This is a genomic window from Pseudomonas fluorescens (genome assembly GCF_001307275.1).
GTDB classification, from domain to species: Bacteria; Pseudomonadota; Gammaproteobacteria; order Pseudomonadales; family Pseudomonadaceae; genus Aquipseudomonas; species Aquipseudomonas fluorescens_AA.
Window position 1 is genome coordinate 2418683 of record NZ_CP012831.1, and the last position, 48818, is coordinate 2467500.

At 61.8% G+C, this 48818-nt stretch carries 40 protein-coding genes, 1 tRNA gene and 3 rRNA genes (2 of these 44 running past the window's edge); 12 read left to right on the plus strand and 32 right to left on the minus strand.

The window, feature by feature from the left end:
• A protein-coding gene (locus tag AO356_RS10630; protein WP_060739751.1) for a methyl-accepting chemotaxis protein crosses the window boundary here: on the minus strand, nt 1-138 show its 5' portion. 1743 nt of this gene lie to the left of the window's left edge; 138 of the gene's 1881 nt are visible here — the first part of the coding sequence; the start codon lies at nt 136-138; its stop codon lies off the left edge, out of view.
• Between the two features lie 252 nt (nt 139-390).
• On the opposite strand from AO356_RS10630, the gene AO356_RS10635 reads away from it, so the two are divergent.
• The 3 genes from AO356_RS10635 to AO356_RS10645 all read left to right on the plus strand — a co-directional run bounded on the left by AO356_RS10635 (nt 391) and on the right by AO356_RS10645 (nt 4472).
• Nucleotides 391-891 carry a sigma-70 family RNA polymerase sigma factor gene (locus tag AO356_RS10635; protein WP_060739752.1) on the plus strand — a complete coding sequence of 167 codons (501 nt, stop codon included), beginning with the start codon at nt 391-393 and terminating at the stop codon, nt 889-891.
• The gene (locus tag AO356_RS10640) at nt 881-1882 is read left to right on the plus strand and encodes a FecR domain-containing protein (protein ID WP_060739753.1); all 1002 of its coding nucleotides are present in this window, start codon (nt 881-883) and stop codon (nt 1880-1882) included. Before AO356_RS10635 ends, AO356_RS10640 begins: the two co-directional genes overlap by 11 nt.
• A gap of 85 nt (nt 1883-1967) precedes the next feature.
• Nucleotides 1968-4472 (plus strand): TonB-dependent siderophore receptor, encoded by a 2505-nt coding sequence (locus AO356_RS10645; protein ID WP_060739754.1) that lies wholly within the window; start codon nt 1968-1970, stop codon nt 4470-4472.
• 138 nt (nt 4473-4610) lie between these two features.
• Here the strand turns inward: AO356_RS10645 and AO356_RS10650 are convergent, their stop codons facing one another.
• Nucleotides 4611-5684, minus strand: coding sequence for a fatty acid desaturase (locus tag AO356_RS10650; RefSeq protein ID WP_060739755.1), 1074 nt, complete (start codon nt 5682-5684; stop codon nt 4611-4613).
• A gap of 100 nt (nt 5685-5784) precedes the next feature.
• Here AO356_RS10650 and AO356_RS10655 point away from each other — a divergent pair, with 100 nt between their 5' ends.
• Complete coding sequence (locus tag AO356_RS10655; protein ID WP_060739756.1) at nt 5785-6789, plus strand: AraC family transcriptional regulator; 1005 nt, start codon at nt 5785-5787, stop codon at nt 6787-6789.
• Nucleotides 6790-6984: 195 nt separating this feature from the next.
• On the opposite strand, the gene AO356_RS10660 is transcribed toward AO356_RS10655, so the two are convergent.
• Nucleotides 6985-7671 (minus strand): Crp/Fnr family transcriptional regulator, encoded by a 687-nt coding sequence (locus tag AO356_RS10660; RefSeq protein ID WP_060739757.1) that lies wholly within the window; start codon nt 7669-7671, stop codon nt 6985-6987.
• A gap of 87 nt (nt 7672-7758) precedes the next feature.
• On the opposite strand from AO356_RS10660, the gene AO356_RS10665 reads away from it, so the two are divergent.
• Nucleotides 7759-8283 carry a DUF962 domain-containing protein gene (locus AO356_RS10665; RefSeq protein WP_060739758.1) on the plus strand — a complete coding sequence of 175 codons (525 nt, stop codon included), beginning with the start codon at nt 7759-7761 and terminating at the stop codon, nt 8281-8283.
• Nucleotides 8284-8441: 158 nt separating this feature from the next.
• Here AO356_RS10665 and AO356_RS10670 read toward each other — a convergent pair whose 3' ends face one another.
• The 9 genes from AO356_RS10670 to dibA form a co-directional block, all read right to left on the minus strand.
• Nucleotides 8442-10661 (minus strand): GMC oxidoreductase, encoded by a 2220-nt coding sequence (locus tag AO356_RS10670; RefSeq protein ID WP_060739759.1) that lies wholly within the window; start codon nt 10659-10661, stop codon nt 8442-8444.
• Nucleotides 10658-11167: a hypothetical protein gene (locus AO356_RS10675; protein ID WP_060739760.1), complete on the minus strand. Its 510-nt coding sequence runs from the start codon at nt 11165-11167 to the stop codon at nt 10658-10660. Before AO356_RS10675 ends, AO356_RS10670 begins: the two co-directional genes overlap by 4 nt.
• Entirely contained in the window at nt 11157-12524 is a 1368-nt protein-coding gene (locus AO356_RS10680) for a hypothetical protein (protein WP_060739761.1), read from the minus strand. The genes AO356_RS10675 and AO356_RS10680 overlap by 11 nt, the downstream gene beginning before the upstream one ends.
• 280 nt (nt 12525-12804) lie before the next feature.
• Entirely contained in the window at nt 12805-13794 is a 990-nt protein-coding gene (locus tag AO356_RS10685; protein ID WP_060739762.1) for a sulfate/molybdate ABC transporter ATP-binding protein, read from the minus strand.
• 3 nt (nt 13795-13797) lie between these two features.
• Nucleotides 13798-14667 (minus strand): sulfate ABC transporter permease subunit CysW, encoded by an 870-nt coding sequence (cysW, locus tag AO356_RS10690; RefSeq protein ID WP_024618577.1) that lies wholly within the window; start codon nt 14665-14667, stop codon nt 13798-13800.
• A gap of 12 nt (nt 14668-14679) precedes the next feature.
• On the minus strand, nt 14680-15498 hold the full coding sequence (cysT, locus tag AO356_RS10695; RefSeq protein ID WP_013692011.1) for a sulfate ABC transporter permease subunit CysT: 819 nt from the start codon (nt 15496-15498) through the stop codon (nt 14680-14682).
• Nucleotides 15499-15673: 175 nt separating this feature from the next.
• Nucleotides 15674-16687, minus strand: coding sequence for a sulfate ABC transporter substrate-binding protein (locus AO356_RS10700; protein WP_060739763.1), 1014 nt, complete (start codon nt 16685-16687; stop codon nt 15674-15676).
• Between the two features lie 168 nt (nt 16688-16855).
• Nucleotides 16856-17038: a sulfur starvation response protein OscA gene (oscA, locus tag AO356_RS10705; protein ID WP_042732574.1), complete on the minus strand. Its 183-nt coding sequence runs from the start codon at nt 17036-17038 to the stop codon at nt 16856-16858.
• Between the two features lie 292 nt (nt 17039-17330).
• Nucleotides 17331-19238 (minus strand): phosphodiesterase DibA, encoded by a 1908-nt coding sequence (gene dibA / locus AO356_RS10710; protein ID WP_060739764.1) that lies wholly within the window; start codon nt 19236-19238, stop codon nt 17331-17333.
• A gap of 144 nt (nt 19239-19382) precedes the next feature.
• Here dibA and desA point away from each other — a divergent pair, with 144 nt between their 5' ends.
• Both desA and AO356_RS10720 read left to right on the plus strand, forming a co-directional pair.
• On the plus strand, nt 19383-20567 hold the full coding sequence (desA, locus tag AO356_RS10715) for a delta-9 fatty acid desaturase DesA (RefSeq protein WP_060739765.1): 1185 nt from the start codon (nt 19383-19385) through the stop codon (nt 20565-20567).
• A gap of 296 nt (nt 20568-20863) precedes the next feature.
• Nucleotides 20864-21853, plus strand: coding sequence for a GGDEF domain-containing protein (locus tag AO356_RS10720; protein ID WP_060739766.1), 990 nt, complete (start codon nt 20864-20866; stop codon nt 21851-21853).
• Between the two features lie 147 nt (nt 21854-22000).
• Here AO356_RS10720 and AO356_RS10725 read toward each other — a convergent pair whose 3' ends face one another.
• From AO356_RS10725 to gabD, 3 genes are all read right to left on the minus strand, one after another.
• A complete protein-coding gene (locus tag AO356_RS10725) occupies nt 22001-23218 on the minus strand; it encodes an HDOD domain-containing protein (protein WP_060739767.1) in 1218 nt (405 codons plus the stop codon).
• A gap of 147 nt (nt 23219-23365) precedes the next feature.
• Nucleotides 23366-24643, minus strand: coding sequence for a 4-aminobutyrate--2-oxoglutarate transaminase (gene gabT / locus AO356_RS10730; protein WP_060739768.1), 1278 nt, complete (start codon nt 24641-24643; stop codon nt 23366-23368).
• A gap of 172 nt (nt 24644-24815) precedes the next feature.
• On the minus strand, nt 24816-26258 hold the full coding sequence (gene gabD / locus AO356_RS10735) for an NADP-dependent succinate-semialdehyde dehydrogenase (RefSeq protein ID WP_003196484.1): 1443 nt from the start codon (nt 26256-26258) through the stop codon (nt 24816-24818).
• A 349-nt stretch (nt 26259-26607) separates the two neighbouring features.
• On the opposite strand from gabD, the gene AO356_RS10740 reads away from it, so the two are divergent.
• Nucleotides 26608-26684, plus strand: a tRNA-Arg gene (locus AO356_RS10740).
• An 84-nt stretch (nt 26685-26768) separates the two neighbouring features.
• Here AO356_RS10740 and AO356_RS10745 read toward each other — a convergent pair.
• The 4 genes from AO356_RS10745 to AO356_RS10760 all read right to left on the minus strand — a co-directional run bounded on the left by AO356_RS10745 (nt 26769) and on the right by AO356_RS10760 (nt 31025).
• Nucleotides 26769-27806 carry a bifunctional helix-turn-helix transcriptional regulator/GNAT family N-acetyltransferase gene (locus AO356_RS10745; protein WP_060739769.1) on the minus strand — a complete coding sequence of 346 codons (1038 nt, stop codon included), beginning with the start codon at nt 27804-27806 and terminating at the stop codon, nt 26769-26771.
• 178 nt (nt 27807-27984) lie between these two features.
• Nucleotides 27985-28602, minus strand: a complete 618-nt coding sequence (locus AO356_RS10750) for a hypothetical protein (protein ID WP_060739770.1) — start codon at nt 28600-28602, stop codon at nt 27985-27987.
• Nucleotides 28599-29171, minus strand: a complete 573-nt coding sequence (locus AO356_RS10755) for an RNA polymerase sigma factor (RefSeq protein WP_060739771.1) — start codon at nt 29169-29171, stop codon at nt 28599-28601. Before AO356_RS10755 ends, AO356_RS10750 begins: the two co-directional genes overlap by 4 nt.
• Nucleotides 29172-29348: 177 nt before the next feature.
• Complete coding sequence (locus AO356_RS10760) at nt 29349-31025, minus strand: vWA domain-containing protein (RefSeq protein ID WP_060739772.1); 1677 nt, start codon at nt 31023-31025, stop codon at nt 29349-29351.
• 208 nt (nt 31026-31233) lie between these two features.
• Here AO356_RS10760 and AO356_RS10765 point away from each other — a divergent pair, with 208 nt between their 5' ends.
• A complete protein-coding gene (locus AO356_RS10765; protein ID WP_060739773.1) occupies nt 31234-31845 on the plus strand; it encodes a hypothetical protein in 612 nt (203 codons plus the stop codon).
• Nucleotides 31846-31855: 10 nt separating this feature from the next.
• Complete coding sequence (locus AO356_RS10770; protein WP_060739774.1) at nt 31856-32443, plus strand: hypothetical protein; 588 nt, start codon at nt 31856-31858, stop codon at nt 32441-32443.
• Nucleotides 32444-32557: 114 nt separating this feature from the next.
• On the opposite strand, the gene AO356_RS10775 is transcribed toward AO356_RS10770, so the two are convergent.
• Nucleotides 32558-33586 carry a zinc-dependent alcohol dehydrogenase family protein gene (locus AO356_RS10775; protein WP_060739775.1) on the minus strand — a complete coding sequence of 343 codons (1029 nt, stop codon included), beginning with the start codon at nt 33584-33586 and terminating at the stop codon, nt 32558-32560.
• A 107-nt stretch (nt 33587-33693) separates the two neighbouring features.
• Here AO356_RS10775 and AO356_RS10780 point away from each other — a divergent pair, with 107 nt between their 5' ends.
• Nucleotides 33694-34572 (plus strand): LysR family transcriptional regulator, encoded by an 879-nt coding sequence (locus AO356_RS10780; protein WP_060739776.1) that lies wholly within the window; start codon nt 33694-33696, stop codon nt 34570-34572.
• Nucleotides 34573-34581: 9 nt separating this feature from the next.
• On the opposite strand, the gene AO356_RS10785 is transcribed toward AO356_RS10780, so the two are convergent.
• The 3 genes from AO356_RS10785 to AO356_RS10790 form a co-directional block, all read right to left on the minus strand.
• Nucleotides 34582-35895, minus strand: a complete 1314-nt coding sequence (locus AO356_RS10785; RefSeq protein WP_060739777.1) for an MFS transporter — start codon at nt 35893-35895, stop codon at nt 34582-34584.
• 38 nt (nt 35896-35933) lie between these two features.
• A complete protein-coding gene (locus AO356_RS32815; RefSeq protein WP_163006770.1) occupies nt 35934-36107 on the minus strand; it encodes a hypothetical protein in 174 nt (57 codons plus the stop codon).
• A gap of 154 nt (nt 36108-36261) precedes the next feature.
• Nucleotides 36262-36822 (minus strand): YbhB/YbcL family Raf kinase inhibitor-like protein, encoded by a 561-nt coding sequence (locus AO356_RS10790; protein WP_060739778.1) that lies wholly within the window; start codon nt 36820-36822, stop codon nt 36262-36264.
• A gap of 138 nt (nt 36823-36960) precedes the next feature.
• On the opposite strand from AO356_RS10790, the gene AO356_RS10795 reads away from it, so the two are divergent.
• Nucleotides 36961-38493 carry an apoptosis inducing factor family protein gene (locus AO356_RS10795; RefSeq protein ID WP_060739779.1) on the plus strand — a complete coding sequence of 511 codons (1533 nt, stop codon included), beginning with the start codon at nt 36961-36963 and terminating at the stop codon, nt 38491-38493.
• A 201-nt stretch (nt 38494-38694) separates the two neighbouring features.
• On the opposite strand, the gene pgaD is transcribed toward AO356_RS10795, so the two are convergent.
• The 9 genes from pgaD to AO356_RS10840 form a co-directional block, all read right to left on the minus strand.
• Complete coding sequence (gene pgaD / locus AO356_RS10800; RefSeq protein WP_060739780.1) at nt 38695-39201, minus strand: poly-beta-1,6-N-acetyl-D-glucosamine biosynthesis protein PgaD; 507 nt, start codon at nt 39199-39201, stop codon at nt 38695-38697.
• Nucleotides 39198-40553 (minus strand): poly-beta-1,6-N-acetyl-D-glucosamine synthase, encoded by a 1356-nt coding sequence (gene pgaC, locus AO356_RS10805; RefSeq protein WP_060739781.1) that lies wholly within the window; start codon nt 40551-40553, stop codon nt 39198-39200. Before pgaC ends, pgaD begins: the two co-directional genes overlap by 4 nt.
• A 1-nt stretch (nt 40554) precedes the next feature.
• Nucleotides 40555-42552: a poly-beta-1,6-N-acetyl-D-glucosamine N-deacetylase PgaB gene (gene pgaB / locus AO356_RS10810; RefSeq protein ID WP_060739782.1), complete on the minus strand. Its 1998-nt coding sequence runs from the start codon at nt 42550-42552 to the stop codon at nt 40555-40557.
• A 12-nt stretch (nt 42553-42564) separates the two neighbouring features.
• Nucleotides 42565-45045 carry a poly-beta-1,6 N-acetyl-D-glucosamine export porin PgaA gene (gene pgaA / locus AO356_RS10815; protein ID WP_060739783.1) on the minus strand — a complete coding sequence of 827 codons (2481 nt, stop codon included), beginning with the start codon at nt 45043-45045 and terminating at the stop codon, nt 42565-42567.
• A 246-nt stretch (nt 45046-45291) separates the two neighbouring features.
• On the minus strand, nt 45292-46797 hold the full coding sequence (locus tag AO356_RS10820) for a YdgA family protein (RefSeq protein ID WP_060739784.1): 1506 nt from the start codon (nt 46795-46797) through the stop codon (nt 45292-45294).
• A gap of 157 nt (nt 46798-46954) precedes the next feature.
• Nucleotides 46955-47590 carry a hypothetical protein gene (locus AO356_RS10825; RefSeq protein ID WP_060739785.1) on the minus strand — a complete coding sequence of 212 codons (636 nt, stop codon included), beginning with the start codon at nt 47588-47590 and terminating at the stop codon, nt 46955-46957.
• Nucleotides 47591-47766: 176 nt separating this feature from the next.
• A 5S ribosomal RNA gene (rrf, locus tag AO356_RS10830) occupies nt 47767-47882 on the minus strand.
• Between the two features lie 107 nt (nt 47883-47989).
• Nucleotides 47990-48105, minus strand: a 5S ribosomal RNA gene (gene rrf / locus AO356_RS10835).
• Between the two features lie 171 nt (nt 48106-48276).
• Nucleotides 48277-48818, minus strand: a 23S ribosomal RNA gene (locus AO356_RS10840); it runs 2350 nt beyond the window's last position.

The following is a 48818-nucleotide window of genomic DNA, read 5'->3' on the forward strand; positions in this document are numbered from 1 at the left end:
TTGCTCGATGGACGACTCAAGGCTGCTGCCAATGGTGTTGCGCTGCAAATAATCGTTGTAGAGCGTGAACAGGGCAAAAGCCAGAACCACCACACCAGAGGCGGCGAGAAGGATTTTGTGGCTGAACTTTAGATTCATCGAGGGGGCTTCTTATGCAAGGAGTGGGGGTGCATTCCAGATTGCAACGTTCCATATAACAGCGCGGGCGGTTGTCACTTCGCTCCACTTTGGTGCACGCATATCAGTCTGTCGGCAAGCCTGTACAAATAATTAGGGATTCGAAGAAATAGGCGACGGGAGGACAAGGCGGGCGAACGGTGGTTGCAAATTCGCCAGGCGATGATGACAATGCGACCTATTATCATTTGTAGCATCCAGGCCGTCGCGTCCATGTCATCTCCCGAGTTTGCAGTACAGGCGCTCTACAGCCGGCATCACGGCTGGCTCAATACGTGGCTGCGCACCCGGCTGGGCAATGCCGCCGACGCAGCGGACCTGGCCCAGGACACCTTCGTGCGCCTGTTGCAGCGAAGCGAACGCCTGGAGCTTAGTACCCCACGCGCCTTTTTGCGCACCATCGCCCAAGGCCTGGTGATCGACCATTGGCGGCGAGCGGAAATCGAACGCGCCTACCTGGAAACCATCGCTCACCTGCCGCCAGCCCAAACCCCTGGCGCTGAAGCCCAGGCCTTGATCCTGGAACTGCTCGAAGCCATTGCCAGGATGCTCGAAGGCCTCAAGCCGAAAGTGCGCAGGGCCTTTCTGTTGGCCCAGTGCGAAGGCCTGACGTACAAGCAGATCGCCGAACAGATGGGCATTTCGTTGCGCTCGGTGGAGCGCTACGTCGCCGATGCGCTGTACCACTGCTATGTGTTGCGCTATGAAAGCTGAGCCGGCGGATCACTTGCAGAGCCGCCGCAAAGGCCCGTCGCAACAGGTGGTCAGGCAGGCGATCAACTGGCTGCTGCGCCTGCGCAATCACACCGCTCACCCGACCCTGCGCCAACAGTGCGACACCTGGCGCGCCGCCCACCCTGAACACGAACTGGCCTGGCAACGGGTGCAATCGCTGCACAGCGAATTGACCTCGAACCTGCGGGCGGTGCCCGGTGCCCATGTCGCCCTGGACACCCTGGAGAACAGTGCCCAACGCCTCAGTCGTCGCCAGGCCCTGAAGTTGCTGTCGGGCATCGCCGTGGTGAGCGGCGCGGCATGGCTGGGCAAGGACCTGGGCTGGCAAGCGTGGAATGCCGATTTCGCCACCGCCACCGGTGAACGCCGAGGTTTCCAGTTGCCGGACGGCACGCGGCTCGAACTCAATACCCACAGCGCCGCCAACCTGGACTTCAGCGCCCGGCAGCGCCTGATTACCCTGGCCCGCGGTGAAATCATGGTCACCTGTGGCCGCGACCCGGGGCGGCCGCTGCTGGTGAAAAGCCGGCATGGCCTGTTCGAAGGGCTGGAGGGGCGCTTCGTCGTGCGCCAGGACAGCGACTGCACGCGCTTGAGCGTCACTAGCGGACAAGTCGTCATCCGTTCGCACCCCAACAGCGATGGCACGCCCATCCAGGTCGAGGCCGGGCAAAGCTATCTGATCACTGCATCGACAGCGGCCCTGGCACCGCCGCTGGACATGGATGCAGGCGCCTGGGCCGACGGTTTGATCGTCACACGCAACATGCGCCTGGAAGACTTCCTCAATGAAGTAGGACGCTACCGCCCGGGCTATCTGCGCTGCGCGGCGTCGATCGCCGACCTGCGCCTGTCGGGGGTGTTCCGCTTGGAGGACACCGACAAATTGCTGGCCGTCCTGCCCCGCACGCTCCCGGTACAACTGCGCTATCGAACCCGTTGGTGGATCACGGTGGAACGCCTGGCTTGATTTTTTTTGGCGGGTTTCAGGCCGGCGTCCGGCTAGGACAGTAAGCACCCCTTATCTGCCTTCAGCGACTCCTACGGAACCTACAATGACTGAGCGCGTACCTCTCAAGAACCCCTTCGGCTTCTCTTCGCAACCGGGCCTGTTGCGCCAGGCGATTCACGCCGCGCTGTTCTCCACGGCGCTGGGGGTCAGCGTCGTGCCGATGCTCGCGGTGGCCGCACCAAACGGCGTCACCGCCAGCCGTCAGAGCTACAACATTGCCCCCGGCCCATTGAGCGATGTGTTGAACCAGTTCGCCCGCCAGGCCGGGATCACCCTGGCAAGCACCCCGGCGCAAACCGGCGGCGTCCAGTCCCCGGGGCTCAAGGGCGAGTATTCGCCCGACCAGGCCCTGAGCCAGTTGCTCAGCGGCTCAGGACTGGTTGCCGTCAGCCAGGATGGCAGCAGCTACGTGCTGCAAACCGAGACCGCTGGCAGCACACTGGAATTGCCGACCACCGACATCAAGGGCTTCGCCCTGGGTAACGCCTTGGGCAGCATGGAAGGCTACAACGCCACCCATAGCCAGGTCGCCACCAAGACCAGTACCGCCCTGCGGGAAACCTCCCAGAGCGTGTCGGTGGTCACCCGCGAACAAATGGATGACCAGGGCGCGCAAACCGTATCCCAGGCCATGCGCTACACCCCCGGCGTGCTGACCAACCCCTACGGCGCCACCCACCGCTACGACTATGTGGCGATGCGCGGCTTCAACGACGGCTCGGTGGATAACATCTACCTCGACGGCCTCAAGTCCATGGGCGACAGCGGCACCTACAGCTCCATGCAGGTCGATCCGTACTTCCTCGAGCGGGTCGACATTCTCAAGGGCCCGTCCTCGGTGCTCTACGGCCGCAGTTCACCGGGCGGCCTGGTGGCGCTGACCAGCAAGAAGCCGCTGTACGAGGCCTATCACCAGATCCAGGCCACGGTCGGCACCCAGGGCCAGCGCGGCATGGGCTTCGACTTCAGCGGCCCGGTGGATGATGAAAAGCGCATCACCTATCGCCTGATCGGCCTGGCGGACAGCTCCGACACCCAGTTCGACCACAACAAGGAAAAACGCTTCGCCCTCGCACCCACGGTGAACATCGACTTCAGCGAGGACACCTCGCTGACCCTGCAAGCCTACCTGCAGCATGACCCCGACGGCGGCTACCACGGTGGCATGCCGGCCGACGGCACCTTGCATCAGCGCAACGGTCGACGGATTTCCGAGCACTTCTTCGAAGGCGAACCCGGCATCGACCGCTATGAGCGTGACCAGCAGTCGTTCGGCTACCAATTCGAACACCGCTTCAACGATGTCTTCACCGCCCGGCAGAACTTCCGTTACCTGGATTCCGAGGTCAAGAACGATCAGGTCTATGCCTACGACTGGACCACACCCACCAGCAACGAGCTGAACCGCTACTACACCGGCGCCGAAGAAAAGCTCCATTCCTTCATTGTCGACAACATGCTGCAAGCCGAATTCTTCACTGGCGCGACCAAGCACACCGTACTGATGGGCGCCGACTACCAGCGACGCAAAACCGTGGTCGACTGGACCAGCGGCAGCCTGGCGCCGATCAACGCCTTCGACCCGGTCTACGGCAACTCGGCCATCACCTACTTCAGCCCCACCAGCTACCTGCGGCGCCTGGAGCAGACCGGCGTCTACCTGCAAGACCTGATCGAAATGGACAAGTGGCGCTTCTCCCTCGGCCTGCGCCAAGACTGGGTGCAAACCTCGGATGAGAACCGCATCGCTGAGTTCGGTCGTCCGGAAGGCACCGAGATCAACGACAAACGCACCAAGCTCACTGGCCGTGCCGGGGCGCTGTACCTGTTCGACAATGGCCTGGCGCCGTACATCAGCTACTCCGAGTCGTTCAACCCGAACTCCTATGCCGACAGCGCCGGCAACCCGCTGCCGCCGACCGATGGCAAACAATGGGAACTGGGGTTGAAGTATCAGCCGCCGGGCACGGATGATTTGTACACCGCCTCGCTGTTCCGTATCGACCAGGAAAACCTGGCGACCAAACTGCCCCAGGACAACTTCTACCGCGCCATCGGTGCCGTGCGCTCCCAGGGCCTGGAGCTGGAAGCGCACCTGCAGTTGACCGAACAATTCAAAGTGCTGGGCAGCTACACCTTCACCGACATCGAATATTCGAAATCGATGGTCAGCACCCTCAGCACCCCCACCGACATCATCGAAAACAAGGGCAACTCACCGACCCAGGCCCCTCGCCACATGGCCTCGGTCTGGGCGGACTACAAGTTCGACAGCGGTGCCCTCGATGGCCTGCGCCTGGGTGGCGGCGTGCGCTATGTCGGCTATAGCTGGGCCGATGCGGAGAACACCATGAAGGTGCCGTCCTACACGTTGTTCGATGCCTCGGTAGGGTATGACCTGGGCAAGGTCGGCTTGAAGGGCGTGGACGTGCGCCTGAACGCGAACAACCTGACGAACGAACGCTACGTCGCCTCGTGCGCGAGCCTGAGCTATTGCTACATGGGCGAAGAGCGCAATGTGGCGGCGACGGTGAGTTACCAGTTCTAAGCGTCACCCGTTCCCCGTGGCGAGGGCGCTTGCTCCCGCTGGACGCGAAGCGGCCCGTTTTTTGGGGCTGCTGCGCAGCCCAGCGGGAGCAAGCTCCCTCGCCACAGGTTCTGTTCTGGCCCTTCGGATGGGTTAACTTCAAACCCGAACCGTATCCCCTGCCTCCCGCACCACACCTTCCTGGCGCACAAACCGATTCGCCCGCCCGAACGTGCCGAAGTCATTGAACCGCACGCCCATCTCCCGCATCACCTTGTGAGCCACCGGCACCGTCAGTTGGCGAATGTAGAACGGTTCCTTCACCACGAAATGATGAATCCCATGGCTGCTGCCGAAGTTGAAGCAGAACGCCTGCAACGGCCACAACCACCAGGGATTGAGCACCTGGGTTTGCTGGATGACGTTGCCCGGCTCGATGTCGCCGTAATAGTGCATGTTCGAACTGACGAAATGCAGGCAGAAGGTGCGCAACACGTTCGGCCCGATGATCACCACCGCCGCGATGTCGATCACCTGCATCGTCGCCAGCGTGGTGGCCGACCAGTCAATTGACGTCCCCAGCAGACTGGCGACACCGTTGGCCCCGTGGAAACCGAGGAACACATACCAGGCGCCCCAGTGCAGCAACGCCAGCGGGAAATAAACCTTCAGCGTGCGCTTGAGGATGCTGCGCTTGTGCACCCAGGTCTTGGCCCGCAGCAGGCGGATGAAGGCCGACATCACGTTGTCGCCCACCATCAGCAACCGCGCCAGCCCCCAGGGTTCACCGTTGGTGATCGCCCGCTCCTCCATGTCGGCCTCGCTGCCGGACACCTTGTGATGGTTGAGGTGCAGGTGGCGACGGATCCACGGGTTGATCGTGCTCGGCCGCGCCAGCCACACCAGCCCCATCATCAGGTTGTGGGGCAGGCGCTGCTTGCGGAAATACATGCTGTGGATCAGGTCGTGTTCCAGCTCGTGGGTCAGGGACGCGAAAAACCCGTTGAGCAACAGGCACGCCCACCCGGCCAGGTAACCGTTGATGTAGAGCAGCGCCGAACCGATCATCCCAGCCAGGGCCAGTGCCAGGATGCCCGCGCCCAACGCATCCTGGTGGCGCAGGATCGGATAACACTGGCGCAACTCCTCGCCCCGGGCCAGGACCACCTGGCGAATATGGGCCGCTCGTTGTTGTGCATTCAATCGCTCGGGGCTTGCGCAAGTGCCGTGCATGGCTTACATCCTCTATTAGAGATGTGCTCATCCTGCCGGGCGTTGTCCCATGGGGTGGTAGCCGTAAACGCCAACCTGTTGACTGCAAGCGCCAATCGTCATGACGGAACCGACCTCCCTCGCCAGTTGGACCCGCGCCCTGCGCAAGCAGCTCGATGCATTGGGCCTGGACAGCCATGCCCTGTGCGTCGAGGCGGGTCTCGACCCGCAATGGATGGACGACCCGAACGCCCGTTACCCGCTCTCGGCCACCACGCGCCTGTGGACATTGGCCGTGCAGGCCAGCGGCGACCCGGCCATCGGCCTGCGGGTGTCGCGCTTCGTCAGCCCCACCACGTTTCACGCACTGGGTTATGCCCTGGTGGCCAGCGGCAGCCTGCGGGAAGTGTTCGAGCGGATCGTGCGCTATCACCCGGTGGTCAGCGATGCACTGACCCTGCAACTGAGCCGCGGCGAAGACCGCTACCGCTTCAATCTCGATGTGCCCCAGGGCAGTCCGGCACCGGCCTTTGAAGCCATCGATGCGTTCGCGGCGATTTACGTGCGCACCTGTCGCAACCGCCTCGGCCGTGATTACGCACCACTGGCGGTGTACCTGCGCCGCCCGGAACCGGCGGACCCCAGCCCATGGCACAAAGTGTTTCGCTCGCCGGTGCATTTCGGCGCCGCCCAGGATTGCCTGGAGTTCAACCTCAGCGACTTCGACAGCCACCTGGACGACGCCAACCCCGAACTGGCCGAGCACAATGAAACGGTGCTCGAACGCACCCTCGCACAGCTCAAGCCTATGACCTGGGAGCGCAAGGTGCGTGCGGCCATCGAGGCCCAACTGCCCGAAGGCGAGCCCAGCGCCGAACGCATCGCCCAGGCCATGCACCTGAGCCTGCGCAGCCTGCAACGGCATCTGGCCGACGAAGGCTGCCGCTTCGACGCACTGCTCAACGAATGCCGGGAAAACCTGGCGCTGCTGCACCTGCGCGATCCCCAATGCTCGCTGAGCGAAGTCAGCTACCTGCTGGGCTTCGCCGATACCAGCAGCTTCAGCCGCGCCTTCAAGCGCTGGACCGGGATGACGCCGGGGCAGTTTCGGGATGGGTTGCGCTAGGGATTTGCGTTGGCTGGGCTGGCCCTATCGCGAGCAAGCTCCCACATTGGGAACGGTGTGACCGCAATATCTGCGACAACACAAACCCCCTGTGGGAGCGAGCTTGCTCGCGATGGCGGTATATCAGTCCATATTGATGTCGACTGACCTGTCGCCTTCGCGAGCAAGCTCGCTCCCACAGGGTCCAGGGCAGGTTCAGATTGTGGTCAACGCCCGCAATCGCTCGATGTCGAGGATTTCGATCTCGCCATAGCCCAAGTGGAGAATGCCCTGGGCTTGCAGGTCCTTGAGGATCTGGTTGGTGGTCTGGCGGGACAGCGAGAGCATCAATGCCAACTGCTCCTGGGGCAGTTGCAGAACTCGGCGCGCCGGTTCGATTTCGCCGTAGCCTTCGGCGATCATCAGCAGGCGGTGGGCCACGCGGGCCGGGGCGGGCATCAGGCTCAGGTGTTCGAGGTTGATGAAGGTCAGGCGCAGTTTGTGACTCATCAACAATGCCAGATGCCGCCAGTAGACCGGTTGCGCTTGCAGGAAGGCCAGCAACGGCGCCTGGGGCACGTGCAGCAGCGTACATTGACCCACCACAACCGCATCATGGGTTCGTGGCTGGCCATCGAACAGGCAGATTTCACCGAACCAGTGAGGTGCCTCCACCACGCTCAGCAACGCCTCCTTACCCTGTTCGTTCACCGCACCGACGCGCACCGCCCCTTCCAGTACGGCATACAGCCCACAGGGTGGATCGCCGCGCTGGAACAACCGGTGCCCCGCTGGCAGGCAGCGCACCCGCGCCATGCCCAGCAGACTATTCTGTAACTCAACAGGCAAATGGCTGTACCAGTGACCGGCCATCAGGTGCGAGTGCCAGGGATGCGCGTTCATGGAGACTCCAGGACAAGTGTCGGCTAGCTGACAGAACATCATGTGGAACCCGGGCATCATGCAGGCATCACCTCAGGAGGAACAACAATGAAAAGCCTCGTCGATCATCTCAGTCAATATGCGGCGTACCACCGTGATCCGCGCAATATCGCCAGCCATTTCATCGGTATTCCGCTGATTTTCGTCGCCGTCGCCGTGCTGCTGTCACGACCTGGTTGGCCGCTGGGCGCGATCCTGATGTCTCCGGCATTGCTGGTGGCCGTGGCCAGTGCCTGGTTCTACCTGCGCCTGGAAGTGCGCCTGGGTGTGCTGATGACGGTGCTGCTGGGCCTGGCGGTATGGCTGGGTCAGACACTGGCCGCACAAAGCACGGCGGTGTGGTTGAGCAGTGGCCTGGGGATGTTCGTGGTGGGCTGGGTGATCCAGTTCGTCGGCCACTATTACGAAGGCCGCAAACCGGCGTTCGTCGACGACCTCACCGGGCTGATTGTCGGGCCGTTGTTCGTGGTGGTGGAAGCGGGTTTCCTGCTGGGACTCAGGAGCGAACTGAAGCGGGCCATCGAAGAGCGCGCCGGGCCGGTTGCCGTGCGCAACCAGCGTTCGGCGGCGTGAAAAAACCATGCCCCTCTGTGGGAGCGAGTCTGTGGGAGCAAGGCTTGCCCGCGAAGGCATCGCCTCGGTCTATCAGCTACACCGAGGTGTTTGCATCGCGGGCAAGCCTTGCTCCCACAAGCTCGCTCCCACAGGAGTCAGGCTTTATCGCTCATGCGTTACAGGGCTCCGAATTCGACCCGAATCGTCAGTGCACCGGTGTTATCTTTCAAGCCAGATCCGTACTGCCCGGTCAGGTCATCGTTGATGCACAGTTGCAGCTCCCCTTGCTGATTGCCCGGAACCTGCGCCAGGTCCCCCACCAGGAACGGCGTGCCACCAGCGCCCACACGACCGATCAAGGCGCCTTCGGCGGCACCGGGCAAGGCATAGCTGCTGTAGTCGATGTGCCGCGAACCGCCATTTCCATCGACATTGCCACCCTGCGGACTGGCACACCATAGCCCACTGACGTAGCGAACCAGCCGCGGAACCAACCCGTTGACCTGCACGCCAGTGCCCTGCCAGGCGATGTTGGATTGGACCTGCATCGTCACCGCCTTCAGGTCGTTGGCTATGGTGTCCCCGGCCTGGAACGACAACGCCGCGATCGTCAGGCTCGGGTTCGAGGTGCCGGTGCTGGGGAAGACGCCATCGCCCACCAGGAACAGGTTCTTGTGGTCCCAACTGCGCTGGTACTTGTCCACCACCGACTTGGTCGGATCATCCCCCATACGGTAAGTGCCCATCAGGTGCCCGGCGCCCTGGAAGGTGTAATCCTCTTTTAGGTGCGTGAATTTCCCTTCGCCAATGGGTGCCGTCAGTTCCTCCGCGCCGAGCAGGTCCTTGATGATGTGGCTCGCCAATATCTTCGCCCGCCTGAAACCTTCCCTGGTGTAATCGGACAGCTCGTAGTGGATTTCCGGCCGAAGAATGCCGAGCCCGTCCGTGAGCTTGTCCGTCGAGGGCACGATGTAGCTCTTGGCCTTGTCGGGATCCTTCTCCACCTGCTCCACCAAAAAGGCGATCCGAAACTGGCGGATGAACAGGTCGTTGAGCCGTTGAATCAGGGCCGTGCCGTAAAGCACTTCAGTGGGCTGCGTGTCCTTTTTCGATGGCAACGGGTTGGTGCGACTTATGTTCTTGCCGTCGATGAAATCGACCACGGTGACGTAAGGGTCGCCCACCGGCCAATTCCAGCCCTCGTTGCCGATTTCGATGCGCCACGCCGCTCGCTGGCTGCGAAAGTCGCCGTCCCGCAGGCTCTCGATGCCCGCCGTGGACACCGGGCCCCGATATGGAAACACCGTCTTGCCTTCCGGCATCAGCCCCCACGCCAGGTAAATCGGGTGGTCGGACAGGCTGCATCCGACCTGGTGGCTGCTATTGGCCACGCCATCGGGCCAGGCCGGGGTCTTGGAGTTGAGCAGCAATTTAGGGGTCTCGATGGCATGGGCCGCGATCACGTAACGCTGCCCGATGGCCACGCCGGAGCCCGTCTTCGGGCCCTCGCCAAGCTGGTATTGAATGAATTCGACGCCATTGATGTTCTTGTCCGGGCCCACGGTCACTTTGCTGGCCACGGTCCGGTACATGACCCGGACCTTGCCGGTGGCCAGGGCCTTGTTCAGGGTCACGGTGGCGTCGTACTTGGCCTGGATCGGGCAGATCGGCGTGCAGTTGGTATTGCCGGCGCACACCCGGCGCCCGGCATAGGGCTGGGAGTTGCGCCCGGCCGGGGTCGGACTGACCACCAGCGGCAAGCCGTCGAAGCTCTTGCCGGTCACGGCAGCGACAAAACTGCCATCGACCAGCGACAACGGAATGCTGTGCATCGGGAATGAATAGCCCTCGGGGAATGTCATGCCCAGGTAGGCCTGGTCGGCGACATTGGCCGACACGCCGATTTCCGCCTCCGCCCGGCAATAGGCGCTTTGCAGGTCGTCGTAGCTGATCGGCCAATCCACCCCGACGCCGTACTTGCTCTTCAGGCGGAAATCGTTCGGCAGCATGCGCAGGCAGGTTCCGACCCAGTGCCAGGTCGTACCGCCGCCCACCCGTTCATAGGTGCTGTTGAAGGGCAACGGGCCCTTCTGCACCAGGTAGCTGGTTTTCGGCTTGTTCCAGCCACCGAGCAGGTCGGCGATGGTTGCCCGAGGCGCATTTTCCTTGCTCGGGTCACGCGGCGAGTTCAGGGTCGACACTGGCGGATAGGGCGACTCCGGGGTCTTCAGGGTGGCGGTGTAGAAACGCTCCAGGTATTGCGCACGGTTGGCCGGGACCTCCGGACCCGATTCGAGCACCAGCACATCCACGCCAGCCATGCCCAACTGATAAGCGATGATGCTGCCGGCCAGCCCCGCGCCAACGATGATCACCTCGGCTTGTTCGGTACTCATGACGAGGCTCCTTGCGTGTTGGCAGGCACGCCGGTGTAGTCCTCAAGGCTCGGTGGCGTGGTGTTCCAATAACCGAAAAACATCTCGCTGTAGCCCATGGGATGGGCCTGGGCAATTTTCCAGGCCCAGCTCTGGATGTAGGCCTGGTCGGACACCACCGTCGAATCGGTCGATGCGTAGTTACCGGTGGCATAGGGCTGATACCAGACGCCCAACAACCACAACTTCATGATCGAACGCGCGGCGTGGGCCGCTTGCGTGACAGCCGGGTTCGATCCGTTCATCAGCACCGCTTGGGCGATCTGGTCAGGGGGCACATTGTCCGCCGCCAGCGTGGCGTACTGAGTCAGCAAGGTGTTGAGTACAGCAGGGGTGATACGCGGGGTGATGAACGCGAGAAAAATTGGCGGCAGACCCACCTGGTCGATCGCCGGTGCCAGCCGATTTACGGGAATGCCAGTCAGGGCCGAAGACAGGCCTACGAAATTGTCCAGATCACTGCTCATGGTTGACTCCTTGTCCGCCAGTGGACTGTGCACGTTCAAGCAAATAGGTGAAATCCGCGAAGCTGGTGCGCGCAGACTCGGTGACATGGGTGGCCGCGTTGCCGTGACAGGCCATGCAACTGGAGGACGCCTGGGGCACGGTGCCCTGGATATAGGTTTCCAACGTGGCGTTGGCCAGGAACAACGGCGCGGGGCTGCCCAGCGGGTTGGCGGCCGATACCTGGCAGTTCTTGGGTGGGTCTGACGGCCACTGGGTACTGATCAGTTGATAGTTCGCCCAGACACTCTGCTTGTTCACCGTACGCAACAGCGTTTGATAGGTGGTATTGAGGGTTTTGGTGGCTTCGGTCAGCGGCACTTCCCGCACGATCTGCGAGGGTGTCGCCTTGACTGCCGGGTTCCATGGCCGTGGCGGCGGCTGGTTGATGTCGCTTTTGCTGGCCGCGTTGTAGAACAGATAAGGCCCCGTGCGCTGGGCCACAGGCGTGGTTTTTTCCGGCACGTTTTTCACATGCTCGAAGGTTGACCAGACCCATTGCGCCGCGCTGGTAGTCTTATGAACCATATGCAATCCCACCAACCCGACCGGCTCGGACACGCATGACTCCGCGACGATCGGCCCATGGCTCGGGTCGTTGTTGCCCGGGGTGTAGACCAGTGCATCGACGGTATGGAAATCCTGGCGGTTGTCGTTGGGGCCCAGCACTTTCCACGATGCCTTCACCATCACCGCGCCGACCTGTTTGGTCTGGGTGGAACCACAGCTGAACGCCACGGTGTTGTTCGGATTGGCGGCGAAGAATTTCTGCTGGCCTTCGATGCTGTACAGGCCGTTGTCGACGATGCCGTCGAACATCGATTGGTTGACCACGATTTCGTTGCGCGTGTAGGTACCGTTCTGGTCCACCAGCGGGCCGCTCTCGAAGGGCTGGATAAACTCATCCAGCACATCGGGCACCTTGCCCATCTGCTGCAACAGGCGACCGGGCTTGAGCGACTTGCACGCTTCAGGGAGGGTCGCCGATGCGTTCCAGGGCAGCGGCGTCTGGCCCTTGGCGCGGAAAATCTGGTAGCTCTCTTTCCAGCTCTCCCACACGGTGGCGCCATCCTGCTTGCCGATGGGCGTGCCGGTATTCGGATCACCGTTATCCAGCGCCGGCCAGTTCAGGGCGATGAAGGTCTGCCACGACAGCTCATCGAAATCGGCTTGCAGGCTGACCAGTGAAACGGGGTGGGTCACCGTGACATCGAAGGGTATCTGGGGGGACAACGCAGGGGCGGCGCTGGCGGCCGGGACCAGCAAGACGCTTAGTAATGCACAGCCAAACGGGCCATGCCGACTGACTTCCATTCTCATACTCATCTCCTTGGCATCAGGGTGCCAGGAGATAACACCGGTCCGTCGTTGGACTCTCTCTCGCCTCCTGGCAAGTCAGAGTCTAGGTAGGGTTTGAGATGGGAAAAGGCGTTAGCGTAGAACCAATCGAAGCAAGGCTGGGTAGAGTTATTCAGATTCTGATCGGGGACAGCGAGGACGCCATCGCGAGCAAGCTCGCTCCCACAATGGATCTCCATAGGTACACAAATAGTGTGTTCACTGAAGTTCTACTGTGGGAGCGAGCTTGCTCGCGATGCTTTTAGAGGTTGGAAACCTTCTGCCAGACCTTCGGCTTGAAGAACAGCGTCTCACCCTTGGCCAGGCCCACCAGGCTGTCATGGTCCTTCACCACTTCCGCCTCGATCAGTTCGCTCTGGCCTTCCACCTTCAACGTCACCCGAGTGGTCGCGCCCAGCGGGCGAATGTCGCGCACTTCGGCGGCGTGGTGGTCTTCCAGCTCCGAGCGCGACAGCGAGACTTCGTGAGGACGGAACAGCACATGCTGGTCCTCCCCCAAGTGCAGGCGGTTCGAGTCGCCGAGGAAGTGGTACACAAAGTCGCTGGCCGGGTTTTCGTAGACATCGCCCGGCGAGCCGATCTGCTCGATCACGCCCTTGTTCATCACCACGATCCGGTCGGCGACTTCCATGGCTTCTTCCTGGTCGTGGGTCACGAACACCGAGGTCAGGTTGATGTCCTCGTGCAGGCGCGCCAGCCAGCGGCGCAGTTCCTTGCGGACCTTGGCGTCGAGGGCGCCGAACGGTTCGTCCAGCAACAGTACCTTGGGTTCCACAGCCAGGGCGCGGGCCAGGGCGATCCGCTGACGCTGGCCGCCGGACAGCTGCTCCGGGTAGCGGTCGGCGAGCCAGTCCAGTTGCACCATGTTCAGCAGTTCGTGGACCTTGGTCGCGATCTGGCTTTCGTTCGGCCGCTGATTCTTGGGCTTCATGCGCAGGCCGAAGGCGACGTTGTCGAACACCGTCATGTGGCGGAACAAGGCGTAGTGCTGGAACACGAAACCGACGTTGCGATCACGCACGTCGTGACCGGACACGTCCTCGCCGTGGAACACGATGTTGCCATGGTCCGGGGTTTCGAGGCCGGCGATGATCCGCAGCAACGTGGTCTTGCCGCAACCCGACGGCCCCAGCAGCGCGACCAATTCACCGCTCTGGATGTCCAGGCTGATGTCGTCCAGGGCCCTGAAGGCGTTGAAGTTCTTGCTGACGTTACGGACTTCGATCGACATGACTTATTCCTCCGCGGCGCTGGCGCGCAGGCGGTTGATTCGGTTTTCGCTCCACTGCTTGAGCAGCAGGATGAAGAGCGCCAGGATCAGCAACAGGCTCGCCACAGCGAACGCGGCCACGTGGTTGTATTCGTTGTAGAGGATCTCGACGTGCAGCGGCAGGGTGTTGGTCACCCCGCGAATGTGCCCGGACACCACCGACACCGCGCCGAACTCGCCCATGGCCCGGGCGGTACACAGCACCACGCCATAGATCAGCCCCCACTTGATGTTCGGCACGGTGACATGCCAGAACATCTGCCAGCCATTGGCGCCCAGCAGGCGCGCGGCCTCTTCTTCCTGGGTGCCTTGTTCCTGCATCAGTGGGATCAGCTCACGGGCCACGAACGGCACCGTGACGAAGATGGTCGCCAGGACGATGCCCGGCAGCGCGAACACGATCTGGATGTCGTGATCCGACAGCCACGGGCCGAACAGGCCCTGGGCGCCGAACATCAGCACATACACCAGGCCCGCGATCACCGGCGACACCGAGAACGGCAGGTCGATCAGCGTCACCAGCATGCTCTTGCCACGGAATGAATATTTGCTCACGCACCACGCGGCACTGACGCCGAACACCAGGTTCAGCGGCACCGAGATCAGCACGGCGATCACCGTGAGCTTCAGCGCCGACAACGCGTCGGGTTCGAAGATCGCGGTGAAGAACGCCCCCAACCCGAGCTTCAGGCCCTGGGACACCACGATGAACAGCGGCAACAGCAAAAACAGCGCGAAAATCAGCCAGCCAAGGCCGATCAGCACGCGCCGCGACGTCGCACTGCCGCGACGGGCGGCGTTGGTGGAGGCTGCGGAAATAGACGATTGGGACATGTTCGCGCCTCCTTATGGGGTTTCGATGCGCCGCTGCAGCAGGTTGATCAGCAGCAACAGGACGAAGGAAACCACCAGCATCAGCACGCCGATGGAGGTGGCGCCGGTGTAGTCGTATTGGTCGAGCTTGACCATGATCAACAGCGGCAGGATCTCGGTTTTCATCGGCATGTTGCCGGCGATGAAAATCACCGAACCGTACTCGCCCACGCCACGGGCAAAGGCCAGGGCGAAGCCGGTCAACCAGGCCGGCAACAACGCCGGCACCAGGATGTGGCGGAACACCTGCCACGGCTTGGCACCCAGGCAGGCGGCGGCTTCTTCGACTTCACGGGGAATATCGGCCAGCACCGGCTGCACCGTGCGCACCACGAACGGCAACGTCACGAAGGTCAGCGCCAGGGTAATGCCCAACGGGGTGTAGGCGATCTTGAAGCCCAGGTCGGTGGCGAACTGGCCGACCAGGCCGGTCGGCGCATACAACGCTGTCAGGGCAATACCGGCCACGGCAGTGGGCAAGGCGAACGGCAGGTCGATCATCGCGTCGATGATCTTGCGGCCGGGGAAGGTGTAGCGCACCAGCACCCAGGCCAGCAGCGTACCGATCACGCCGTTGATGATCGCGGCGTACAACGCGGTACCGAAACTGAGTTTCAAGGCCGCCAGCACCCGCGGCGCCGAGATGATCGCCCAGAACTGTTCCCAGGTGAGTTGGGCGGCATGCACGAACATCGCCGCCAGGGGTATGAGCACAATCAGACTGAGGTACACCAGGGTGTAGCCCAGCGTCAGCCCGAAGCCGGGTATGACGGGGGATATGCGACGCGACATAGAAGTCCTTGGTTGAAAACACACTGTGGGAGCAAAACTGGGTGGGAGCAAGGCTTGCCCGCGATGAAGGCGACTCGGTTTCTAAAGGACCGCATCGCCTTCATCGCGGGCAAGCCTTGCTCCCACAACATCCCCTTGCCACAGATTCAGTGTCCGGCTTTTTAGATCAGCCAGCTTACTGCGCCTGATAGATCTGGTCGAACACGCCGCCATCGTTGAAGAATTTCGGTTGGGCAGTTTTCCAGCCGCCGAAGTCCTTGTCGATGGTCACCAGCTCCACCTTTGGAAATTGCCGGGCGTACTTGGCGGCCACGTCCTTGTCACGCGGGCGATAGTAGTTTTTCGCGGCGATTTCCTGGCCGGCCGGGCTGTACAGGTGCTTGAGGTACGCCTCGGCGATCTCGGCATTGCCCTTTTTCTCGGCGTTCTTGTCCACCACCGCCACAGGCGGCTCGGCGAGGATCGACAGCGACGGCACGACGATGTCGAACTTGTCGGCGCCACCGTCTTCCTTCAGCGCCAGGAAGGCTTCGTTTTCCCAGGCCAGCAACACGTCGCCCTGACCGTTGTTGACGAAGGTAATGGTCGAGCCACGGGCGCCGGTGTCGAGGATCGGCACGTGCTTGAACAGCGCCTGCACGTATTCCTTGGCCTTGGCTTCGTCACCGCCGTTGGCCTTCAGGCCGTAGGCCCAGGCAGCGAGGAAGTTCCAGCGCGCACCGCCGGAGGTCTTCGGGTTCGGGGTGATGACCGACACGTCGTTCTTGATCAGGTCGCCCCAATCCTTGATGCCCTTGGGGTTGCCCTTGCGCACCAGGAACACGATGGTGGACGTGTAAGGCGTGCTGGCATCCGGCAGGCGTGTTTGCCAGTCCGCTGGCAGGGACTTGCCCAGCTTGGCGATTTCATCGATGTCGCCGGCCAGGGCCAGGGTCACCACGTCGGCCCGCAGACCGTCGATCACCGCCCGACCTTGCTTGCCCGAACCACCGTGGGACTGCTGGATCTTCACGCTGTCGTCCGGGTGCGCTTTCTTCCAGAAATTGACGAATTCGGCGTTGTAATCCTGGTAAAGCTCGCGCGTCGGGTCGTAGGACACGTTGAGCAGCTCGTAATCCTTGGCGACGGCGGAACCTGCAAAAACAGCACTGGCCAGGGCGGCCAGGGCATAACGACGAATGGACGACATGGTGAAAGCTCCTGGAATTCTGGTTTTCTTATGGCTTATTAAATCGTGAGACCTGAACAAATCGAACCGCTGTGGGAGCAAAGCTTGCTCGCGATGAAGGCACCACAGTTCCCCAGAAATCGAGGCGCCTGTTTCGCGAGCAAGCTTTGCTCCCACAACCAGACTGTTTCAGCCCGGTTTATGGCTCGGCTGCTGCAGCCGGAATTTTTCCTTGCGTTCGATCTGGACCACCTGGGCGTTGTGCACGGTGATTTCCACTGCCCCGAAGCGAAGATCGCGCAACGCGCTCTGGATCTCGCGCAAGATGGTTGCTTCGTCCTGGCCGTCAACACTACGTAGAGATGCGCTCATGCTGCTGCTCCTTTAAATGAATGCCTGGCAGTGGGCGGCACTGCTTGCGGCGTGGGAGCAATACTAGATAAGTGCGGATATTCTTAAAAAGACTATTTAAGAATTTTTATATAACCAAAATGACGCTGAGCTTTCCGCCCCCCCTGCGGCGGGTGTGATTGCGCCATCGCAAGCAAGCTCGCTCCCACAGGGGAAGCGGGTTAGCGCGCCTATCACAGGCAACACAAAACAACGGTGGGAGCGAGCTTGCTCGCGATGGCGGAGGGTCAGTCAACATCAATGCCACGGACGATCAAGCAATGACCGGCGCGCAGTCCCAATCCAACTGCGCCGCCGCCACCGGCCGACCAAACCAATAGCCCTGCCCCAGCTCACACGCCTGCCCCAGCAAAAAGGCCGCTTGTTCGCGCTGTTCAATGCCCTCGGCATGCACCTGCATGCCCATGCTGTGGGCCAGGGCGATGATCACCCGGACGATCGCCGCGTCATCCTCATCCCACGGCAACCCCGCGACAAAGCCCTGATCAATCTTGAGCTTCTGCACCGGCAAGCGTTTGAGCCGCAGCAGCGACGAATAGCCCGTGCCGAAATCGTCGATGGCCAAGCGCACGCCCAATTCCCGCAGGCGGTGCATCTGCTCCAGCGCCACCTCCGGGTCTTCCATCACCGCGCTTTCCGTCACTTCCAGTTCCAGGCAGGCCGGATCCAGGCCCGTGTCGTGCAGCACCTGGGCAACCTGCTCGTACAATTCGCGATGGGCAAACAACCGACTCGAGACATTGACGGCGACGAACGACAACGCCACGCCCGCCTGCTGCCACCGGCACATCTGCCGACAAGCCTGGTCCATGACCCAGGCATCGACCTGGGCAATCAGGCCGGTACGCTCGGCGATGGGAATGAACTCGGCCGGCGACACCAGCCCCCGTGTGGGATGCTCCCAGCGCACCAGCGCCTCGACACCGATCAGACGGCTGCTCGCCAAGTCGTGTACTGGCTGGTAATGAACACGCAACTCCTGCTGCTGCAGCGCACGACGCAGTTCGAAGGCAATTTCGACCCGTTGCTGCGCATGGGCGGTAAGTTCTTCGGTATACAGGGCGTAGCCGTCGCGTCCGGCGCTCTTGGCCTTGAACAACGCCGAATCGGCATTGCGCAACAGTTGCCCGGCGTTCAGGGCATCACCGGGAAACAGGCTGATGCCGATGCTGGCGTTGATGAACAACGCGTGCTCATCGAACTGCAGCGGTTCTTTCAAGGCGTCGAGGATGCGCCGGGCCAACGCTGCGGCCTGACCAGGCTGGGAACAGTTTTCCACCAGCACCGCAAATTCGTCGCCCCCCAGCCGGGCCAGGGTCACGCCCGGGGCAAACAGCCCGCGAAATCGCTCGGCCACGCCTTTGAGCAACTCATCGCCGACGCTGTGGCCGAGGCTGTCATTGATGTTCTTGAAGTGATCCAGGTCCACCAGCAACAGGGCACAGCCACGCTTGTGCAACTGCGCCGACGCCAGGGCCTGCTCGGTGCGGTCGGAAAACAGCAGGCGGTTGGGCAAGCCTGTCAGCGGGTCGTGATGGGCCAGGTAGGCCAGTTCGTGCTCGGAATCCTTGATGGCGCTGATGTCCGAAAACACCGCGACATAGTGGCTGACTTGGCCGTTGTCATCGTGAATGACGCGGATCGTCTGCCATTGCGGGTAGATCTCACCACTTTTACGCCGATTCCAGATCTCGCCACTCCACTCGCCCAGGCTGGCCAGGGCGGCAAATATGTCGCGATAGAAATCCGGCCCATGGCGACCGGACTTGAACAGATTGGGGCGCTGGCCCAGCACTTCGTCCCGGGCATAACCGGTGATCGCCATGAAAGCCCGGTTCACATGCACGATCAAGCCGTTGCGATCGGTCACCAACACCCCTTCGCGGGTGCAATCGAAGACGGCGGCGGCCTGGCGCAGGCGCTCGCGATCGGCACCGTGCTCGCCCTTGGCGAAAAACCGCGAGATCCGCGCCCGGGCCAGGAAGATCAGCCCGGCGCTAAACAGGATCCAGGCATACCCGTTGATCAGGAGCCAGCGCTGCCTGTCGACGAATTGATCGAAGAAACTGCTCAATAAATAACCAACCAGCTGCAGCCAGACGACTGACAGCACGAGATAAAGCAGCGCTACGCGCATGGCACTGCGTTGATAGGCAGGCATTCGGCCATCCATGTCCTTACAAAGAGGAGGATTATAGAGGAAGAAACATTCAGCCACTCTTATCTGAAAGGCCGACTGGTTTTATCTGTGGGGCTGGTGATAATGCAACGGCGGTTTCTATCTTTATCGAGGGCCCTACAGCCTATGTGGTACGAAGGTTTTCTTGGCTTGTCGGCCTGGTCACTGGTGGCAGTCACCCTGCTGATGACCCACGTCACGATCATTGCCGTCACGGTCTATCTGCACCGTTATTCGGCCCATCGCTCCCTGGAGCTCAACGCCGGTCTCAAACATTTCTTCCGTTTCTGGCTGTGGCTGACCACGGCGCAGAACACCCGCGAGTGGACCGCCATCCACCGCAAGCACCACGCCAAATGCGAAACCGAGGATGACCCTCACAGCCCGGTCATCAAGGGCTTGTCCACCGTGCTGCGCAAAGGCGCCGAGCTGTATCGCGCCGAAGCGGAAAACCCGGAAACCCTGCGCATCTACGGCAAGAACTGCCCCGACGACTGGATCGAGCGCAACCTCTACAGCCGCTTCCCGCTGCTGGGCGTGGCGATCATGGGCGTCATCGACCTGCTGCTGTTCGGCACCATCGGCATCACCATCTGGGCCATCCAGATGATGTGGATTCCCGTCTGGGCCGCTGGCGTGGTCAACGGCCTGGGCCATGCCGTGGGCTACCGCAACTTCGAATGCCGCGACGCGGCGACCAACCTGGTGCCCTGGGGCATCCTGATCGGCGGCGAAGAACTGCACAACAACCACCACACCTACCCCAACTCGGCCAAGCTGTCGGTACGTAAATGGGAGTTCGACCTGGGCTGGGCCTGGATCCGGGTGTTCAGTTTCCTGCGCCTGGCCAAGGTCCAGCGCGTTGCGCCGATCGCCCACCGGGTCGAAGGCAAGGGCCACCTGGACATGGACACGGCCATGGCGATCCTCAACAACCGCTTCCAGATCATGGCGCAGTACCGTCGGCTGGTCATCGCGCCGCTGGTCAAGCAGGAACTGGAAAAAGTCGATCACTCGGTGCGTCACCAGTTCCACCGGGCCAAACGGCTGCTGTCGCGGGAAACCAGCCTGCTGGACGACCGTCACCACGTGCGAATCCAGAACATGCTCGAACACAGCCAGGCACTGAAGGTGATCTACGAGAAACGCCTGGCCTTGCAGCAGATCTGGGTCAAGACCAGCAGCAACGGCCACGACATGCTCGCCGCCATCAAGGAATGGGTCAACGAGGCCGAAGCCAGCGGCATCCAGTCCCTGCGGGACTTCGCCGACCAGCTCAAGACCTACTCGCTACGGCCTGCCACGGCCTGACCAGGCAACGCCACCACTGTGGATGAGGGCTTTTTGTGGCGAGGGAGCTTGCTCCCGCTGGGCTGCGCAGCAGCCCTTCTTTTCTTGTGAGCGCTTCGCGCTCAAGCGGGAGCAAGCTCCCTCGCCACAGGTCCAACACTTGGCATCTGACTCGCTAAATCCCCACGCCCTTCGTCGCCTGAAAAGGAACTTCGCCCCGAATCCCCTATCTCAAAGAGCACTTCGCCATCCAGGCGGGATTTGGAGAAAAGTGCGTGCAAAACAACAGCAGTGCACGCTCTTTGAGATTTGTGCCGATGGTCGACAAGAACCTACAGGATTACTCCCTACCTCATTGGCCCGAGGCGGCCCAGACGCTCATGGCGCTGATGCACGCCCAGGGCGAAGTGGCGCGCCTGAGCGAACGCGAACAACTGTTCAGCTCGCTGCTGGTTAGCGTCAATGCCGTGCTGTGGGCGTTCAACTGGGAAACCCGACAAGTGCTGTATGTCAGCCCCGCCTACGAACGGATCTTCGGCCGCCCCGCCGGCCTGGTCCTGGCTGACTACAACGAATGGCGCGACGCAATCTACCCCGACGACCTTGAGTACGCCGAACGCAGCCTGGCCGAAGTGCTGGTCAAGGGGGCCGTCGAAGACCGTGAATACCGCATCATCGCCGGCGACGGCCAGGTTCGCTGGTTGAGCGACAAATGCTTCATCAACCGCCAGGCCGAGCCTGGGCAACCGGTGATCGTGGTCGGCATCGCCGAGGACATCACCGAAAAGAAGCTCTTGGAAAGTGAGCTGCAGCGATTGGCAACCACCGATGTGCTGACCCAGAGCAGCAATCGCCGGCATTTTTTCGAATGTGCCCACCGTGAATTCGAGCAGGCGCGGCTACAAGGGACGCCCATGGCGTTCCTGTTGCTGGACATCGATGACTTCAAGGTGATCAACGACACCTACGGTCATCAGGAAGGCGATACCGTGTTGCAGAAGATCGCCGAAAGCGGCCGGTCCGTGCTGCGACGCGGCGACCTGTTCGGGCGGATCGGGGGCGAAGAGTTCGCTGCGGTGTTCCCTGGCTGCGCCCCCGACATGGCATTGCAAGTGGCCGAGCGGTTGCAACGGGAAATCCAGCGCCTGATGTTCCGCTGGGGCGAACAGACCTTCGGCATTACTGTCAGCCAGGGCCTGACCGCCATTACCCCCGAAGACCCGTCCCTCGACAGCCTGTTCTCCCGCGCCGACGCGGCCATGTACGAGGCCAAGCGCAAGGGGAAGAACCGCATCATCGCGGCCTGACGCCAATCGCCGTGCAATTGAATCCAGTCATGCCACGGATCCTGTGGGAGCGAGCTTGCTCGCGATGAGGGCCTGACATTCAATGATGGGGTGACCGTCATGCCGCCATCGCGAGCAAGCTCGCTCCCACAGGGTTGGGCGCTGGCTTTATTTGCGGCGCAACCGTGTCAACTCTGGCAAGCCGATCTTCAGCAACCGTGCCGTGCGGCCACGGGCCAGCTCTTCAAGACCCTCATGGGCGGGCAGATGCGCCATCTGCGCTGCCATGTTCATCACCAAGGCTTCACGGGAATACACCCCGCCCCCCAGGCTATAGACCGCCGCGATCAACTCCCGAAGCTCCAACGGCAGACGCCAGCGGGCACGTAACGCCGAGCCGAAACTGGCGCCGAACGTGTCCAGCGAGTCGCCGACTTCCTCCGGTTCTTCCAGCTCGCCACCGGCCTGTTTCCACTCTTCAAGGCAGCGCAACAACGCCAGGTCGCCCAGGCGATGCAACAACCCGGCGCAATAACAACGCTCCTGCTCCAGGTCCAACAACCGCGCCATCGTCCGGGCGTATTCGGCGGTGTGCAGCGACAGTGTCCAGTAACGCTCGGCATAATCCGCCAGACACGGAACGCTGAGCCGGGCGCAGCGCTTGAGGGTCAGGCCGAGTATCAGGTTCATGCTTTGCCCGGTGCCGAGCTGGTGCAGCGCCTGGGCCACGGTCTGCACCGGGCCACCGCCCTGATGCTGGGCAGCGCTGTTAGCCGCAGCGATCAGCACCGCGGTGATCTGCGGGTCGGTGCGGAGCTCTTCTTCGAGCAATTTCAGATCCAGCCCGCCGGGGTTGAGGCTGCGCTTGACCGCCACTTGCACATCGGTCATCAAGGGCGCGCCCTCGGACAGGTCACGCCGACGTTCCAGGAAGGTGGGCAAGGTCAGCCCCGGCCCCGGGACCGGCGCAGCGTTGGAGGTTTCTTCACCGCCGCCCACTAACAACCCTTGCAAACGCAAGGTCAGGCCTTCCCGGTTCAACGGCTTGGTCAAATACGCCGTCGGTGCCAGTGGAACGACCTCACGCACACTGGCGCTGTCGTTGCGCCGACTCATCAGAATGAACGGCAACGGCGCAGCTCGATGCTGTTGGCGAAGGCCACGCAGGATCGTCAGGCCATCGACACCCGGCAGTTCCCAATCGGCGATGACCAGGTCGTACACGTTATGCGCCAGCAAATCCAGGGCCTGTTGCCCCTCGCCGCAGGTGTCCACTCGGGCATCGCAGCGCACGCCCGACAGCACTTGCTCCAGCATCTCCCGGGACGCCGGGTCGGCCTCGGCGATCAACACACGCGGTACAGCGGGTAAAACCACAGCAGTCATTGCAACATCGCTCCCTTGCCATACATGCACCTTAGACAATGAAGGCCGTTCCAGACAGCTCAAACCTGCGGGATAAGCCCGCGGACATGAAAAAACCCGCCGAAGCGGGTTTTTTTGTGGATCAGTGCACAGTCAGCGTTCGTCAGATCAGAGCTCGGAGAAACACTCTTCGATGATCGCCAGGCCTTTGTCCAGTTGCTCGTCCGGCGAGGTCAGCGGCACCAACACCCGCAGAACGTTGCCGTAGGTGCCGCAGGACAGCAGGATCAGGCCCTTGTCACGTGCCTTGGCCACCACTTGGGCCACTGCCGCGGCGTTCGGCTTATGGGTGTCGCCGTTTTCGAACAGCTCCACGGCGATCATCGCGCCCAGGGCACGGACCTCACCAATGACCGGGTACTTTTTCTGGATAGCCTTGAGGCCCGTGACCAGACGCTCGCCCACAGCCTTGCAGCGGTCCAGCAGGTGCTCTTCTTCAAACACCTCCATCACCGCCAACGCCGCCGCACAGGCGATCGGGCTACCGGCATAGGTGCCGCCCAGGCCACCTGGGGCGATGGCATCCATGTACTCGGCCTTGCCGCACACACCGGCCAACGGGAAGCCGCCAGCGATGGATTTGGCGAAGGTGGTCAGGTCGGCGGCAACGCCCATCTGTTCCATGGCGAAGAAGGTGCCGGTACGGCCAGCGCCAGTCTGGACTTCGTCAGCGATCAACAGAATGCCGTGCTGGTCGCACAGGGCGCGCAGGCGCTTCATGAACTCCTTGGGCGCCACATAGAAACCACCCTCGCCCTGTACCGGTTCGATGATGATGGCGGCGATGTCACGCGGCTCGGCGTCGTTCTTGAAGATGCGTTCGATGCTGGCGATGGAATCATCGATGCTCACGCCGTGCAGTTCGTTCGGGTACAGCGCGCGGAAGATACCGCCGGGCATCAGGCCCATGCCAGCCGAGTACGGCACGACTTTACCGGTCAGGCCCAAGGTCATCATGGTGCGACCGTGGTACGCGCCGGTGAAGGCGATCACACCGGCACGGCCAGTGGCGGCGCGGGCGATCTTCACGGCGTTTTCCACCGCTTCGGAACCGGTGGTGACCAGCAGGGTTTTCTTGGCGAAATCACCGGGCACCTTGGCGTTGATTTTTTCGCACACTTCCACGTACGGCTCGTAGGCCAGGACCTGGAAGCAGGTGTGGGTCAGCTTGTTCAACTGCGCGGTCACGGCGGCGATGATTTTCGGGTGCACGTGGCCGGTGTTCAGTACGGCGATACCACCGGCGAAGTCGATGAATTCACGACCTTCAACGTCGGTGACCGTGGCGTTCTTCGCCGACTCGGCGAAAATCGGGTGAATCTGGCCGACGCCACGTGGAACAGCGGCGGTACGGCGGGCCATCAAGTCAGCGTTAGTCTTGCTCATTACAGTCCTCATTCGCCGCTCATCGGTCGGCGTGGCTCAAGGAATACATGGCGGAAAGGCAACTGCGACAGCATGCGATGATCGACTGCCACAGCGTTCCCGACCACAAGAAACAGAACGGGTGAAGCACGCAAAGGGACAGCGCTCTCGTGCCCTTTGCGCTTGAAGCGGATCAGATACCCAGGCAGAGGTATTTGATTTCCAGGTAGTCCTCGATGCCGTACTTGGAACCTTCACGGCCCAGGCCCGACGCCTTGATGCCGCCGAACGGCGCGACTTCGTTGGAGATCAAACCAGTGTTGACGCCGACCATGCCGTATTCCAGGGCCTCGGCCACACGGAACACACGGCCCAGGTCGCGGGCATAGAAGTACGAAGCCAGGCCGAACTCGGTGTCGTTGGACATCGCGATCACTTCGGCTTCGTCTTTGAAGCGGAACAGCGGCGCCAGCGGACCGAAGGTTTCTTCCTTGGCCACGGCGGCGTTCTTCGGTACGTTGGTCAGGATGGTCGGCTCGAAGAAGTTGCCTTCCATCGCCTTGCCGCCCGACAGCACGGTCGCGCCTTTGCTGACCGCATCGGCAATGTGTTCCTGCACCTTGGCGACCGCTTTGCCGTCGATCAAGGGACCGGTGGTGGTGCCATCGTCCAGGCCGTTGCCGATCTTGAGCTTGGCCACCGCCACTTTCAGTTTCTCGGCGAAGGCGTCGTACACCGAATCCTGGATGTACAGGCGGTTGGCGCAGACGCAGGTCTGACCGTTGTTGCGGTATTTGGAAATGATCGCGCCTTCGACGGCCTTATCCAGGTCCGCGTCGTCGAACACGATGAACGGCGCGTTGCCGCCCAGCTCCAGGGAGACTTTCTTGATGTCCTTGGCGCATTCGGCCATCAGTTGGCGACCGATCTCGGTCGAGCCGGTGAACGACAGCTTGCGCACGATCGGGTTGCTGGTCAGCTCGCCACCGATGTCGCCGGCGCTGCCGGTCACTACACTCAACACGCCTTGCGGGATGCCAGCACGGTGCGCCAGCTCCACCAGGGCCAGGGCCGAGAACGGGGTTTGCGAAGCCGGCTTGATGACCATGGTGCAACCGGCAGCCAGGGCTGGACCAGCTTTACGGGTGATCATCGCCGCCGGGAAGTTCCACGGGGTAATGGCCGCGGTCACGCCGATCGGCTGCTTGATCACGATCAGGCGCTTGTCGGGCTGATGGCCGGGAATCACGTCACCGTAGATGCGCTTGGCTTCTTCGGCAAACCACTCGATGAACGAGGCAGCGTAGACGATCTCGCCCTTGGCTTCGGCCAGTGGCTTGCCTTGTTCCAGGGTCATCAGGCGACCGAGGTCGTCCTGGTTTTCGATCAGCAATTCGTACCAGCGGCGCAGCTTGTTGGCGCGTTCCTTGGCGGTCAGTGCACGCCAGGCCGGCAGTGCCTTGTCGGCGGCTTCAATCGCCCGGCGGGTTTCGGCCGCGCCCATCTTCGGCACGGTGCCCAACACTTCGCCCGTCGCCGGGTTGGTGACCTTGATCGTCTGACCATTGTCCGCATCGACCCAAGCGCCATCGATAAAGGCTTGCTGGCGGAACAACTGGGTGTCTTTAAGCTGCATGTCGGCTTTCCTTAACAGCACCGCGCGCACGCGGAGCGAATTAGATTTGTAGAAAGGCGCCTCGGGGGCTGCCGTCAGGGAAATCATTCACCGGGCTGAAGCACAGAAATAACGCACATAAGCACAGACGTGCGGTTCAGCACCCAGACAAGAGCGTTTGAAATCTCAAACGAATCCTAGGGCCGATGGGGGTGAAGGACAAGAGCCTGTTCGAAAAAAAGAACGAAAAAACCGAGTTTGCCCGTTTTTTCTGATCAGCGTAGCCGATGCCCACCTAGGCTTATGAAAACACCGGCAAATCAGCAGCATGGACGCCCGCATTGCATATGAGTATCATGGCGCCCGCGTCGCACCAGTAGCTCAGCTGGATAGAGTACTGCCCTCCGAAGGCAGGGGTCGTGGGTTCGAATCCCGCCTGGTGCACCATATAGCAGTCTAGACCTGTCTCAGACAGTCTACGAAACACCCCAAGAAGCCCGCCCTGTGCGGGCTTTCTTGTTTCTGGCTATATCATGTGTTCAATACCTGATGCATCGAGTGAATCGCTGAGGTTTCCAGCACTTTCTTCATGACCTCGAACTGTAGACCCGGTCGGATGGGAACCCCAAACCTGTCGTCGTCATAAGGAAAAGGTTCGGTTTCACCTGTTTTGCAATAGCCCCGACGCTCATACCACTTTATCAACGTGTCCCGCGCTTCAAGCACCGTCATATGAATACACTCAGCGCCGCGTGATTGGCACCATTGCTCCGCGGCGGCGAGCAAGCGCCGTCCACACTGAGCATTCTGTTTTTTTGGATCGATTGCCAATGACCCGAGATACCAAGTCCCCGCCTGCACTGGCTCAACCCATACACACCCGAGGATGTTTTCTCGCTTCTTCCATACCAATAACGAAGCGAGCGGTTTCTGTGCAATCTCAGTCCTGAGCGTTGTTTCCGAAATACGATCTCCGCTAATCAGACCCGTTTCTGTCGTCCACCCTGCTCCTTCCCCTTCGCCGCGATATGCCCGATTGAGTAATAAAACGACTCCAGCAACATCTGCATCACAAGCGGGTCGCAAGCTGACAGGGTTAAGGCGATCAACGCGCTCAGCTAGAGACTCCTCGGCCAAGCGATTTTCCAGAGTATCCAGCTGTTCCAGAAAAGGACCCGACATCCCGGCTAATAAGTCGCGAACCACGATATCAATCAGTGGCCATACGACTTGGCGGCCTTGATCGACGGCAGCCCTCCCCGCCTCCGTCAGTTCGACGAGGGACTGCCGCTTGTCTTTCTCCCCCCGGCTCGAGACAACGAGCCCTTCGTCCGTCAGCCGGTTTACACTTTTTGTCATTGCAGGCTGGCTCACCCGGATGGCTCGGGCGAGATCCCCAACAGTGCAGCCTTTGGAGCCATCGAGCAGCACGAGAACCGGAAACAGCCCTGGTGGGACTAATGTACCCACATCGCTAGCCAACAGACTCGCATCTGCTTGCATCTGCTCGGCAAGTCGCTTGAGACGGCTGCCTAAAAAGACATGGGGCATTTCTCGTAAAATATCCATAACATCTCCGGGATTTGTATAACCAGTTATACAAACTCCCTGGAGCTTGTCAAATCAGGTGGCTGTAGAGATGGTCTGAATGGGCACAGAAGCCGCCAAGCCCGGCTGCGCCCCGATGGTCGTAGCCGCCAGGACGCCAGACGCGATTCTCAATGGATCATCAGCCCGTCGGTTTAACTCAACGCTTGCGCAACGCCTCCAACCGCGCCGGCAGGTCTTCCTCGGGAAAGCGCTTATGCAGCGCCAGCAGCTTCTCATCAGCGGCCTTGCTCTCACCCGCCTCGCGCAAGCGCAGGATTTCCATCAGGCCTTGCTCCAGCGATGGCAATGCTGCCGGCGCGGATTTGCTCATTTTCGCCGCGGGCTTTTCCGCCAAGGATTGCACAGGGCTTGCCGGGGCCCGGGCCAGTTCGCCCTGGGGTGCCATTCGGGTGATCGGGGCCGGGGCGGGCATGGCCGGTGGTGGTGCGGCGGCAACGGCAGGCGCTTGCCGATCGGCGGAAAACTCCATCGAGGAGGGTGAGGCCAGCTCCTCGTGGGGCACGGGTGAGCGCAATACCAGGCCGATCATCAGCGCCACACCGGCGACCGTGGCGAATGCCATTTGCCAGCGCGGCCGTTGGCAGGCTTGCAGCCAGCGTTGCCACAGGCTTGGCGTGGGTGTCGGTGCTTCGCGACGGGCGGTGGCCAGGATGAAGGCGTCCAGGGAGGCCGGCGGCTCGCCGCTGGTGTGTTGGCGGAAATGCTCGATCAGCACTTCGTCGTTGGGATCCGGGGTGTGTTTGGCGTCGATCATGCGGGTACCTCCTCGGCCAGCAGTCGCTGCAATTTCTGCTGGGCGTAACGCAAGCGGCTTTTGACCGTTTCCAGCGGGGCGCCGGTCAGGGCGGCAATCTGTGGCAGCTCCAGGTCGCCATGCAGGCGCAGCAGGAAGACTTCTCGCTGATCCTCGGGCAAGGCCTGCAGCGCGGCGTCGAGACGCGCCTGGTCGCGGCTCAGGCTCAGCTGTTGCTCGGGGCTGCCGGTGTCGTCGGGCTGGACGTGCAGTTGCTCGTCATAACTGTCGTGCAACGGGTTGTGGACACCCTGTCTGCGCCAGTGGTCGATCAAGCGGTTGCGGGCAATCTGGAACAACCAGGTACGAAAACTCGCCCGGCCTTGTGGCTGGGTGGCGCTGCGAATCAGGCTGAGCCAGGTGTCCTGGAAAACTTCCTCGGCCAGCTCGGCTTTGTTGCTCAAGGACAGCAGGAAACGGTAAAGCCCTTGCCGATGACGGGCGTACAGGACTTCGAAAGAAGCCCCGTCGCCATTGCGGTAGCGGGCCAGCAGCGATTCGTCGCTGGGAGAATCAAGCGCAGCGGGCATGTGGGGGGCGAACTCCTTTCCGGTCATTGCAACACAGTCCTGGCAGACAACAAGGGAGCCCTGTGGGAGCGAGCTTGCTCGCGATGGCGTCCGATCAGTCAATGACGAACATGATCGGTCTACTGCTATCGCGAGCAAGCTCGCTCCCACATTGATGATCCTCGTTTGTAGTCAGGCTCAGCGCTTGGCCGCAGGCTCCAGGCTCTGGGCCAGTTCCACCAACTGCACAAACTCCGAGCGCAGCCCAAACGGATCATCACCGCGGGCCGAGCGCGCCAATTGCGCAGTGTCCTTCAAGGTCATCGTCCCAGTGTAGCGTCCATCACCCTTGAGCTGTTGGGCGAAGGCGGCAACAGCGGCCGAGAAACGCAGGTCATCGCTGGGCTTGCGGTCGTTCTGCACGCTGGCAATGGGATGTTCGATCAATCGACTGCTTCCGCCCTCGGCCGGCTTGTAGCGTACGCGCAACATCGCCAATTCGCCTGACGTGCTCTGCGACTTGGGCGTGCTGGCATAACGCAGCGGTTCCAACCAGCCCGGCGCCCCCTTCGGCACGATTTCATACAACGCCGTCACCGTATGCCCGGCGCCGATCTCGCCTGCGTCGACCTTGTCGTTGTTGAAATCCTCACGCTTCAATGCGCGGTTCTCATAGCCCAGCAGTCGATACTCACTGACCTGGGCGGGGTTGAACTCCACCTGCAACTTCACGTCCCGGGCGACCACCGCCAGGGTGGAACTGAGCTGGTCCACCAGGACCTTGCGCGCTTCGAGCAGGTTGTCGATGTAGGCGTAGTTACCGTCACCGGCGTCGGCCAATTGCTCCATCAGGTGCTCGTTGTAGTTATCCACACCGAAGCCCAGGGTCGTCAGGGAGACGCCGCTTTTACGCTGGTCCACCGCCATCTGCTTGAGGCTGTCGAAATCACTGACACCGACGTTGAAGTCGCCATCGGTGGCCAGCAGGATGCGGTTGATGCCTTTGTCGATGAAGCTCTCCCGCGCCATCTGATAGGCCAGTTCGATACCCGAGGCACCTGCGGTGGAACCACCGGCGTCGAGTTGATCAATGGCGTTGCGGATTGTCACCTTGTCGCGGCCCGAAGTGGGCTTGAGCACCACCCGGGATTCGCCGGCATAGACCACCAGGGACACCCGGTCCTGATCGCGCAATTGGTCCACCAGCAGTTTCAGCGTGCTCTTGACCAGCGGCAGGCCTTCGCGACGGTCCATGGAGCCGGAAACGTCCACCAGGAAGACCAGGTTGGCCGGCGCCAGGTCCGCCACGGCGCGGTCGCTGGCCTTGATGCCGATGCGCAGCAAACGGGTGTGGGGGTTCCACGGTGAGGGGGCGACCTCGGTGGTCACGCCAAAAGGTGAACCGTCGCTGGGCAGGGCGTAGGCGTAAGGGAAGTAGTTGACCATTTCCTCCAATCGCACAGCCCCTTCGGGCGGCAGGCTACCTTGGTTGAGGAACCGTCGCACATTGGCATAGCTGCCGGTATCGACATCCACGCTGAAGGTCGACACGGGTGTTTCGGCCACGCTATGGATGGGGTTGTCCGGCAGCTTTTCGTACTGTTCACGCGGTTCGGCACGGTAACCCGCGGCAATGGCATCGTTCGCCACGCTGGGAGCGGGCATCGATGCCGGCTTCATGAGCACGCGCTTGACCGTCGACTGGGGCCCTTGGGCGATCTCGCCTTGTGGCACCACGCTGGGCGCCACAGGCACCGGTTCGGAGGGCTGGGCAGCCTCTCGGGAGGAAGACAACCCACAACCGGCCAACGCCACCAGCAAAGTCACGGCGAAGCCTTGGGCAGCAGGACGCATAAAGGGAAATGGACGGGACATGGGCTGAACCTCGTGAATGAATGATTCGTACACAGGCTCAGACGCAAGGCACGCGCGGTTCGGGTTAACCGGTCGAAATTATTTTTCCGGCGGCTGACAACCCTCGCCATTTTCCTCTACAGCCCCTTGATACCTTTGCGGTTTTCCCTCAAGTTACCGCCCCCCGAGTCGAGACATTAAAGTGCCATCAACCCTATAAGGACATTCCGTGTTCAAAACGCTCCTCAAGGCCAGCGCCCTGGTCGCCACCCTATCGATGACCGGCTGCGTGTCCTACACCGTCACCGGCCCGGTGGGCGCCCCGCAGCACCCTGCTCCCGTGAGCAGCCCGCGTATCGCACAAATCGCCGATGTCGCCGTGACTGCACCCGATGTCAACGATGCGACCCGCACGGCCATCAGCCGCTCGCTCACGGCCCAGCTCAATCAGTACGTACAGACCGGCGGCTACTTCAAGCAGGTCACCGAATACCCGACGCGCCTGGGCGAGAATGACGTACTGCTCAAGTTCGACATGACCTCCCTCAAGGGCCATCGCGCCCCGCACCCAGGCTACTTCCCCGGCGCGTTGCTGACCCTGACGATCTGGATCTGGGTGAACGGCCCGATCTACGTCGACAGTTTCGATGTCGCCGGCAACCTGAAGATCGTCGACCGCGACGGCAAGGAACTGGCAGCGGCCAAGGAAGAGGTCAAGCTCGAGCGCAACGTTGGTTTGTACGGCCGCGAATACTGGGCGCCGACCATGGGCGCCCAACAGCTGAATCAGTTGGTCGCACAACTGCTGGACACCGCCACCGCGCGCCTGGCCAAACAATAAGGAGCAACACATGATGGGTTTCATCAAACACAGCCTGGTACTGGCCGCCGTCCTGCTGACCGGTTGCGTGTCCTACTCGCAACACGAATTGCCCGACGTGAAGACCTGGCCGCCAGCCGCCGCCACGCCAGCGGCCAAACCCAGCGCCTTCGTGCGCACCACCGCGCAAAACCAGGTCAACAGCGGCCCGGCCGTTGCCGCCTCGGGCGCCCAGGCCACCGCGTGGGAAACCTCCGTGGCCGAGACGTTCCGCGACTCCGGACGCTTCGCGCGGGTCAGCACCGACAAGGTCGAGTCGGACATCTACGCCGAAGCCACCTTGAGCAACAACGAGCAGTTCAGCATGGCCTCGGCCATCATCACCGGCGCGACCTTCTTCGTGATCCCGTCCACGGCCGAAAACACCTTCACCCTCGAAACGGTGTTCAAGGACAAGGACGGCAAGGAACTGGGGCGCGTGCAGAAGAGTGAATCGGTGCGCACCTGGATGCACTTGGTACTGATCTTTGGCATTCCGTTCCAGCAGGACACCCGCGACGTGGTGCAGGCGCTGACACGTAGTACGTTGGAAGAGGCGGTGCAGCGGCGGTTGCTGTAACACCACCCGTTGGCGTCACAGTGGCGAGGGAGCCGGCTCCCGCCGGGCTGCGAAGCGGCCCTTGCATGGGTGCTTCGCACTCAAGCGGGAGCAAGCCCCTCGCCACAGATCATTTCAACCTTGGACAGTATTGCGACTCGCCTCACCAGCCCCGATTTCCACCACGGTTTTTCCTTTCCCACGCCCCTCGGCTACCTGCGCAAAGGCCTCATTGACCTCCCCCAGGCCAAACCGGGTTTGATCCACCTTGATCCGCAACACTCCGGCCTCAACCAATACGGCTGCCTCGCGCAAAATCTGGCCATGGTGCTCGCGTCCCTTTCCGGTCAGCAGCGGCAGCAACGTAAACACTCCGGAATAGCTCGCTCCCCGGAACGACAACGGCGCGAGGCTGTGCTGGCCCCAACCGAGGCAGCTGAGCACATGGCCGGTGTAGGTTTTTACCGCGTTGAATGAAGCATCCAGGGTCGAGCCACCAACGGTGTCGTAGACGATGTCGAAGCCTTCGCCATCGGTGTACAGGCGCACGTAGCTGTCAGTGTCCTGGGTCCGATAGTCGATGGCTGAGGCGCCCAGTTCGCGGATGAAATCCAGGCTGCCGGCCGAACCCGTGGCGTAGACCTCGGCGCCCCGGGCCTTGGCGATTTGCACGGCCATTTGGCCGACGCCGCCCGCGCCGCCATGAATCAGCACCTGTTGCCCGGCCCGGACGTTGGCGCGGTCTACCAATCCTTCCCAGGCCGTGATGAATGCCAGCGGCAAGGCGGCCGCTTCGCGCATGCTCAATGAACGGGGTTTGGGCGCAATCAGGCGGGCATCGACCGCGATGTACTCGGCCAGCGAGCCTTGCGCTCCGCCGATTCCGCCGGCCATGCCGAATACCTCGTCGCCAGGTGCGAAGTCATCCACGCCTTCGCCCCGCTCAACCACCGTCCCGGCCAGGTCGATCCCCAATACGGCGGGCAACGGCTGGCGTGCATGGGCACCGCCTCCCGCCGCGATCTTGGTATCCAGCGGGTTGATTCCGGCGGCATGCACCTTGATCAATACTTGGCCTTTGCCGGGAACGGGCCGGGCGATGGAACGGACAATCAGCGGCGCCTGAGCGGTTTCGGCAACGGCGGCGAACATGGTGTTGTTCATGACGGTAAACCTCCAATAAGTGGGCAGGTTCATCATGTGAGCGAAGACGCATTCCGATAAGTGAGCAACAATGGATAGGATTTATTCCAGACAGAGGCCAAATCCTGATGGATCTGCTCGATGCAATGCAGGTGTTCGTGCGCGTAGTGGAGCGCGGCTCGTTCTCGGCGGTCGCCAGGGAGCTGAACCTGGGCCAACCGGCGGTGAGCAAACAGATCCGTGCATTGGAGCAACATCTGGGCGGGGCGCTGTTCGCCCGCAGCACTCGCCATCTGGCGCTGACCGATCAGGGACAGCGCTTCTACACCGAGAGCAAGGACATACTCGCCAGCGTGGACGCCGCGCGGCTCAGTTTCGCCAGTGGCCAGGAACAGATCGCCGGCCTTCTGCGGGTGGCGGCGCCCGTCAGTTTCGGCCGGTTGTGTATTGCGCCCCTGGTGGGCGAGTTCCTGGCGCGTCACCCACAGCTTCGTATCGACTTGAGGCTGAGCGACCAGAACGAAGACGTGTTGAAGGAAAACATCGACCTTGCCATTCGCATCGGCGTGGTGAAAAACGAAGGGCTGGTGGCGATTTCCCTCGGTGATAGCCCGCGCCGGGTGTACGCATCTCCTGCTTATCTGCAACAGCACGGCACGCCCCTCGAACCGGCCGACCTGGCCCGCCATAACTGTTTGGCGTTCACGCTGCTGGAGCATTACGACGTCTGGCGATTCGAGCAGGATGGCCGACAGCACAGCGTAACGATCAAGGGCAACGTCACCTGCAACAGCAGCGAGGCGATCCGGGAAATGGTGCTGTCGGGCCTGGGCGTTTCGCTTTCACCGCAGTGGTTGTTCGCAGCCGATGTCCGCCAGGGAACCGTCTGCCCCCTGCTTGCCGATTACCAACCGCTGGCGCTGCCCATCAGCGCCGTGTTCAGTCTCGACCGACGCCGCTCGGCACGAACCCGAGCCTTTGTGGATTTTTTGCGCGAGCGTCTTTGAACAGCCGGATCAGGACTCACAGGCCAATGACGGCTGCGCAGCCTTGCCATGCCGTCCCGGGAAATACGCCGCCGCAGCCACGCCCACCGCGCCCATCACCACGCAATACCCCACGCACACCCACGGGCTCCACGGCACCAGGGCGATCAGCATCAACGGTGTCATGCTGGCCCATAGCGCATAGGCGATGTTGTAGGTGAGCGAGATGCCCGACACGCGGATCTTCGGCGGGAACAGGCTGACCATCACCGACGGCACCGCGCCGACCACACCGCAACCCAGGCCGGCCACGGCGTAGGCCAGGCCCAGCCAGGCGCTGCCGCTGATCAGGCTGGCGTAGAGCACGACAATGCCCAGGGGCAGCAGCAGGCTGTAGAGCATGACGGTGCGCCAGGCGCCGATGCGGTCGACGATGAGACCGGCCAGGACGCAGCCGATGTTCAGGAAGACGATACCCAGGCTGCTCAGGGCGAAGGTGTGGCTGGGCGTCATGCCGAAGCTTTTCTGCATCACGGTCGGGGTGATGACCACGAACACCACCACGGCAGAGGTCAGCACGCAGGTCAGGATGGCGGCGGGCAGCAAGGCCTGGCGGTGGTCGCGCAGGACCGTGCGCAACGGCAATTCCGCAGCGCCTTCGCGATCGGCTTGCAGGGCCATGAAGATCGGCGTTTCGCTCAGCCAGCGGCGCAGCCAGACGCCGATCACACCGAAGACGCCCCCCAGCAGGAACGGCAGGCGCCAGGCGTAATCGAGAATCTCCGCCGGCGTGTAGATCCGCGCCAGCGCCGTAGCGGTCAGGGCGCCCAACAGGTAGCCGAAGGTCAGGCCGGCCTGGAGGAAACCCAGGGCATAGCCGCGATGATGCAGCGGCGCGTGTTCAGCCACGAATACCCAGGCGCTTGGCACTTCGCCGCCCACGGCCGCGCCCTGCAGGATACGCAGCGCCAGCAGCAACAACGGGGCGAAATAGCCGATTTGTGCGTAGGTGGGCATCACCCCGATGAGCAGGCATGGCAAGGCCATCATCAGGATGCTCAGGCTGAACACTCGCTTGCGCCCCAGGCGATCGGCAAAGTGCGCCATGAGAATGCCGCCCAAGGGGCGAGCCAGGTAGCCGGTGGCAAAAATCCCGAAGCTTTGCAGCAAGCGCAGCCAATCGGGCATTTCCGGCGGGAAGAACAACTGGCTGAGGGTCAGGGCGAAGAACACGAAGATGATGAAATCGTAGATCTCCAGCGCGCCGCCCAAGGCGGCCAGGCCCAGGGTCTTGTAATCGGATCGGCTGAATCGGTCACCGGGTGGAACAGGGGTGGCAGTCATAGGCGGATTTGAACGATAAGTTGAAAGAGGGCGACGGCTCAGTCGTCGCGATCAGTGTCCACCGGTTGAACCGGTGGCTGGCCTGGCTCGGCGTCTTCGGCCTCGTCGGCAGGCAGGAAATCCTTACGGCTCTGGGCAATGGCCCGGCGTATTTCGTCGCCCTTGGTGGGGCAGTTCAGGAGGCGGGCGATGCCGTCGGGTTTCTGCGTCATCGCCATCCTCCGGCATGAGTGAACAGGGGCTCGATAGTGCTCGCTTTTGGCGCGTGACGCCAATTTTGTGTCTGGACGGCGCCATTGTGGCGGGGGCTGCTTTGCAGCCCCGCGGGGATAAATCCCCTCACCCCAGAGGTTTGCGCTGTTCGGGTCAGCGGTGGTAGCGGCGCACCACGCTGCTGTTGCGCAGGACGTGACCTTTGATTTTTTCCATCAGTTGGGCCCGGGTGAGGCCGGCGGGGAAGGCTTCCGGCGGCAGGTCCAGGGCGAAGAGCTGGATCAGGTAATGGTGAGCGCTGTCGCCGATGGGCGGGCAAGGGCCGATGTAGCCGTGGGTGTTCTTGCTGTTGATGCCGCTCATGCCTTCCAACGAGGACTTGGTTCCGGCGCCCGCTGGAATCTGCCGGGTGGTGGCCTTGATGCCGTAGTGGATCCAGTGGTCGACACCCTGGCCCCTCTGGCCGTCCGGGTCCAACATGACGATGGCGTAGCTGAGGGTGCCCGGTGGGCCGGCGTTCCAGCTCAAGGCCGGGGAAATGTTCTTGCCACCACAGGTGTTGGCGTCACTGGCCGCCGCCGCGGTGAAGAGGCGGTCGTCCGACACGCCGGGGATACTGAGGGTAAAACGCTCCTCCGCCTGGGCTGCCCCTTGTGCGCACAGCACCAGGGCGACGGCCGCCAGCCAAGGGGTGAGAATGTTCAATCGAGTCATACCGGGGCACCTTGTGCGTGTCTGGCCATGGACGGCTTGCGAACTATAGCCGCAGCTTCGCCAAGGGTGCAGTGACAATTATGCTGAACCTCGTTCCGGCCCTCGACTCCAAAGGGAAACGCCTGCCGGAGAACGCTCATGTCTCTGCATCAAGTCGCCCGTTTCGCCGATGTTCGCGAAGACCGCGGCCTCGAAGTCAAAATCCACGACACGTCCATCCTGTTGCTGCGTTCAGGCGATCAGGTACGCGCATTTCAGGGTAAGTGCCCCCATGCCGGTGCCCCACTGGCCAAGGGCGCGGTGTGTCATGGACGGCTGATTTGCCCGTGGCACAAGGCGGCGTTCCGGGCTGAGGACGGCGCCCTGTGCGAGCCGCCAGCCCTCGACAGCCTGGCGCGCTATCACGTCGAAGTGCGCGGCGATGACGTCTGGGTCGATGACCAACCGCTGCCGGCCGATAAAATTCCGCCGGCCGATGACGCGCGCACCTTTGTCATCATCGGCGCCGGAGCGGCGGGCACGGCTTGCGCGGCGGCGTTGCGGGAGAAGGGGTTTGGCGGCCGGATCCTGTTGATCGACCGCGAAGCCGAAGCCGGCTACGACCGTACGGTGCTGAGCAAATATGTATTGGCCGGCGACATGCCGGTCAACGAGACGGCACCGCTGCGCGATGAAACTTATTTCACCCAGCAACGCATCGAAAGGCTCCACGGCGAGGTCACCCATTTGGACCCCGGTGCCCGGCAAATCCAGCTCGCCGATGGCCGGCGCCTGGACTATGACGCCGCGCTCATTGCCACCGGCGGGGAGCCGAAGACGCCAGCGCTGCCCGGCATCGATTTGCCGCAAGTCTTCGTGCTGCGTTCGATCGCCCATGCCCGGCAGATTCTCGACACTGTGCGACCAGGGCAGCGGGCGGTGATCATTGGCGACAGTTTCATCGCCATGGAGGTGGCCTCGTCCCTGCGCAAGCGCGAGCTGAGCGTCACCGTCTTGGCCCGACACCCGGTGCCATTCGCCGCGCAATTGAGCGAGAGCGTCGGCCAGGCCATCCTGGCCCGGCACCGGGCCAACGGCGTGGTGTACCAGAGCGACGGCGAAGCGGCACGGATCGAGGGAACGCACAAGGTCGAAGCCGTGGTGCTGGATAACGGCCAGCGTTTGGCTGCGGACCTGGTGATCGTCGGCATCGGCGTGCACCCGGCCACCGAGCCGTTTGCCCAGTTGCCACGGGAACAGGACCAGTCGCTGTCCGTTGACGCTGGCATGCGTGTGGCTGATGGCTTATGGGCCGTGGGTGATATCGCGACATTTCCCCTGCACGGCACGCCTGTGCGCATCGAGCATTGGCGCCTGGCCCAGCAACAGGCGCGCATCGCCGCCGCGAACATGCTCGGCGGCGACGAGCGCTATCTGGACGTGCCGTTTTTCTGGACCTATCACTTTGGCAAACGCTACGACTACCTCGGGCACGCTGAACATTGGGACGAGGTGGAATTCAAGGGCACGCCCGAGCATCCGCCCTTTATCGCCCTGCTGGGCAAGGACGGCCTCGTCGCCGCCGCCGTGGCCTGCGATGAAGGCCGGGCCATGGCAGCGCTGGCCCAGCGCATGAAGCAACCGTTGCCGGTGGACGAGGCATGGCGGCTGGTTCGGGATTTCTCGTCGTAGATCTGCCCCACACCCCAAATCCATGTGGGAGCGAGCTTGCTCGCGATAGCGGTGGATCAGTCACGTCAATGTGGCTTACGCGACGCCATCGCGAGCAAGCTCGCTCCCACAGTTTTGTCTTGTGTTGACCGAAATATCCGCCACAACCCCAATCCCTCTGTGGGAGCGAGCTGGCTCGCGATGGCGGCGGGTCAGCTTGCATCAATGTACAGACTGATCGGCCGGCAAGTGGATAACCCGTGGTCGCTCCAATGGCGCCAGGGGCGGTGGCTGCAAATCCGGGCTGAGCAAGTGGAAATGCGGCACGACATGGCTGATGTCACCGTCCTGGTTGTTGTGGATGATCTTCGAGCCGGGCTGGCGCAGCGTGTCCAGGCGCTCGCCGGTCAACTTGAAACTGGCGCTCAAGCCCTGGTCATCCACCACTGGCGCCGGCAGTCGGCGCTGGGCGAAGCTGCGGCTTTTGCGCTGTTGATAACGCGCCCAGGTAATCAGCAGCACCGCGTTGACCAACGCGATCCACCCATAGACCTGCAAAGTCCCCAGTGTGTCGAACAGCGACCCTCCCAGGCGCGGGCCGGCTTGGCTGTCGAGCAGCGGCCACAGTCCGTTGACCAGCAAATACAACAGCCCCACCCACGCCAGCACGGTGAAAAGCGCATCGATGACCACCAGAAAAGGTCGTTGCCGGGTCCTGACAATTTTCATCGGATCACTTCCTCTTCCTGATCATCGAACGGTTTGATACCGCGATCCGGACTGATCCAGCGCGCACGCTTCTGATGCTGCCCGAACAGCACTTTGGGAAAGCTCACCAGGGTGGTGAAGAGGCTGATCAGCCAGAACACCAACGGGTACCAGACCACCCAGAACATGATGTGCCACAGGCCTTTTTCGTAGCGCCGATCGATCAGGATGCTCACCGCGAACTGCAGCAGGCACACCACGGCCAGCAACAGGCCGGTGAAGGCTGGCGGCATCAGGTGATCCACGGCGATGGCCGCTGGCATTTCGACGAATTTGCCGGCGCCCCAGAAGATCACCGACAGCAGGAAGGTAAACGCCCAGCCGGTGGACAGGCAGTATTCGAACAGCAGCGGCCACAGGTAGCGATGGCGGTATTGCCAGATGCCACGGATGTTCTTGAACAGCACCTCGGCGCCCCCCTGGGCCCAGCGCAGGCGTTGCCGCCACAGGCCGCGCAAGGTTTCGGGCATGAGGATCCAGCACAGCGCGCGCGGCTCGTAGAAGATGCTCCAGTGGTCCAGTTGCAGCTTCCAACTTATGTCGATGTCTTCGGTGATCATGTCCGGGCTCCAGTAGCCGACCCGGTGCAGGGCGGTGCGACGGAACGCAACGATCACGCCGGACACGGTGAAGATCCGCCCGAAGACCCGCTGGGTCCGCTTGATCAGGCCGATGATCGAGGAAAACTCGCCGACCTGGACCCGGCCTATCAAGGTCGAGCGGGTACGGATGCGCGGGTTGCCGGTCACCGCGCCGAGGCGGGCGTTGTCCAGCATCGGCGCCACCAGGTAAGCACAGGTGTTCGGCGCCAGCAGCGCGTCACCGTCGATGCACACCAGGTATTCGCTGCGCGCCGCGATGGCCCCCATACGCAGGGCCACAGCCTTGCCCTGGTTTTCCGCCAGGTGCAAGACGCGCAAGCGCGGGTCCTCGGCTGCCAGTTGGTCGAGCATCTGGGCGGTGTTGTCCTTGGAGCCGTCGTTGATGGCGATGACTTCGATGTTCGGATAATGCTGGCCCAGCGCCGCGTGAATGGTGTCGGCAACGTTGTCGCCTTCGTTGAAGCACGGAATCAGGATGCTGATCAGCGGCTCGCCCGCCAGGGGCGGTGGCAAGGTGTCGTCCTTCCACGGCCAGTGGCGTTCCCAGTGCAGCCAGAAATACAGGCCACCGGCAATCCACAGCCCGGACATGAACAGCGGGTAAAAGAACACGAAGTCCATCAGGAATTGCCCGGTGACCAGGAAGATCAGGCCCAGGGGCACCCCAAGGACGATCGCCAGCACCAGCAGGGCGAGCAGTCTGTCGAGCATGTCAAGGATTCCACTTGTTGGAGAGCGCCGGCCGCACGGTTTTCACGGCGGGCTGGTCTTCGATGAAGTTGTCCGGGTAGTAGCCGAAGCTGGTCACGCCCTGGCGCTTGAGGCGCCCCATCCAGTCGGCCAGGAGTTCGCCGTCGATGTCGGCCACCGGTTGGCTGTCCCAATCTCGCGCCTGCAATTCGAACACCGTGCGCTTGAGTGCGCCGGGCCGGCTTTTGACGGTCTGGACCAGACGTTCCAACCATGGGCCGGACTGTGCGCGGGTCTGCTTTTCCATCAGCGGCATGGCCATCGGTGCCGTCCAGTCATAGGCGCCGAGGAAATCGTCGAGGTTCTGGGCGAACCAGGCTTCGCTTTGCGGGTTGAGCATCGGTTCGGCAAAGATATTGCGCGCCGTCAGCACCTGCGGACCACGAATCGCCCGGACCTTGGCGGTCAGCTCATGGGTGAAGTCGATCAGGTAACGGCTCTTGAAGCGGGTCCAGCGTTGCATCGCCGCAGGATCGTCCCGCAGGGCGGCGATGGACGTCGGCAAACCGTGGGCGGCATAGACTTTCAGGGCCGCGGGGCTGGCGTCCTCGAAATCGGAGAACACCGCGTCGTCATGGTACAGAACGCCATCCAACGAACTCATCCGCGCCAGGTCCTCGTAGAGCTCGCCGATGACCTTGCGCACGTTCGGGTCGAACGGCGACAGGCGCACGTATTGGTCCGGGGCGACGCCGGTCTTGCCGGTTTCCGGATCCCAGCGCTGTACCCGTGGCAACTTCGCGTCCAAGGCAAAACTGAGCACTGGCATCCAGGCATAGACCTTGGCGTTGGCCCGAGTGCGCAGTTGCCAGGCGACACGGTCGAACAGGTCGGCCCGTACTGGCAGGTGACGGTTGGGGAAGTACAACGAGTGCACCAGACCATCGCCTTTGGGATCGGCAAAGGCTTGCAGGAACACCGTATTGGCGCCCAGGTCGGAAATGCGCTGGACCAACTTGCCGACGTTGGCTTCCTGCTGCACCGGGTCCGGGTCGTAGACATAGTCCAGATCGACATGCACCACGCGCATCGGGTCCATTGTCTGCACCGAGACGATGCTTTCGGCGAAATGGGCGCCATCCGGATCGGACGCCACCAGGAAGCGTGGGCCACTCATCAGGTTATCCAGGCTGTCGAGGCCGTCCTCCAAGGTCAGGGCCATTTGATAGCCTTCGCTGCCAATCACCTGCAACGCAGTACCGTCGGCTTCACCGTAAGGCCAGACCCAAACGCGCGGGCTATAACCGGCGACCTTGCGGATTTTCTCGGAAATGGCCGCCACGTCCTTGCGCAGGCGAGCCTGGAAATCGGCCTCGGTCTCATAGCGACCGGTGGCCGGATCGTAGCGCCGGGTCGTCGCCGCAGGTTGCTGGTTGCCTTGCGGGTTGGCGAGGATGCCTTTGTGATTGGCATCGGTGTGTGCGGCGATTTCCACCAGGCCCGATTTCGACACCTCGCGAATCTGCTCCCAGGTCAGGAACTCGGAACGCTTGCGCGGCACCCCGGCAAAATCCACCGTCTGGTTCAGCGGCGTATCGACCCAACTGCCGACCGGAGCCAGGATAGCCGGCCAGTTATAGGCACGCAGGATGGGCATGACGCGGGTATAGAAGCTCGAGTAGCCGTCGTCGAAACTCAGCAGCACCGCACGGGGCGGCAGTTCCGGGCCGCCATTGCGGGCCGTGATGATCTGGTCCACCGTGACCGGCTGGTAGTTGTTTTCCCGCAGCCACGCCAGTTGCTCGATCAGCCGCTCGGTACGCACGGCCACCAGCGCCTGGTCCGGGTCTCGGTCGTCGACATCATGGTAGGCGATGCCGAGCACATGGTTCTTCGGCCACGGGGCGTCGTTGGCCGCCAGCGGACGCTGCGAAGGCGGCGTGAACGCCGGGGCTTGCTGGGCACAAGCGCTGATCAGCAAGACTCCCAGCAGGAGGATGAATCGCGAAATGACAGGCATCTTCAAACTCTTCTAGAAGCGATAGGTGAGGTCGACAAGCAGGCGCAAATCGCTTTCGCGATCGCCGTCGTAGGGGCGGTTGAGCCAACTCAGCGCCGCACCTGCCTCCAGCACGTCGTTCCAGATGAAACGCTGGCCGTAGCCGAGCAATCCCATGGCCCCGGTGTTGTAGTCACGCTGGCTGTAGGTACCGGCACCGACCTGGAATTGCTGGCTCCACGTGGTTTCGTAGCGGCGATACAACACGTGGTTGGCGCTCACGGTCGGCATGACGCTGAAATCCGCTTTCGGGTTGAAATAGGGCACTTCGTTGGAACCGCTGTTGCGGCTGGCGCCGACTTCCAGACCCAGCTCCACTTGCAGGCGCGGGGTGCTGTAGATGCCCTCGCGGCCGGTCAGCTGGGTTTCGAGGCGGTTGTTGCCGTCACTGAAATGGGACGGGCTCAGCGCCAGTCGCCACTCGCGGCTTTCATTGGCCCGCCAGCGGACGAAACCACTCCCGCCGTTGGCGCGGATGCCGCTGTTGAGCGCCCGCAGCGGGGTATTGGCCGAGAGGTAATCCAGGCTGCCGCCGTATTGCCAGTGGTCGTCGATGTCTCGGGCCACGGCCACGCGCGCGCCCTGTTTGTCACCGGAGCCGTACGAGTGATTGGAGACCTCGGCCTCCAGGGTCATGTCCCGGGTGCGACGCTCCACGCCCAGGCGCTGCCAACGGTGGTGGCCAGTGCCTTCCTCGAAATCACCGGTGGCGTAGCCGGCACCGCCGAACAGCCGCCAGTCTTCATCGATGGGCGGGCTGTAGAGCAGCGTTTCGATACCAAAGTCCCGGCTACCAGTGACTGCACCGGCGTCACCGTTACCCCCGCCATAGCTCTTGCCGGTGTAGGCCTCGATGCGCAGCTCGGCCATGTCGTGTACCTCGCGCTGGCGCTGCAGACGTTTGACATGGGCGTTTTCCGGGTAGCGGGCGACCACGTCGTCGGTCAGTGCATCCAGCTGCCGCCACTCCTGCAAATCCATGGCGGCGCGGGCCTGGGCGATTTCCAGGTCACGGTTGCGCGGAATCGTCGCCTCGACTTCTTTGAGCAGGTTTTCCGAACGGCGCGGCCAGTCGCGGGCCTGGTACAGATCGGCCTGGGCCAGGCGCATGCCAGTATTGCCGGGGCCCTGGCTGACCAGGGTTTCCAGGCGTGCTTCGGCAGAGGGCAAGTCGGCGCCGTACGTGCCGGCCTGGGCGGCGAGTTGCTGGGCGTCCATCCATTCATCGTTGGGGTTGCCGATCGGCAGGCCCTTGAGTTCGATGCGCGGACGCTGGGCTTTCGCCATGTCTTCAGCCAGTGCACGGGCCTCTTCGGACTTTTCACTTTCCAGCAACGCATAGTAGAGCGCGGTGCTGTCTTCAAAACGCTCCGCGGGATCGGCATCCGGCGCGGTCAGGACCCGGCGGTACAGATCGACGGCGATCTCCGGCTCACGCTGTTCCAGATAGGAAGAGGCCACCCAGCGCAGGGCATAAGTGGGAATGCTCACGCCCTCGGCGATCAGCTTCTGGTATTCGGCAATCACTTCTGCTCGACGGGCGCGGGCATTGAGCGCGCCCATGCGATCGATGCGCCAACGGAGTACGTCGTCATGGGCCTCGGTCACCGGGGTCCAGGTGGCGAGCAACTTGTCGTAGTCGGCCAGGGCGCGGTCGGCAATGACGAAGCGCTCCTGTTCGCTGCGACTGGCCATGTCCGCCAGGCGCACCCGCTCAGCGGCGACGTCACCCTCCAGGCGTCGTTGCACGCCACGGTCGATCAGCCCCGGCTGCAGACGCGCCAGGCGCAGCGCCGGCTCTGGCAGCCGTGCGCGTTGCAGGGCGTAGATGTATTCACGCGCAACCTCTGGGCTGTTGCCGGCGCGCGTGAAGGCCTGGTCGTATTCGAACAGCGCTTCGTGGGGGCTGTTGGCGCGGGTCAAGGCATAACCCAGCGCCAGTCGACGCACCGGATCTGTCGGCTTGGCAGCGACCAGGGCCTTGGCGCGAGTGACGGCTTCGTCGGGCTGGCCTGCATCGGCCTGGGTCAAGGCCAGGCCAAGTTGCAAGTCGGGGTTCTGGGGATCGATCACCAAGGCCTGGCGATACAGATCCGCCGCCGAATCCCAACGTTTGAGGTTGCGGTAGGCACGAGCCGTTGCGGTCAGCGCCTGGACGGGCAGCGCTCGATTGCGGCCCTGGGTCTCATAAACCGACACCACCTCGCTATCGAGGCCGGCCCAGCTGGCGATCTGCAGGTGGTCACTGATCTGCGCGGCGCTGGCCTGGCCGGCCGGTACCTGGCGCAACGCAGTCAGCGCAGGCGTGTAATGGCCGGCACGGGCGTCGAGCACCATTTGGTCATAGACGGTATCGGCAAACGCCAGCATCGGCCAGCACAGTTGGCTGCACAGCGCGACGCGAAACAACGGGCGCAAACCACGTTGAACAAAAGGACCCACAGTACGCGGCATTCGTCAGCATCCTTACATGGCCAGCCGGGTCGCAGTGCCCCCTTGCCCATCAAACAGGAAGCCGGATCAAAGGAATCCAGCCAAGCTCTAATGGGCCTAGTCTTGCACTCTCAGATGGGTCATCTTCAGGAACGCCACAATTCTTCAGAATCGATACAGATTTCGGCCCAGGGCTGATCGGTGGGCATAAAAAAACCCGGCCGTGCGTCATGCACGGGCCGGGTCTTGGGTGTGACTTGAACGGGCTTACTGGATGGCGACGCCGCCGCCCAGTTTGCTCATCACAAATGCCGAGAATTGTTCAACGGTCATTTTCTGGCCATTGAAATCGACCTGGTTGTTGGCGTAGTGCAACTTGGTGACAACGTCGTTGCCTTCAAGGGTCGCCAATTGAGTGCCGACGGCCATGGCGCTGAACATATCGCTGGTAGCCGTGGCTTGATCGGCGATCAGCTTGGCATGCGTCTGGCCTTCCATTTGTGCCTGCACGGTCATCAGGTCGACCAGCATCGGCTTGGAAACCTTGAGATTGAAATCCAGCAGGGCGAGCAACTGACGTCCCAATTCCTCCGGCGGCAGGTCCATGGACTGCGGCTTGGTCAGATCAACGATCAGGCTGGCACGGCTTTCACCGTTGGCGGTACTGAACGACAGATTTTCCAAGGCCACCTGCGGAGCACCGGCCAAGAGTTTTTCCAGATCGGCCTTGACCTGTGCTTCCTCAGCTTCGGTCAGGCTCAACTCTGGCGTCGGCTCACCGGCTGCAGCGGCTTCGGCGGCCGCTTTTTCGTAGGGCTGCAGTTTGGTCTGGTAGATCTGCATCAGCGACATGGTGGCCGGGATGTCCAGGTTCTTCAGGCTGACCGCCATTTGTGCCGAACCAATGGTCTTGTCGTTGAACGACAACTCACCGATCTTGTAGTCGGCACGCCCCGAAGCACTGGTGCCGTTCTCGCTGCTGCTGTTCTTCATTTCGAAGTTCTTCAGGCCCAGCACCGACTTCGGCTCACCAAACGTGGCCTTGGTGCTGCTCATCAGCAGGGTGTTGTCACCCATGTAGTAACCGTATGAGCTTTTGCTCAGGTTACTGGCCAATGTAAGGCCATTCAGCTCGACCTGCACCGGCGTCTGATCTTCGGCAACGGTGGTCAACTTGAAGCTGTCCATGTAGCCATCGGCCTTGACCTTCTGGCCTTGGGCGCTGGCGGCCAGGTCGATCTTGAGACCGGAGAAGGTGAGCTGGGACTGCTCATCCAACTTGGTGTCCAACGGCAGCAGCTCATAGGTGCCGTTGATGGATTCGTCGTAACCCAGATTGACCACACCTTTGAGCGGCGACTGGTCCTTGGTCGCAGCGAACCACTTGTCAGTCAGCGGATTGCGCTCAAGAGCGGTGTGACTGGTGGCCATGACCGGCAGCCACTTGAGCGTAATCAAGCGCGAGAATGGCAGTGGGCCGTGCTCGATCCGGTCGACGAAGAGCAGCTCGACCGACTCGCCGCCGAATATCTCGCCTTCGCCTTTGAGACGGTAGTGGGCGGTGCTGCTGAATGTGCCACGGTCCATGGAAACCAGCTCCAGGGCGGCTGTGCTGTTGGACCCGGACAAGGCTGTCTGCATCTGCTTATTGCTATCGGCAATAGCATTTTTCAACACGCCCTCGAGTTTGGTCCCGGTGTACCAGGCGCCACCCGCGCTGATAGCACCGACAGCCACAACGATTCCCAGAAGTACGCTTGCTGATTTATTCATGAGTGACCCGATCGATATCCATGGTTGAAGAAAGCCGTCGTCTTCCCTGACCCGTCAAGGGGGTGGCTCGACGCCGCAAAGAGGAGGGGAGATTACCATCAGGCACCCCTGCGGGCCCAATGTTTATAGGGGTAAAAACGTTTTCTTGAGAGGTGGTCTACGAATATTGGACTTCGATCTCATCGAGTTGATGGTCGAAAGTCTTGAGGCGGGCCGTCCAGGTGTACACCAGCACTTCGAAATCGCGATTGATCACCGCCGCACCCGATGACTCTGCGCGCGAATCGCAAAAGTCCAGTTGATAGCGCTCCCGGGCCATGGCGTTAGCCACGTCGCACAATTCACGGGCGTTGTTGAGCCAGTGCCAGCCGTCCTGGGTGACCTGCTTGTCCAATGCCGCACACTGGACTTTCAGGGCTTCCAGGCTTTTTTCCAGCGGGGTACCGGTGAGCTCGCCCATGACCTCCTGGAATGTGCGGCCAGGCTGCCAGTAACTGCCCCAGAAATAACGGTCAAACACCGTTTCTACGCGGCGCAACGCGACCTTGGTGTCCCAAATCAGCACCAGGGTCTTGCCTTGCTCGAGGTGTTTTTTCTTGATGCGTTGGCCCTGAAGCGAAGCCCAGGCCACGATTGCGATGGATATCACGCCAATCAACGCTGCCGCGCTATCGAGGAACAGCAGCGCCTTGTCGATTTGATGAGTGAGCATGACGCCATAGAAATAAGTGGCCGAAAGCAGCAGCAATGCTGCGGTGGCGCACCAAAAGCCGGGAGCATAAGGGTTTTTCATTATTGGAATCCCCATGACCAGTGACGTCGTGGGCCCTCTTGGTCGCCAGAGCCCGACTCTCACAGCATAGCAACGGCATGGGGGGTTTGCCGGGGCATCAGAGGCTCGATCCGATTACTGGCCCAAAACGACAAAACCCCTGTCTGCGGAGGCAGACAGGGGTTCTGGGAATTCAATCTTGACGATGACCTACTCTCACATGGGGAAACCCCACACTACCATCGGCGATGCATCGTTTCACTGCTGAGTTCGGGATGGGATCAGGTGGTTCCAATGCTCTATGGTCGTCAAGAAATTCTGTGTCCGACCCGTTCAACAACAACGTGTCGGTAAAATCGATAATCTCTACTAAAAACAAAACCCCTACCTGCATCAGCAGATAGGGGTTTCGGAATTTAATCTTGACGATGACCTACTCTCACATGGGGAAACCCCACACTACCATCGGCGATGCATCGTTTCACTTCTGAGTTCGGGATGGGATCAGGTGGTTCCAATGCTCTATGGTCGTCAAGAAATTCGGTAGCCAGCGCGTGCCTTGCGGTCACGTTCCAGCGAATGGGTATGCGATAGTTTGTGTGTTGCAATCGAGTGTCGCGAACTTTCGGTTCGTTTCGTCTTCACACACCGCAATCTGGTTCTCGTTCGCCCTGGGGCTTGGAGTTTACAAATTGCTTGGGTGTTATATGGTCAAGCCTCACGGGCAATTAGTACAGGTTAGCTCAACGCCTCACAGCGCTTACACACCCTGCCTATCAACGTCGTAGTCTTCGACGGCCCTTCAGGGGACTCAAGGTCCCAGTGAGATCTCATCTTGAGGCAAGTTTCCCGCTTAGATGCTTTCAGCGGTTATCTTTTCCGAACATAGCTACCCGGCAATGCCACTGGCGTGACAACCGGAACACCAGAGGTTCGTCCACTCCGGTCCTCTCGTACTAGGAGCAGCCCCTCTCAAATCTCAAACGTCCACGGCAGATAGGGACCGAACTGTCTCACGACGTTCTAAACCCAGCTCGCGTACCACTTTAAATGGCGAACAGCCATACCCTTGGGACCGGCTTCAGCCCCAGGATGTGATGAGCCGACATCGAGGTGCCAAACACCGCCGTCGATATGAACTCTTGGGCGGTATCAGCCTGTTATCCCCGGAGTACCTTTTATCCGTTGAGCGATGGCCCTTCCATACAGAACCACCGGATCACTAAGACCTACTTTCGTACCTGCTCGA

Excerpts from the sequence above, each read along its gene's own strand:
- AO356_RS10635 (WP_060739752.1), top strand. The coding sequence starts at position 391 with ATGTCATCTCCCGAGTTTGCAGTACAGGCGCTCTACAGCCGGCATCAC.
- AO356_RS10640 (WP_060739753.1), top strand. The coding sequence starts at position 881 with ATGAAAGCTGAGCCGGCGGATCACTTGCAGAGCCGCCGCAAAGGCCCG.
- AO356_RS10645 (WP_060739754.1), top strand. The coding sequence starts at position 1,968 with ATGACTGAGCGCGTACCTCTCAAGAACCCCTTCGGCTTCTCTTCGCAA.
- AO356_RS10650 (WP_060739755.1), bottom strand. The coding sequence starts at position 5,684 with ATGCACGGCACTTGCGCAAGCCCCGAGCGATTGAATGCACAACAACGA.
- AO356_RS10655 (WP_060739756.1), top strand. The coding sequence starts at position 5,785 with ATGACGGAACCGACCTCCCTCGCCAGTTGGACCCGCGCCCTGCGCAAG.
- AO356_RS10660 (WP_060739757.1), bottom strand. The coding sequence starts at position 7,671 with ATGAACGCGCATCCCTGGCACTCGCACCTGATGGCCGGTCACTGGTAC.
- AO356_RS10665 (WP_060739758.1), top strand. The coding sequence starts at position 7,759 with ATGAAAAGCCTCGTCGATCATCTCAGTCAATATGCGGCGTACCACCGT.
- AO356_RS10670 (WP_060739759.1), bottom strand. The coding sequence starts at position 10,661 with ATGAGTACCGAACAAGCCGAGGTGATCATCGTTGGCGCGGGGCTGGCC.
- AO356_RS10675 (WP_060739760.1), bottom strand. The coding sequence starts at position 11,167 with ATGAGCAGTGATCTGGACAATTTCGTAGGCCTGTCTTCGGCCCTGACT.
- AO356_RS10680 (WP_060739761.1), bottom strand. The coding sequence starts at position 12,524 with ATGAGAATGGAAGTCAGTCGGCATGGCCCGTTTGGCTGTGCATTACTA.
- AO356_RS10685 (WP_060739762.1), bottom strand. The coding sequence starts at position 13,794 with ATGTCGATCGAAGTCCGTAACGTCAGCAAGAACTTCAACGCCTTCAGG.
- cysW (WP_024618577.1), bottom strand. The coding sequence starts at position 14,667 with ATGTCCCAATCGTCTATTTCCGCAGCCTCCACCAACGCCGCCCGTCGC.
- cysT (WP_013692011.1), bottom strand. The coding sequence starts at position 15,498 with ATGTCGCGTCGCATATCCCCCGTCATACCCGGCTTCGGGCTGACGCTG.
- AO356_RS10700 (WP_060739763.1), bottom strand. The coding sequence starts at position 16,687 with ATGTCGTCCATTCGTCGTTATGCCCTGGCCGCCCTGGCCAGTGCTGTT.
- oscA (WP_042732574.1), bottom strand. The coding sequence starts at position 17,038 with ATGAGCGCATCTCTACGTAGTGTTGACGGCCAGGACGAAGCAACCATC.
- dibA (WP_060739764.1), bottom strand. The coding sequence starts at position 19,238 with ATGCCTGCCTATCAACGCAGTGCCATGCGCGTAGCGCTGCTTTATCTC.
- desA (WP_060739765.1), top strand. The coding sequence starts at position 19,383 with ATGTGGTACGAAGGTTTTCTTGGCTTGTCGGCCTGGTCACTGGTGGCA.
- AO356_RS10720 (WP_060739766.1), top strand. The coding sequence starts at position 20,864 with ATGGTCGACAAGAACCTACAGGATTACTCCCTACCTCATTGGCCCGAG.
- AO356_RS10725 (WP_060739767.1), bottom strand. The coding sequence starts at position 23,218 with ATGACTGCTGTGGTTTTACCCGCTGTACCGCGTGTGTTGATCGCCGAG.
- gabT (WP_060739768.1), bottom strand. The coding sequence starts at position 24,643 with ATGAGCAAGACTAACGCTGACTTGATGGCCCGCCGTACCGCCGCTGTT.
- gabD (WP_003196484.1), bottom strand. The coding sequence starts at position 26,258 with ATGCAGCTTAAAGACACCCAGTTGTTCCGCCAGCAAGCCTTTATCGAT.
- AO356_RS10745 (WP_060739769.1), bottom strand. The coding sequence starts at position 27,806 with ATGGATATTTTACGAGAAATGCCCCATGTCTTTTTAGGCAGCCGTCTC.
- AO356_RS10750 (WP_060739770.1), bottom strand. The coding sequence starts at position 28,602 with ATGATCGACGCCAAACACACCCCGGATCCCAACGACGAAGTGCTGATC.
- AO356_RS10755 (WP_060739771.1), bottom strand. The coding sequence starts at position 29,171 with ATGCCCGCTGCGCTTGATTCTCCCAGCGACGAATCGCTGCTGGCCCGC.
- AO356_RS10760 (WP_060739772.1), bottom strand. The coding sequence starts at position 31,025 with ATGTCCCGTCCATTTCCCTTTATGCGTCCTGCTGCCCAAGGCTTCGCC.
- AO356_RS10770 (WP_060739774.1), top strand. The coding sequence starts at position 31,856 with ATGATGGGTTTCATCAAACACAGCCTGGTACTGGCCGCCGTCCTGCTG.
- AO356_RS10775 (WP_060739775.1), bottom strand. The coding sequence starts at position 33,586 with ATGAACAACACCATGTTCGCCGCCGTTGCCGAAACCGCTCAGGCGCCG.
- AO356_RS10780 (WP_060739776.1), top strand. The coding sequence starts at position 33,694 with ATGGATCTGCTCGATGCAATGCAGGTGTTCGTGCGCGTAGTGGAGCGC.
- AO356_RS10785 (WP_060739777.1), bottom strand. The coding sequence starts at position 35,895 with ATGACTGCCACCCCTGTTCCACCCGGTGACCGATTCAGCCGATCCGAT.
- AO356_RS32815 (WP_163006770.1), bottom strand. The coding sequence starts at position 36,107 with ATGACGCAGAAACCCGACGGCATCGCCCGCCTCCTGAACTGCCCCACC.
- AO356_RS10790 (WP_060739778.1), bottom strand. The coding sequence starts at position 36,822 with ATGACTCGATTGAACATTCTCACCCCTTGGCTGGCGGCCGTCGCCCTG.
- AO356_RS10795 (WP_060739779.1), top strand. The coding sequence starts at position 36,961 with ATGTCTCTGCATCAAGTCGCCCGTTTCGCCGATGTTCGCGAAGACCGC.
- pgaD (WP_060739780.1), bottom strand. The coding sequence starts at position 39,201 with ATGAAAATTGTCAGGACCCGGCAACGACCTTTTCTGGTGGTCATCGAT.
- pgaC (WP_060739781.1), bottom strand. The coding sequence starts at position 40,553 with ATGCTCGACAGACTGCTCGCCCTGCTGGTGCTGGCGATCGTCCTTGGG.
- pgaB (WP_060739782.1), bottom strand. The coding sequence starts at position 42,552 with ATGCCTGTCATTTCGCGATTCATCCTCCTGCTGGGAGTCTTGCTGATC.
- pgaA (WP_060739783.1), bottom strand. The coding sequence starts at position 45,045 with ATGCCGCGTACTGTGGGTCCTTTTGTTCAACGTGGTTTGCGCCCGTTG.
- AO356_RS10820 (WP_060739784.1), bottom strand. The coding sequence starts at position 46,797 with ATGAATAAATCAGCAAGCGTACTTCTGGGAATCGTTGTGGCTGTCGGT.
- AO356_RS10825 (WP_060739785.1), bottom strand. The coding sequence starts at position 47,590 with ATGAAAAACCCTTATGCTCCCGGCTTTTGGTGCGCCACCGCAGCATTG.